The sequence below is a fragment of the Rhizobium sp. 18055 genome, assembly GCF_902706285.1.
GTDB lineage: Bacteria > Pseudomonadota > Alphaproteobacteria > Rhizobiales > Rhizobiaceae > Rhizobium.
The window spans coordinates 56,081-102,322 of sequence record NZ_CACSKD010000019.1 but is presented as its reverse complement, the minus strand read 5'-3'; the positions used below and the strand labels follow the sequence as shown (position 1 = coordinate 102,322).

General features: G+C 60.7%; 34 protein-coding genes (1 of these 34 running past the window's edge). 17 read left to right on the top strand and 17 right to left on the bottom strand.

Annotated features, from left to right (window positions below):
* Nucleotides 1–151: 151 nt before the first annotated feature.
* The gene (locus GVL52_RS31345) at nucleotides 152–430 is read left to right on the top strand and encodes an ATP-dependent RecD-like DNA helicase (protein WP_160012038.1); all 279 of its coding nucleotides are present in this window, start codon (nucleotides 152–154) and stop codon (nucleotides 428–430) included.
* Between the two features lie 387 nt (nucleotides 431–817).
* Here GVL52_RS31345 and GVL52_RS24785 read toward each other — a convergent pair whose 3' ends face one another.
* From GVL52_RS24785 to GVL52_RS24765, 5 genes are all read right to left on the bottom strand, one after another.
* Nucleotides 818–2,434: a type I restriction-modification system subunit M gene (locus GVL52_RS24785; protein WP_160012036.1), complete on the bottom strand. Its 1,617-nt coding sequence runs from the start codon at nucleotides 2,432–2,434 to the stop codon at nucleotides 818–820.
* Nucleotides 2,427–3,617 (bottom strand): AAA family ATPase, encoded by a 1,191-nt coding sequence (locus GVL52_RS24780; RefSeq protein WP_160012034.1) that lies wholly within the window; start codon nucleotides 3,615–3,617, stop codon nucleotides 2,427–2,429. Before GVL52_RS24780 ends, GVL52_RS24785 begins: the two co-directional genes overlap by 8 nt.
* Complete coding sequence (locus GVL52_RS24775) at nucleotides 3,614–4,837, bottom strand: restriction endonuclease subunit S (protein WP_160012032.1); 1,224 nt, start codon at nucleotides 4,835–4,837, stop codon at nucleotides 3,614–3,616. Before GVL52_RS24775 ends, GVL52_RS24780 begins: the two co-directional genes overlap by 4 nt.
* Entirely contained in the window at nucleotides 4,827–7,832 is a 3,006-nt protein-coding gene (locus tag GVL52_RS24770) for a type I restriction endonuclease subunit R (protein ID WP_160012030.1), read from the bottom strand. Before GVL52_RS24770 ends, GVL52_RS24775 begins: the two co-directional genes overlap by 11 nt.
* Nucleotides 7,833–8,649: 817 nt before the next feature.
* A complete protein-coding gene (locus GVL52_RS24765) occupies nucleotides 8,650–9,285 on the bottom strand; it encodes a MarC family protein (protein ID WP_160012028.1) in 636 nt (211 codons plus the stop codon).
* Nucleotides 9,286–9,510: 225 nt separating this feature from the next.
* Between GVL52_RS24765 and gyrA the strand changes: the two genes are divergently transcribed.
* Complete coding sequence (gene gyrA / locus GVL52_RS24760; protein ID WP_160012026.1) at nucleotides 9,511–12,327, top strand: DNA gyrase subunit A; 2,817 nt, start codon at nucleotides 9,511–9,513, stop codon at nucleotides 12,325–12,327.
* Between the two features lie 215 nt (nucleotides 12,328–12,542).
* Complete coding sequence (locus GVL52_RS24755; RefSeq protein WP_160012023.1) at nucleotides 12,543–12,896, top strand: hypothetical protein; 354 nt, start codon at nucleotides 12,543–12,545, stop codon at nucleotides 12,894–12,896.
* A 197-nt stretch (nucleotides 12,897–13,093) separates the two neighbouring features.
* On the opposite strand, the gene GVL52_RS24750 is transcribed toward GVL52_RS24755, so the two are convergent.
* Nucleotides 13,094–19,765: a hypothetical protein gene (locus GVL52_RS24750; RefSeq protein ID WP_160012021.1), complete on the bottom strand. Its 6,672-nt coding sequence runs from the start codon at nucleotides 19,763–19,765 to the stop codon at nucleotides 13,094–13,096.
* Nucleotides 19,766–20,226: 461 nt separating this feature from the next.
* On the opposite strand from GVL52_RS24750, the gene GVL52_RS24745 reads away from it, so the two are divergent.
* A complete protein-coding gene (locus tag GVL52_RS24745) occupies nucleotides 20,227–20,595 on the top strand; it encodes an Hpt domain-containing protein (protein ID WP_160012019.1) in 369 nt (122 codons plus the stop codon).
* A 219-nt stretch (nucleotides 20,596–20,814) separates the two neighbouring features.
* A complete protein-coding gene (locus tag GVL52_RS24740) occupies nucleotides 20,815–21,135 on the top strand; it encodes a 2Fe-2S iron-sulfur cluster-binding protein (protein ID WP_160012017.1) in 321 nt (106 codons plus the stop codon).
* Nucleotides 21,136–21,450: 315 nt separating this feature from the next.
* Here the strand turns inward: GVL52_RS24740 and GVL52_RS24735 are convergent, their stop codons facing one another.
* Nucleotides 21,451–22,077 (bottom strand): DUF922 domain-containing Zn-dependent protease, encoded by a 627-nt coding sequence (locus GVL52_RS24735; protein ID WP_160012046.1) that lies wholly within the window; start codon nucleotides 22,075–22,077, stop codon nucleotides 21,451–21,453.
* A gap of 93 nt (nucleotides 22,078–22,170) precedes the next feature.
* On the opposite strand from GVL52_RS24735, the gene folP reads away from it, so the two are divergent.
* Genes folP through folK form a run of 3 tightly spaced genes read left to right on the top strand, consistent with a single transcriptional unit; the run spans nucleotide 22,171 to nucleotide 23,919 of the window.
* The gene (gene folP / locus GVL52_RS24730; protein WP_160012015.1) at nucleotides 22,171–23,043 is read left to right on the top strand and encodes a dihydropteroate synthase; all 873 of its coding nucleotides are present in this window, start codon (nucleotides 22,171–22,173) and stop codon (nucleotides 23,041–23,043) included.
* Nucleotides 23,040–23,408, top strand: a complete 369-nt coding sequence (gene folB / locus GVL52_RS24725) for a dihydroneopterin aldolase (RefSeq protein ID WP_160012013.1) — start codon at nucleotides 23,040–23,042, stop codon at nucleotides 23,406–23,408. The genes folP and folB overlap by 4 nt, the downstream gene beginning before the upstream one ends.
* Nucleotides 23,401–23,919 (top strand): 2-amino-4-hydroxy-6-hydroxymethyldihydropteridine diphosphokinase, encoded by a 519-nt coding sequence (gene folK, locus GVL52_RS24720; protein ID WP_160012011.1) that lies wholly within the window; start codon nucleotides 23,401–23,403, stop codon nucleotides 23,917–23,919. The genes folB and folK overlap by 8 nt, the downstream gene beginning before the upstream one ends.
* A 74-nt stretch (nucleotides 23,920–23,993) precedes the next feature.
* On the opposite strand, the gene GVL52_RS24715 is transcribed toward folK, so the two are convergent.
* The 4 genes from GVL52_RS24715 to GVL52_RS24700 all read right to left on the bottom strand — a co-directional run bounded on the left by GVL52_RS24715 (nucleotide 23,994) and on the right by GVL52_RS24700 (nucleotide 27,908).
* A complete protein-coding gene (locus tag GVL52_RS24715; protein WP_160012009.1) occupies nucleotides 23,994–24,542 on the bottom strand; it encodes a hypothetical protein in 549 nt (182 codons plus the stop codon).
* 208 nt (nucleotides 24,543–24,750) lie between these two features.
* The gene (locus tag GVL52_RS24710; RefSeq protein WP_160012007.1) at nucleotides 24,751–25,848 is read right to left on the bottom strand and encodes a YcjF family protein; all 1,098 of its coding nucleotides are present in this window, start codon (nucleotides 25,846–25,848) and stop codon (nucleotides 24,751–24,753) included.
* Nucleotides 25,845–27,320 carry a YcjX family protein gene (locus tag GVL52_RS24705; RefSeq protein WP_160012005.1) on the bottom strand — a complete coding sequence of 492 codons (1,476 nt, stop codon included), beginning with the start codon at nucleotides 27,318–27,320 and terminating at the stop codon, nucleotides 25,845–25,847. Before GVL52_RS24705 ends, GVL52_RS24710 begins: the two co-directional genes overlap by 4 nt.
* Nucleotides 27,321–27,410: 90 nt before the next feature.
* Nucleotides 27,411–27,908, bottom strand: a complete 498-nt coding sequence (locus GVL52_RS24700; RefSeq protein ID WP_160012003.1) for a histidine phosphatase family protein — start codon at nucleotides 27,906–27,908, stop codon at nucleotides 27,411–27,413.
* 274 nt (nucleotides 27,909–28,182) lie between these two features.
* On the opposite strand from GVL52_RS24700, the gene dksA reads away from it, so the two are divergent.
* On the top strand, nucleotides 28,183–28,602 hold the full coding sequence (dksA, locus tag GVL52_RS24695) for an RNA polymerase-binding protein DksA (protein ID WP_160012001.1): 420 nt from the start codon (nucleotides 28,183–28,185) through the stop codon (nucleotides 28,600–28,602).
* A gap of 88 nt (nucleotides 28,603–28,690) precedes the next feature.
* Here dksA and GVL52_RS24690 read toward each other — a convergent pair whose 3' ends face one another.
* Nucleotides 28,691–29,719, bottom strand: a complete 1,029-nt coding sequence (locus tag GVL52_RS24690; protein WP_160011999.1) for a flagellar biosynthetic protein FliO — start codon at nucleotides 29,717–29,719, stop codon at nucleotides 28,691–28,693.
* A gap of 302 nt (nucleotides 29,720–30,021) precedes the next feature.
* Between GVL52_RS24690 and cckA the strand changes: the two genes are divergently transcribed.
* Entirely contained in the window at nucleotides 30,022–32,622 is a 2,601-nt protein-coding gene (cckA, locus tag GVL52_RS24685; protein WP_160011997.1) for a cell cycle histidine kinase CckA, read from the top strand.
* A 264-nt stretch (nucleotides 32,623–32,886) separates the two neighbouring features.
* Here the strand turns inward: cckA and GVL52_RS24680 are convergent, their stop codons facing one another.
* Together GVL52_RS24680 and GVL52_RS24675 are read right to left on the bottom strand one after the other, a co-directional pair.
* A complete protein-coding gene (locus tag GVL52_RS24680) occupies nucleotides 32,887–33,813 on the bottom strand; it encodes a pseudouridine-5'-phosphate glycosidase (RefSeq protein WP_160011995.1) in 927 nt (308 codons plus the stop codon).
* A 30-nt stretch (nucleotides 33,814–33,843) separates the two neighbouring features.
* Nucleotides 33,844–34,788 carry a carbohydrate kinase family protein gene (locus tag GVL52_RS24675; protein ID WP_160011993.1) on the bottom strand — a complete coding sequence of 315 codons (945 nt, stop codon included), beginning with the start codon at nucleotides 34,786–34,788 and terminating at the stop codon, nucleotides 33,844–33,846.
* Nucleotides 34,789–35,053: 265 nt separating this feature from the next.
* Here GVL52_RS24675 and recA point away from each other — a divergent pair, with 265 nt between their 5' ends.
* Together recA and alaS are read left to right on the top strand one after the other, a co-directional pair.
* Nucleotides 35,054–36,133 (top strand): recombinase RecA, encoded by a 1,080-nt coding sequence (recA, locus tag GVL52_RS24670; protein WP_160011991.1) that lies wholly within the window; start codon nucleotides 35,054–35,056, stop codon nucleotides 36,131–36,133.
* Between the two features lie 156 nt (nucleotides 36,134–36,289).
* On the top strand, nucleotides 36,290–38,950 hold the full coding sequence (alaS, locus tag GVL52_RS24665) for an alanine--tRNA ligase (RefSeq protein WP_160011989.1): 2,661 nt from the start codon (nucleotides 36,290–36,292) through the stop codon (nucleotides 38,948–38,950).
* Between the two features lie 200 nt (nucleotides 38,951–39,150).
* Here alaS and GVL52_RS24660 read toward each other — a convergent pair whose 3' ends face one another.
* From GVL52_RS24660 to GVL52_RS24650, 3 genes are all read right to left on the bottom strand, one after another.
* Nucleotides 39,151–39,780 carry a glutathione S-transferase family protein gene (locus GVL52_RS24660; protein ID WP_160011987.1) on the bottom strand — a complete coding sequence of 210 codons (630 nt, stop codon included), beginning with the start codon at nucleotides 39,778–39,780 and terminating at the stop codon, nucleotides 39,151–39,153.
* A gap of 95 nt (nucleotides 39,781–39,875) precedes the next feature.
* The gene (locus tag GVL52_RS24655) at nucleotides 39,876–40,322 is read right to left on the bottom strand and encodes a GNAT family N-acetyltransferase (protein WP_160011985.1); all 447 of its coding nucleotides are present in this window, start codon (nucleotides 40,320–40,322) and stop codon (nucleotides 39,876–39,878) included.
* An 82-nt stretch (nucleotides 40,323–40,404) separates the two neighbouring features.
* Nucleotides 40,405–41,616 (bottom strand): NADP-dependent isocitrate dehydrogenase, encoded by a 1,212-nt coding sequence (locus GVL52_RS24650; protein ID WP_160011983.1) that lies wholly within the window; start codon nucleotides 41,614–41,616, stop codon nucleotides 40,405–40,407.
* Between the two features lie 188 nt (nucleotides 41,617–41,804).
* Here GVL52_RS24650 and GVL52_RS24645 point away from each other — a divergent pair, with 188 nt between their 5' ends.
* The 5 genes from GVL52_RS24645 to GVL52_RS24625 all read left to right on the top strand — a co-directional run.
* Entirely contained in the window at nucleotides 41,805–42,335 is a 531-nt protein-coding gene (locus GVL52_RS24645) for a hypothetical protein (RefSeq protein WP_160011981.1), read from the top strand.
* 107 nt (nucleotides 42,336–42,442) lie between these two features.
* Nucleotides 42,443–44,410: an FUSC family protein gene (locus GVL52_RS24640; protein ID WP_160011979.1), complete on the top strand. Its 1,968-nt coding sequence runs from the start codon at nucleotides 42,443–42,445 to the stop codon at nucleotides 44,408–44,410.
* A 60-nt stretch (nucleotides 44,411–44,470) separates the two neighbouring features.
* Nucleotides 44,471–45,301: an RNA methyltransferase gene (locus tag GVL52_RS24635; RefSeq protein WP_160011977.1), complete on the top strand. Its 831-nt coding sequence runs from the start codon at nucleotides 44,471–44,473 to the stop codon at nucleotides 45,299–45,301.
* On the top strand, nucleotides 45,282–46,085 hold the full coding sequence (gene murI / locus GVL52_RS24630) for a glutamate racemase (RefSeq protein WP_160011975.1): 804 nt from the start codon (nucleotides 45,282–45,284) through the stop codon (nucleotides 46,083–46,085). The genes GVL52_RS24635 and murI overlap by 20 nt, the downstream gene beginning before the upstream one ends.
* 139 nt (nucleotides 46,086–46,224) lie before the next feature.
* On the top strand, nucleotides 46,225–46,242 hold the beginning of the coding sequence (locus GVL52_RS24625) for an MFS transporter (protein WP_160011973.1). Its footprint extends 1,164 nt past the window's final position; only the first 18 of its 1,182 coding nucleotides appear in the window; the start codon lies at nucleotides 46,225–46,227; the stop codon falls past the right edge of the window.

Below are 46,242 nucleotides of genomic sequence, written 5' to 3'. Positions count from 1 at the left end.
GCAATGGAAAAGGCTCCGTGAGCCTGAAAAGGCGCAGGACCAGCCTATCGCCTAACGCCAGCCTTACCATACATCAACCCGTACATTCGCGCGCGCGGCAGTTCCGCGGCCTTCAGCGTACGGATACGATCCGGGGAATGGCACCGTCAGAGTGCGCTTTGATGATGCCGAGCACGAGCTCGGCCGCAACGAATTGGAGAAGCTCGATCTCGCATACTGCATAAGCGTTCACAAGAGCCAGGGTAGCCAGTTCGCCAACGTTGTCTTCCCGGTCTTCAACACATTCAACCTCGACAGGCCAATGCTGTACACGGGCATCACCCGCGCCACGGACAGGGTTGTCGTCATTGGATCGAAATCTCTTTTCGAAGACGCGGTCGTCCGATCGCCTCGATCTCTCCAGCGAGACGTAGCGCTCACTTTCAGATAGCCTTCGCCTGACAGTTTCGCCGTTCCTAGCTCCGGTTTGGTTAAATCTGTTGTTCCCTGTTCAATCCTACAGGAGGATCGAACCCCGCCCGCGGCGATGTTCCCCGTCCCGGTACCGGTCCCTGCGCCAGATTTTCAATAATCATCCTGCTTGCAAAAATGTCGAAGTTCCTCGTTGGCTATTTGAAGGTCACGTCTGGACGCAATAAACTACCATGACCCCATCGCGGTCATCGAAGGCGGATTGCCATGAAACTGGTCTGCGTCCCATCGAAGTCGTTCAAGTGAGCTTCAGTCTCGCAGGGGAGCGGATATCCCTATTCAGCGGTTTTCAATGTGCTCACTTGCAGGACCTGCGACCAAACAATCGGATCAAACGTCCATCTCGCTAATCGGCTGTTGGCAAAAGCGGTAGTCCGAGCTCCTTCAGAAACTCATTGTGTTTCGCTGTTGCCTCGCGAACCTGCTTCTCGATCTCGACCAACTCCTTGTGTGTAGCCGATAGATCGATCGCGGTCTCCTGTTCGGCTGTGCTTACGTAGCGGGAAATATTGAGGTTGTAGCCTTCCTCGGCGATCCGCTCCATGCCCACGCGCTTGGAGTAGCGATGTTCTTCCCTGCGGAATTGATACGTGTCGATGATCTTGGCAATGTGCTCCTCTGTGAGCTGGTTCTGGCGTTTGCCCTTCACGAAGTGCTCGGCGGCGTTGATGAACAGCACGTCGTCCGGCTTCTTGCACTTCTTCAGTACGAGGATGCAGACGGGGATTCCGGTGGAATAGAACAAGTTGGCGGGCAGGCCTATGACGGTGTCGATGTGACCGTCCTTTAGAAGCTTCGCACGAATGCGTTCTTCAGCACCGCCCCGGAAGAGCACCCCGTGCGGCAGGATGATGGCCATCACGCCTTCGTCTTTCAGGAAGTGGAAGCCGTGCAGCAGGAAGGCGAAGTCGGCGGCGGATTTTGGGGCAAGTCCGTAGTTCTTGAAGCGCACATCGTCGCCCATTGCTTCGGTCGGTTCCCAACGGTAACTGAAAGGCGGATTGGCAACGATGGCGTCGAACGCGGGTTTTCTGGCGGGGTTCTGCTCGCGCAGCATGTCCCAGTCGTTGGTCAGCGTATCGCCATGGTAGATTTCGAATTCAGTGTCCTTCACCCCGTGCAGCAGCATGTTCATTCGGGCGAGGTTGTAGGTGGTGATGTTGCTTTCCTGACCGAATATTTTGCCAATGCCGTGCGGCCCCATGCGGTTGCGGACATTGAGCAACAGGGAGCCGGAACCGCAGGCGAAGTCGAGGACGCTGGCGAGGCGATCCTTCTTGCCCGTAGCGGGCTCCTGGCTGTCGAGGATGACGATGGCTGAGAGGATATCGGAAATCTGCTGTGGGGTGTAGAACTCGCCCGCCTTCTTTCCGGAGCCGGCGGCGAACTGACCGATCAGGTACTCATAGGCATCGCCCAAAACATCAATTTCGGAAGAAAATTCAGCCAAGCCTTTGGCGATTTCGGCGATGATGGCACAGAGTTTGGCGTTACGGTCCTCGTACTTACGACCCAGCTTGTCTGAGCCGAGATTGATTTCGGAAAACAGACCGTTGAAGGTGCTCTGAAATGACTCCGTTTCGATGTATTTGAAACCTGCCTGCAGCGTGTTGAGCAGTTCGCCATTCTGTGTGCGGGCCATGTTGGCGATGCTGTTCCACAGATGGGGCGGCTGGATGACATAGTGCACCTTGCGGCGCATCTGCTTCTCAAACTCGGCGATATCGTCAGGGTTGTTCGCGTACCACAGGGCTAGCGGCACACGGCGGTCGTCCGCGCCGAGCGTCGGATAATCCTCGCCCAGCTCCTTTTTCGCAGCCGTCTCGTAGTTGTCCGAAAGGTATCGCAGGAAGAGGAAGGACAGCATGTAGTCACGGAAGTCGTCCGCGTTCATTGCCCCACGCAACTGGTCGGCAATGTTCCAGAGGGTTGCGCCGAGTTTCTTCTGAGCTTGGTCATTCATGGGCTGGTACTTCTTTATCGGCTGCAGCGGGGTTGGGTGCGAGTGCCGGAATCAATTCAGGCACTGCGAATTCAAACTTCCCTATGAACTCTCTCAAAATTCGGCGGAAAAGTTCCTTGTTGTCTTCACCCATTTCAGTAGGCTCATGGATAGAATACGCACCGTGACTCAGCAGTTGGAGTGCCCGGTTAAAGAGCGCTCTATCATCCTCGTTATCTAGAGCTTTCAGGCAGAAGGCCATTCCGGCATGCCCGAAAAAGGATGCTGTCTTTTCCATAATGCTGCGCAAGGCATTGAAGTGAAAAGTGTAAAGTTTGCCGGTGTTTGGATCGGCGGCCCGCTGCAGTTCGGCAAGGGTCGCGACGTGGTGGTAGAGTGGCGTATCCTCAGTCGCCCTAAGCGTATAAACCCCGTCGCTGTTCGGACGATGCAAAAAATAGCGCTTGTGGATGACTTTAGGCTCGTCATCCACGCGCCGCCCGATTTCGTTGCACATGACATTGAAAAACAGAATGTGGTGAGATGAGAAGATGACCTTGATGGGGGCGTGCGCACCACTGCTGTCTTTGCGAGTGGCGGCGCGACGCAGAAGCTTGGCAAGGTCACAGGCAACGGAAATGGCATTGTTGTCATCAAGCGATGAGATAGGATCGTCTATGTAAAGGTATTTGTTTGACTGGTAAGAAATGTGACCATCAAGCATCCGCTCACAGATCGCCATAAAGAGGCACCAGATGAAGATGTTTTGTTCGCCTCGGGAAATTTTGATATTCTCTTCTTTATCTTTCCGAAACGACACCTTCCAGGCGGTGTAGTCGATGTCGAATTCAAAGTCCGTGTAACGGCTGAGGTAGCCAGCGATCGTTTCATCGAGCGCCAGTTCGGTCAGAGCGGTGAAGAACTTTGATTTTGCATTCAGCTGAAGATGGCGAACGCTGTCGCCGTCGAGGTCATTTTCCCAGACGAACAAATCTTCAGTGAAGGCGTTGAAATAGAGGGTGTCGGCACTCCCGGTAGGATTTTTGTTGGTCTTGCGCTTTCCAGCGTCTTTAAATTCCATGGAAAGGCGCGTCTTGCCCGTGCGATTATAGGCGAAAAGCAAGACGAGATCGGAGCTATTCAAGTCATCACGCAGCCGCGTCACCAAAGTTCGCAAGCTCTGATAGGTCCGGATGCCGCTCATGCCTCAACTTCGTCCTGACTTGGGAAAAGCTGCTGCCTCAGGCCTTTCCTGTGGGATTTCAGGCTGTCGAGCTTTTTGGTTTGCGCGGCGATGAGGGCGTCGAGGCTGATGAGGCAGTTGGCAATGCGTTGTTGTTCGAGCGCATCCGGAACGACGATTTGCAAATTCTTCAAAATTGTTCCGGTTATCAATGGCTGCCCCGAACCAAATATTAGTTTGTTGATGTTTATGTTTTCAAGGTAATAAAAAATAAAGTCCATGTTTACTGCTGGTTTTAGATTAATGACCAGCGTGTTGTCGGTGACACCGAACTGGCCTGTTGCTCTGGTTAAATGACCAGCATTGGCACCCACTCTCGCAACGAGGATGTGCGGTGCATTATAACTGGGGCGCTCCGTTTTGCCGATAATTCCAGTCGAACCGTACAGGTTAAATGCACCATCCGCTTTTCGCTGATCTTTGCCCGATGAAACACTGACGCAAAGGGCTTCAAGTTGGCCGTCATTCCAATCGTCTTCGAATCCGGGGAAGCGGAAGCGAGGCTGAGTTTCGCCTTCGCATGGGAAAAGCTGCTGCATCAGCCCTTTTTTATGACTCTCGATCGCGTCCACTTTCCGGGCTTGGGCGGCAATCAGCTCGTCTACCGAAGACAGACAGTCGGCGATTTTTTGTTGTTCGGCAAGGCTCGGTACTTGTAGTTCTATGCTAAAGAAAGTCTTTTTGTTGATGTTCAGCAAGCCGTTGCTTCGTGCGCCGCTCGTAATGTCTTTCTTGAGCTGTTTGCCATGCTGGTTTTGCTCGAAGCAGTTCTGAAAGAAGCCGTTCGAGTAGCCATCTTTCAGCCGGAAGCAGATAAAGACATTTGGCGCGGCGACTTGTCCCCAACCTTGCAAGAGATAAACGCAGCCTTGTGGGAATTTGATTGAGTTTCCTTTGTTAAAAACAAAGTCGCCATCACGGACCAGGGTGTAGAGCTGATACTGGTTGCCGGAAATATCCCTGCCGAACTTCTCAGACTGTGGCACAAATCCAATCCCGGCAGAAATGCTGACCGGAGTGAGTTTCCTTTGGCCGACTCGTTCGACGACTGGTACAGACGCATCCTGTAGGCTTTTAAGCTTCCAACCTTCCGTATCCCGAAACTCCGGAAAGCGGAGCTTGGGTGTCACTGCGGGTTTGCCGTCGCTCTTTGTGGTCCTGGTGATCGCGTTACTGCTCATAAGCGCTGAGTCCTGAAATTTCGCGCCCTCCGGCGCGTTTGGTAAGCAGGGGCAGAAGTTGGGCCATGAGGTCAAGTTCCGCCACACGACGGGCTTTCCAGTTCAAACCGAGCGGTTCCATCAGGTCGGTCAGTTGCTCCCCATCGAAGATCATCCGTTGCAGAATGCCGTCGACGAAGGTTTGCAGGTTAGAGGTGGTGAGGCCATGTTTTTCCGCGATGCCTGCTAGTTCCGCCGCTTCCTTTTCGCCTTTGAAGCGCGAGTAGCCATCGCGGATGGTTTTTTCGCTTAGCCCTTCGCCCGCTTTCAATGTGGCAATGTAGGCGGCGATGTCCTCGCTTTCGTTCATAAACTTGGCATCGGACTGGATGAGGCCAACAAGTTGCTCGCGGCTCATTTTTTGCTTGCCCGGCGTCGCTTGAGAGAAGCGAGCGATAAGGCCCATGATGTAGTCGTAGTCGATGACGGCAGAAGCAAAGAGGACGAACTCGAAATCGAGCTGGTCCACTTCCGGACTAGGTTTGTCCGTGACCTTGTCCTGTTGGGCTTTGAGCCGCTGGGCGGTTTCCAGATAGGCACCCCGGAACCCAAGCAGATTTTCCTTGGGCAGAATCTGCTCGATGGCGGCGGCGTTCTCGTCGGTGATGTCGGTGTATTGGTCGAGCTGGGTCTTGAGGCGCTGGACTTCCTTGAAGCGTTCAATGAAAACGGCACGGGCGGCATCGCCCTTGAGGTTAGGCACCGCGTCGGGCGCGCAATCTAGGCCCTGAGATTTCATGAAGGCATCCAGTTTCTGCACCGCGACTTCTAGTTTTTGGATGACGACGGGAGCCTTATCGACCAGCCAGATTTCGCGTACTTTTTCCCCCGCAGACTCGCCGGAAAAAAGGGCGATGGCGGCATCGACGGCGTCCTGCTGCTGGCGGAAGTCGAGAATGTTGCCGTAGGGTTTCGTGGCGTTGAGCACGCGGTTGGTACGGGAGAAGGCCTGAATCAACCCATGGTGCTTGAGCTTCTTGTCTACATAGAGCGTGTTCAGATATTTGGAATCGAAGCCGGTCAGCAGCATGTCCACCACGATGGTGATGTCGATTTTCTGCGCATGTGGCTGGTCGGCATTCGGCCATTGCTGGTCTTTGATCCGCTTTTGCACATCCTGATAATAGAGGTCGAACTCGCCAATGCTGTGATTGGAGCCGTAGTGGGTATTGTAGTCTTCAAGGATCGCCTTGAGGGCTTCCTTCTTCTTCTCCGGCTCGACGGCGTTGTCCTCCTTTTCCTGCGGCAGGTCCTCCTGAATCTGCTTCACATCGGGATCGCCCTCGGCGGGCGGTGAGAAGACACAAGCGATGTTCAGGGGCTGGAAGTCGGGGGCGGTCTTTCGTTTTTCGGACTGCAGTTCGGCGAATAGGCGATGGTATTCGATGGCGTCATTGATGGACGCGGTTGCTAGCAGTGCATTGAACCTACGCCCGCCCGTGGCGGCGTCGTGCTTCGCAAGAATGGCCTCGATGACCGCCTTCTTCGCGAGCGGTTCGCCCGGCTTGGGCAGTTTCTTGCCTTCCGGCTTGAAGAAATCGATATGAAATCGCAGGACATTTGCGTCCTCGATGGCGTGTGTGATCGTGTATGCGTGGAGCTGCTTCTGGAAGAGCTCCCTGGTTGTCTGGAACGAGGCCTCTTCATCCTCTATCTTCACGCGGCTGGCGTTCTCTTCAAAGATGGGTGTGCCAGTAAAACCAAAGAGTTGGGCCTGGGGGAAGAAATCCTTGATAGCTTTGTGGTTTTCGCCGAACTGGGAGCGGTGACACTCGTCGAAGATGAAAACGATGCGTTTGTCGCGAAGAGGCTCCAACTGCTCCTTGTAGGTCTGTCTGCCGTCCTTCTTCTGCTGCTTGTTGCGCTTGCTGTTTTCGTCTAGCGCCAGGCCAAGCTTCTGGATCGTGCAGACGATCACCTTGTCGGCGTAGTCGTCTGAGAGAAGACGTCGAACGAGGGAAGCAGTATTGGTATTTTCCTCGACGCAGCCTTCCTGGAATCTGTTGAACTCTTCGCGGGTCTGACGGTCGAGGTCTTTGCGGTCCACGACGAAGAGGCATTTCTCGATATCAGGATTGTCCTTGAGAAGGGTTGAGGTCTTGAAGGACGTGAGTGTCTTGCCGCTGCCGGTGGTGTGCCAGATATAGCCGTTGCCACAGTTCTGGGTGATGCAGTCGACAATCGCCTTCACCGCATAGATTTGATATGGCCGCATCATCAAGAGCTTTTGCTCGCTGGCAACGAGCACCATGTAACGGCTGATGGTTTGCCCAAGGGTGCATTTGACGAGGAAGGTCTCGGCGAAGCTATCGAGATGGGTGACCTTCTTGTTGTCCACGTCTGCGAACTCATAGACTGGAAGAAAGCGTTCTTCGGCATTGAAAGCGAAGTGCCGGGCATTGTTGTTCGCGAAGTAGAAGGTGCGGTCACGATTGCTGACAATGAAAAGCTGAAGGAAGCAGAGAAGCGTCTTGCTGTAGCCGTTGCCCGGATCGTTCTTGTATTCGACGATCTGCTCCATCGCGCGGCGGGGACTGATGCCGAGGCTTTTCAGCTCGATTTGAACAGCGGGGACGCCGTTGATCAGAATTATGACGTCGTAGCGATGATGGCTGTTGTCCGTATTGATGCGCAGTTGATTGACCACCTCGAAGGTGTTCTTGCACCAGTCCTTGATGTTGACGAGGGTGTAGTTGAGCGGCGTGCCGTCATCGCGGGTGAAACTATTGCGCTCGCGCAGCGTGCGGGCCGCTGTGAAGACGTCAGGCGTGACGATCTCGTCGAGAAGGCGTGAGAACTCGCCATTGGTGAGGCGGACACGGTTAAGCGCTTCGAACTTCTCACGGAAGTTCTGCTCCAGCGTGGCGCGGTCACGAATTTCCGGGCGGTATTCGTATTTGAGGTCCTGCAGCTTTGCGACGAGTGACTCTTCAAGGCGGCTTTCGAGTGTGTTCATGTTAAGAGTGTCACTCCGCAGACTACATAGGCGTGCATGCCCCTTCTAGGATTCGATATGTATAGCTGCTCATTGACAAAAAGGGGAGCCTGCCGTTGAGGGCCTATTCAATCGGGAGGTTTACTCAAGACACTATTTCGACGGAATTGCCCGCTCTCAAACACGCCGACCCGCTATCGGACTCAGCTAGATTTTAAATGCGTTGACGATAGTTGATTTGAGAGTGTTTAGACCTGAGGTCTTGCCACAATAGTCGAAGAGAAGATGCTGACCTAACGAACTGCAATAAGACTTCACCGGCCGTTACGACAACCAGACAAATTGCTCGGCACGCGATCCCGGAGGACGACGGATCGGCAATGGACCACCGGGTTACCACAGCCAGGATCAACTCAGAGCGGCCTACCGTTTTCCAGAACCGGGGTGAGATCATCGAAAGCGCACCGAAGCGAACCACGGCATCTCTTGCCACTCCGCGTGTGGAACAGACACTTCTAATCCGTGATCGGAGGACGACCATCGAGTGAGCCGCCGTATCTTATCTCCCCAAAGCTGCAAATGCAGCTCGTTTGAGTTGAACTCCTTCGGAAAATCTGTAAAGAAACTAAGGCGAAAATGGCCCAATGTTTACAAATTCTAGGATTGGCGGCAACATAATGCGCTCAACCCGGTGGATTCCAGTGGCTCTCTCTCACTTTACAGTTTTTTGTTCCGCACTTCCGTTCTGATGCGAGAACAGATTTCGTTTCGAGAACGGCGCGCCTGATGGTGCGCCGTTTTTCGTTTTGGCTTTATCCCGCGCTCACGAGCCTCACGCCTATGGCGTGAGCGACATCGTCGACTTGATGCCATCGACGACGAACTGGGTGGCGAGGGCCGCGAGGATAACGCCGAGCAGGCGGGTCAGTATCGCCCGGCCGGTGACGCCGAGGAACCGATCGACGCGTTCGGCGATCAGCAGGGCCAGGAACAGCAGCAGCAGGCTGGCGGCAATGACCAGGATCAGCTGCGCCCGCTCGAACGAGGTGTGCATCGATCCGGCCAAGAGGATGGTGGCGGAGATGGCGCCCGGGCCGGAGATCAGCGGGATGGCCAGCGGAAAAACCGCGATGTTCTGGATGTGATCGACGGTGATCGCCGCCGTGCCGGTCTTCTCCTTGCGATCCTGACGCTTCTCGAACACCATTTCGAAGGCGATCCAGAACAGCAGCAGGCCGCCGGCGATACGGAAGGCGCCGATGGAGATGCCTAGCACACCAAGCACGCTGGCGCCGAAGAGGGCGAAGACCGCGAGGATGATGAAAGCGATGATCGAGCCGCGGAGCGCCACCTGCTTGCGCTGGGCGCGGGTCATGCCCACGGTCAGCCCGAGAAAGATTGGTGCCAGACCCGGCGGATCTATGGTGACGAGCAGCGTGGTGAAGGCGTTGATCAGTTGGTCGGCGCTTGCCATCGTTCCTCCATGCGCCCATATACAGGCTTGATTTCAGGCGATTGTGGTGTGGGGAAACCGATTTGGCAAATGGCGCTGCTCGCATGGCGAGCGTTGGGGCCCGAAACCCTTGTATTGCCTCGAATAGACCGCAAAAGCCTGTTCAAAACTCCCGGCAAAATTGGCGTAAGAACAGCCTTTCCGCTATAAATCTTCCAGTGATTCTAGAAGAGATCGTGATCCATTTTGACTGAGCAAACACCCCCCGGCGGCGGGAAGCTCCCGCCAGGCATCGAGCCCATCTCCATTATGGAGGAAATGCAGCGGTCGTATCTCGATTACGCGATGAGCGTTATCGTCAGTCGCGCACTTCCAGACGTGCGTGACGGCCTCAAGCCGGTGCATCGGCGCATCCTTTACGGGATGTCCGAACTCGGCATCGACTGGAACAAGAAATACGTCAAGTGCGCCCGCGTCACCGGGGACGTGATGGGTAAATTTCACCCGCACGGCAACTCGGCGATTTACGATGCGCTGGCGCGTATGGCGCAGGATTGGTCTCTTCGCCTGCCGCTGATCGACGGCCAGGGCAATTTCGGCTCCGTCGATGGCGATCCGCCGGCGGCCGAACGCTACACCGAGTGCCGCCTCGAAAAGGCCGCGCACTCGCTGCTCGACGACCTCGACAAGGAAACGGTCGATTTCCGCGACAACTATGACGGCACGCTCTCCGAGCCCGTCGTGGTTCCGGCGAAGTTCCCGAACCTTCTGGTCAACGGCGCGGGTGGCATCGCCGTCGGCATGGCGACCAACATTCCGCCGCACAATCTGGTCGAAGTGATCGACGGCTGTATCGCGCTGATCAACGATCCTGGTATCGAGCTGGAGCAGCTGATCCAGATCATCCCGGGTCCCGACTTCCCGACAGGCGCGAAGATCCTTGGCCGTGCCGGCATCCGCTCGGCCTACGAGACGGGCCGCGGCTCGGTGATCATGCGTGGCGTTGCCGCGATCGAGCCGATGCGCGGTGATCGCGAGCAGATCATCATCACCGAGATCCCGTTTCAGGTGAACAAATCGACGATGATCGAGAAGATGGCCGAACTGGTGCGTGACAAGCGCATCGAGGGCATCTCCGACCTGCGCGACGAATCCGACCGTCAGGGCTACCGCGTTGTTGTCGAGCTGAAGCGCGATGCCAATGCCGACGTCATCCTCAACCAGCTTTACCGCTACACCCCGCTGCAGACCTCGTTCGGCTGCAACATGGTAGCGCTGAACAGCGGCAAGCCGGAACAGATGACGCTGCTGGATATGCTGCGCGCTTTCGTTTCCTTCCGCGAGGATGTCGTTAGCCGGAGAACAAAATTCCTTCTCCGCAAGGCTCGTGACCGCGCCCACGTCTTGGTCGGTCTGGCGATTGCCGTTGCCAACATCGACGAGATCATCCGCACGATCCGCCAGGCGCCGGATCCGCAGACCGCACGCGAACAGTTGATGACGCGCCGCTGGCCGGCAGCCGACGTCGAAAGCCTGATCCGCCTGATCGACGACCCGCGTCACCGCATCAACGAGGACCTGACCTACAACCTCTCGGAAGAGCAGGCCCGCGCCATCCTCGAACTGCGTCTTGCCCGTTTGACGGCTCTTGGCCGTGACGAAATCGGCGACGAACTCAACAAGATCGGCGAAGAGATCAAGGATTACCTCGATATCCTGTCGTCGCGCGTCCGTATCCAGACAATCGTCAAGGATGAGCTGACGTCGGTTCGCGATGAATTCGGCACGCCGCGCCGCACCGAGATAATGGATGGCGGCCTGGAGATGGACGATGAGGATCTCATCGCACGCGAAGACATGGTCGTCACCGTTTCGCATCTCGGCTACATCAAGCGCGTGCCGCTGACCACCTACCGGGCACAGCGCCGCGGCGGCAAGGGCCGCTCCGGCATGACCACCCGTGACGAGGATTTCGTTAGCCAGCTATTCGTGTTGAACACGCATACGCCGGTTCTGTTCTTCTCCTCGCGCGGTATCGTCTACAAGGAAAAGGTCTATCGCCTGCCGATCGGTACGCCGACCTCGCGCGGCAAGGCCCTGATCAACATGCTGCCGCTGGCACCCGGCGAGCGCATCACCACCATCCTGCCATTACCGGAGGACGAGGACAGCTGGGACAAGCTGGACGTGATGTTCTCGACGACGCGCGGTACCGTGCGCCGCAACAAGCTCAGCGACTTCGTCCAGGTCAACCGCAACGGCAAGATCGCCATGAAGCTCGAGGAAGAGGGCGACGAAATCCTCTCCGTCGAGACCTGCACCGAGCATGACGACGTGCTGCTGACGACGGCGCTCGGCCAGTGCATCCGCTTTGCGGTCGATGACGTCCGCGTCTTTGCCGGCCGTAACTCGATCGGCGTGCGCGGCATCAATCTCGGCGACAACGACCGGATCATCTCGATGACCATCGTCGGCCATGTCGATGCCGAGCCGTGGGAACGTGCTGCCTACCTGAAGCGTGCGGCCAACGACCGTCGCCTGACGACGGGCGAAGGGGAAGAGATCGCGCTGGTCGGTGAGGAAGTCACCGAAGAGGGACAGCTGACCGACGAGCGCTACGAAGAGCTGAAGGCACGCGAACAGTTCGTGCTGACGGTTTCCGAGAAGGGCTACGGCAAGCGGTCGTCTTCCTACGACTTCCGCATCTCCGGCCGTGGCGGCAAGGGCATTCGCGCCACCGACACGTCGAAGACAGGCGAGATCGGCGAACTGGTTGCGGCCTTCCCTGTCGACGATGGCGACCAGATCATGCTGGTGTCGGATCGTGGCCAGTTGATCCGCGTACCTGTCGGCGGCATCCGCATCGCCAGCCGCGCCACCAAGGGCGTCACCATCTTCTCCACCTCCAAGGATGAGAAGGTTGTTTCGGTCGAGCGCATTAGCGAGCCTGAGGAAGACGAGGTCGACGAGACCCTGGAGAACGGCGATGAGAACGCCGCCGTGCCGGGTGATGAGACATCGCCTGATGCGGGTGACGATACGCCTCCTGACGCTGAAGCATAACACCAGGACGACACAGACGTTCTGGTACGGACTGAGCAAGGGCCGGATCTGCAAAGATCCGGCCCTTTCCTTTTGTGGTTCGGTGATCGGCGATGCCTGCTCGGGCGACCATCCATGCGTTCAACTCGCTGGCAGGTTGGTGGGCTACGGGTCGGTTAGATCGCATACTACTTCAATGCAACTTTCAGGGGAATCGACAGCCTGGCGAAAGGCCGGTGCTGCAGGATCAATCTGGGGATGAAGGGGAGGAAATCATGCACTCGTATTTGATGCAGTCTGTGGAGGTGTTTCTGGCTTCGGAGGCTCTCCAAGACATTGATCTGGAACGGAAACGCAAACTTATCATTTCAGCCGCCAGCGCCATCCACAGGATGCATCGTGAGCTCGGCACGCCGCTTGTGCCGGCGAATGATCCGCAACCTGGAAACATCGTCTATGACCTTGCTGAACTTGCGACGCTGCTGGACGAGGGCGTTCCCGACGATGTCGTCTCGGCGGGTCTTCGCGAGGCTGGGGCGATCATGCTGAAGCTGTGCGAGCTTCTGCCCCCGGGAGGTCTTGGGAGGTAGCGCGGGCGTAGAGGGTGGTTGGTCCGGTGATGCGATATGTGACCTTCGCAGATGAGCGGGATCATCGCGTTCTCGGTGTGCTGAAGGCTATGCCGATATCGCCTGCAGGTTGCTCGCAGCGGATGAGATCGTCTTACCATCAAAAAAAGGGCCGCATCGTCTCCGATGCGGCCCTTTGAATTTTCAGCGTATGCGCCTTAGCTCAGGCGACCGGCCGCGTGGGCGAGCATGGTGTAGACCTTGCCCGTGTCCGACGTCAGGTAGGACTGGGTGATTGTCCGGTCGCGGTCGGTGCGGGCAACGTCGGCGAGCAGCTTTTCGAAGTCGGCGATGTAGCGGTTGACGGCGGTGCGGAATTCCGGCTCGCGGTCATACTTGTGCTTGATCTCGTCGAAGGTCTGCTGGCCCTTGAGCGTGTAGAGCCGGCGGGTGAAGACGTCGCGTTCGCCGCGCTGGTAGCGGCGCCACAGATCGACCGAGGCGTCGTGGTCGATGGCGCGGGCGATATCGACGGACAGCGAGTTCAGCGATTCGACGACGTGGCGCGGGTTGCGGTTGTCGGGGGCGCGCGGCGCTGCAGGCGCAGGTGCCTCGGCGCGTGGAGCCGGCTGGCGTGCGGGCGCTTCTTCCGCCGCTTCGTCACGCGAGGCGCCGCGCAGCAGATCGCTGATCCAGCCGCCTGATGTCGGCGAGGCAGGAGCCTGAGCGACCGCAGGTGCGCGCTGTGGGGTTGCAGGAGCCGCTGCCGTCGGTGCCAGGGTGCCGCGCAGGCCGAAGCTATCGATCGAGGACTGCGGGATTGCCGATGGCGGGATGGCTGCAGCAGCCGGGGTCGGCGCAGGCAGTGGTGCCGGCGCTGGTGCTGGTGCTGGAGCCGGCTGTGCCTGCTGAATAGCGGGCTGTGGCTGTGGTGCGGGCCGCGGCGCAGGCTGGGCCTGGGCGAGCGTGCGGGCGACCGGCTCGGAGATTTCCAGCTGCTGGGTCGAGCGGCCGACGATATGGGAGATATCCTGCAGCGCCTTGATCTGCTCGGAGACGGCGCGGCGCATGGCAGCAGCGCTCTCCTTGGCTTCCTCGGGAAGGTCGAAGGCACCGCGCTTCAGTTCGCTGCGGGTCATGTCGAGTTCCTTGCGGATATCGCCAGCCGAGCGGCGAATTTCCTCGGTGGCGCCCGAGAAGCGCGACACGGCTTCATCGACAGCTTCGCGCAGCGATTCACGCATCTGCTGGGCAGCACCGTCCGATACGCGGCCGGCGTCGCTCATCATCCGTTCGACATCCGACAGCGATGCCGTCAGGCCGCCGCGGACGCGGCTGGCGAGTTCGCCGGAGCGGCGTTCGGCGTTGCCGAAGGCGTTGTCGAGCGTAGCGTTCACATCTTCGCCGGCCTTGCTGACGCTGATGCGCATCGCTTCGGCTGCTTCGGCAGCGCGCTTCTCGGCCTCCGAGAGCGTATTGCTGATATCGGCGAAGGAGGACTGGACGCCCTCGCGCAGGTTATGGCTGACCTGGTTGGAGCGCTGTTCGGCGCGATCGAAGGCCGAGTCGACCATGCTGCCGAGGCTGCGCATGGTCTTCTCGATGTCTTCGGAGCGCTGAACGAGACCGATGGACAACGTCTGCAGCGCAGATTCGCGGTCCTCGAGCGTCGAGACCAGGTTCGACTGGGCGGCGCCGAGCAGGCTGGAGGCCTGGGTCAGCACCTTCGAATGTTCGTCGAAGCGACCGATGATGCTGCCGACCTGCGAGAGCGTCTGGCCGGAAATATCGGAGAGCCGATCGACCTTGCCTTCGAGCAGGCGGGTCGAGGCGGAGACCATCTCGGCTGCCTTCGAGGCGGAGTCGGTGAAGCGCGAGGTCGTGTCGCCGAGCCGGCTATCGACGGCGGTGAGATCCTCGGCTGCACGGCTCATCATCTGGCCCATGGCAGCACTGTTGTCGGACAGGCGATCGATCAGGCGGTTGACGTTGGAGAGCAGGCTGTTCTCGATCGCATCGACGGCGGAAGCGGCGCGCTCGGTACGGGCCGAGATCGCATCGATCAGGGCGGCGTTTTCGACACGCAGACGTTCGGCACGCTCTTCGGTGGCAGCCGTGATCTGAGCCGCACTCTGCTGGCTGGCTGCGGCAATCTGGGCAGCACTCAGTTCACCGGCGGCGGTGATCTGGGCTGCGGCTTCCTTGCCGGTCAGCGCGTAGCGATCGATCATCGGGCGCGCCGTTTCGTCGAGGATACGCGACAGTTCGGTCGAGCGGCCTGCGAGCATCGAGTTCAGTTCGCGGGTGCGGTCGTCGAGGGCCGCGCGGATCGAGTTGCCGCGGGCTTCGAGCGCCTGCTCGACGTTGCCGAGCGTGCTGTCGAGTTCGCGCGAGCGGTCTTCGAGACCGGCGCGGATGGCATTGCCGCGCGCTTCCAGGGCACGATCGACGTTGGCCATGGTCGAGGCGATCTCGTCGCTGGCCGTGGAGATCGTGGTGCGGATGTCCGTGCCGTGGCTGGCGAAGGTGGACTGTGCGTCGCTCAGTGCCTTGGAGATAGCACCAACCTGGCCGCTGACCAGCGTTTCGGCTTCGGCGACCTTGTTGATGATCGCGTTGCCGGCCTCGGAGAAGGTCTGGGCGACGGCGGCAGCCTGACCGGCGAGGCGGTTCTGGGCTTCCGAAACGCGGCTGACGATCTGCTCGGAACGGTCACCCATGGCGCGGGCGAAATCGCCGCTCTTGGCGTCGAGGCCCTCGGCAAACTGCTGGCCGGTCTGGCTGAGGCTGGCGGTGGCGCGCGTCGCTTCCTCGTCCATGCCCTGGGTGGTGTCGGCAACGGCGCTGCGCAGCGATGCTGCGAGGCCTGCGGCCTTGCCTTCGATGGTGCGGTTGACGGCGTCGAGACCGACGGTGAGGGCGCGATCCATGGTCGAAAGGCGTTCATCGAGATGGGCGGTGCCGCGATCGAGTGCATCACCGATGCTGGCGGTGCGCGCATCGATGCCCGATGTCAGGTTTGCCGCACGGCTGTCGATTTCCGACGCCAGATGGCTGGTGCGGCCATCGATGGTTTCGGAGAACTTGGCGATGCTGCCATCGACGGCAGAGGCGATCCTGCCCGAGGTTTCGTCGCTCAGGGCGCCGAGACGGGAGATGCCGTCGGTCAGCGTGTTGGTCAGGCGCTGGCCCGCTGCGTCAACCTGTTCGGCAACGCCGCCGACACCATCACGGATGCGGTTTTCAAGCGCTGCAAGGCCAGCCTCGACGCGCGAGCCGGTATCGGCAAAGCGGCCGGTCATGCCGTCGATCGACTGATCGAGGTGCGAAGCGAAGCTCTCCGTCGAGCGCGAGATTTCGTCGGCTGCGTTCTGGAAGCGGCCGGCGATGTTGCCGGTGCTGTCGCGCAGGCGATCTTCGAGCGACTGGGCGCTGTTGTCGATTGTCTGGCGAATGGACGCCTCGCGGTCCTCAAGCGACATTTCGAGCATGCTGACGCTGGCTGCAATCGATGCACCGATCGTCGTTGCCTGATCGGCAAGCGTATCGCCAATATGGGTCTGCGCTTCGTTGAGCGTCAGGTTGATCGCCTGCGTGCGGTCATCCAGCGTGGCGCGGATGCGTGCATGCGCAGATACCAGACCGTCTTCCAGGCGGGTTGTGGCATTGCCGGTGAGGGCTTCGAAGCGATCGGCAGCGGCCGTCAAGCCACCTTCGATCCTGTCGGTACCGTCAGCAAGCGTGCCGGAGATCGATGAAGCGTGGTCTGCCAAGGAGCGTTCGAGGCGCTGCTGATTTTCCGTGTAGGCGCCGCGGATTTCCTGGGCCTTGTCGGTGAAGGCGCCGGCAACGCGGGATTCCGCGCCGGCTACCGAGTCCAGCAGCGCATTGGTGCGGGCATCGAGAACCTCGTCGAAGCGGCTCTGGCTGTCGCCGAAGGAGATCGCCAGCGCCATCGACTTTTCGGCAAGGGTATCTGCGAGGCGGTCATGCACATCGGTGACGGAAGCGGTTATCGCCTTGGCGCTCTGCTCCAGTGTGCTGTCGATACGGTCGTGTCCGGCGTTGAGCGATGCCGCCAGGGCAGCGGCGCTGTGGGCGAGTGTGCTTTCGATCCGGTCATGGCCGCCAGCCAGCGAACTGGCAATGCCGTCTGCATGATGGCCGAGCGTGTCTTCGAGGCGGGCATGCCCTTCGTTCAGCGCGATAGCAAGGCCCATGGCCTTGTCTTCCAGCGCCTCGTTGATCTTGTCGTGGCCGCTTGCCAGCGAGTTGGCGATACCATCGGCGTGGTGCGCCAGTGTATCGGCCAGTCGGCTCTGGCTGTCATCGAGCGAGATCGCGAACGACATGGTGCGGTCGTCGATCGCTTCGGCGAGTTTCTCATGGCCGGCAACCAGCGACTGCGCGATCGCCTGTGCACGGGTGTCGAGGGTGTTTTCGATCAGGCTGCGGCCTTCGTCCATCGAGGCGGCGAATGCGGCGCTGCGTTCGGCGATGGTGTCCGCGAGCTTGTCCCGGCCGCTGGAAAGCGAGTTGGAAATGGCGCTTGCATGGGTGCCAAGCGTGTCTTCGATACGGCTGTGGCCTTCGTTGAGCGAGATGGCCAGCGACATGGCGCGGTCATCGAGCGTTTCGGCGAGGCGATCGTGGCCGGAGGCGATCGAATTGGAGATGGCGTCGACCTGGGTGCCGAGCGTCTCCTCAAAACGGCTCTGGCTCTCGTTGAGCGAGATTGCCAGGGCCATCGCCTTGTCATCCAGCGTATCGGCCAGGCGATCGTGGCTGCCGGTAACAGCTTCGATGATCGCGTCGGAACGGCTTGCCAGAGTGTTTTCGAAGCGCGACTGGCTGTCCGACAGGGCGCCGACGAAGGCACCACTGCGCGCGGCCATCACGTCGTCGATCCGCTCGTGAGCGGAATCAAGCGCCTGAGTGATGTCCTCGGCGCGCTTGGAGATCGTGGTGTTGAGTTCATCGGCGCGACCGAAGGCCGAGGTGATCTGGTCGGTGCCTGATGAAACCGCCGAGCTCAGATCCGAGGTTGTCGATAGCAGTGTCTCGCGGAACTCGGTGGCGCGGGCAGACAGGTTGTTGTGCAGTTCCGACGTGCCAGAGGCGAGCGCCAGCGAAATCTCGGAGGTGGCATGGCTCAGGGCCGAGGTCATCTCGGTGGTGCGTGCGCCGATCGCATTGGCGACTTCATCGACCTTGTCGGTGAGGGTGCTTTCGAGGATCTCGCGGCCGGTCGAAAGCGCTGTCGTCAGCGCGAAGGACTGGTCGGTCAGCGACGAACCGAGACGCTCGATGCTGGAGCTGAGGATGCCGTTTAGCGATTCCGAGCCGCCGGTCATCGTATCGTTGATGCGGTTCAGGCTTTCCATCAGCTTGGTGTCGAGCGTGCCGGCGCGCTTGTCGAAGGCGTTGGCGAACTCGGAGACGCGCTCGTCGAAAGAGGTCGAAAGCTGGGCGACCGTTGCCTGCAGGCGTTCGTCGAAGAAGCCGGAGCGCAGATCGAGATCCATGATCGTGTCATCGACACTGGACTGCAGGCTGTGGCGGAAGCTGGTGCCGCGCTCGTCGAGCGTACTGTTCAGCTTGGCGAGCACGTCGTCGAGCGTGGTCGAGATGGTGCGTTCACCGCCGGTCAGGCTCTCGTTGATCTCGCGGGTGCGGGCAATCAGGATTTCGTTCAGCTGGCGGGCACGGTCGTTGAGGGCTGCATTCAGCTTCTCGGCGTTGCTGTCCATGGTGGACGCGCGCGTCTCGAACTGGCTGAGGATGGTGTTGCCGTGGGTGCTGAGATTGGAGGTCAGCGAGTCCAGCCGGTTGTCGAATTCATTGGCGAGCGCGAAGCCCGATGACGTCAGGGTCTGCAGCAGCGAATCGGTCTTGGCGGCAAGCAGGCTGCCGAGCGACTGGATGGCGGATTCCGACTTCTCGGTGATCGTCGCAGCGCGCGTGTCGATCATCGAGGCGAAGGCTTCGCCCGATGTCGCAAGGCGAACGGCAATTTCCTCGGTGGCGAGCGACAGGTCTTCGCGCAGCTGGTCATGGACGCCGACGATCGATGTGCGGATGCGCTCGGCATGATTGACGATCGCTTCACGCTCGGAGCCGAGCTCGTGGACGAGGCCGCGAACGCGCAGTTCGTTGTCGGCATAGCTGCGTTCGAGGGCGTTGACCTCGGAATGAACAAGTGTTTCCAGTTCGGAGGCACGCGCAATGGTGCGTTCGATGCCTTCGTTCATGGCCGAGACTTCACGACGGACGGCCTGGCCGACAGTCATGATGCGTTCGGAGGCGATGGTTTCCGGTTCCGAGAGGCGGAGCGCCACTTCGGCCATCGAGCGCGCGGCATTGCGCATGTCCTGGGCGCGGGCCATCATGATCGCGAAGGCGTAGAACAGCAGGACCGGGATGACGATGCCGACGAGACCGGCAATGACGCCGGGCAGGGCGACGACGTCGGCCAGCGAGCGGATTTGCCAGATCTGTGGCGAATAGAGCAGCGACATCAGGCCGAGGCCGCCGACAATCCATAGGAGCGACACGAGCGTCGCATTGCGCAGTGCCGGGCGGGCCGAGCCGCTTTCCAGCGATTTCAGCAGCGAGGCCGGTGTGACCCTGGTGCCATCATTGGCAGCAAAGGCCGGTGCTCGCGATCCCTGTTCGGGAGGGCGCGGTGTTGCCGCGCTGCGCTGCTGCTTGGCATCGTCCTTGCGCTGATTGCGGACAGTTGGCTTTTCGGACACTTTTGCCTCCGAGGCGTCGGGCTTGTTAGCTTTTAGAGACGGCGCTTCATCGTCCTCGAAGTCGATCTGCAGGGCTTCATCAAGCGCTTTGAACGCCTTGTCCTCGATCGATTCGTTGTACTTGTTGTTCGCCATTCCGTTACGCCTCGTTACATCTCAGCCGGTTCACTACGCATCCGGGCTTCCGCGTCGCCCGAACAAACCTTGCCTCTGAACCCGTCCGCCCCGGTTTAGAGAGCGGATAAGTATGTCATTTCAGAGTGGATAGCTGCTTTCTCACACATAAGGTATCAAAACATTACCATTATCCACTTGGCGAGCAAAGGCATACACAACCTAGCTCTCCCAGCCGTACCGTAGTGACACATCCGCGCCTGCTAGACAATTAACGCGTTCGGTCAAATGCCCGGTTATTAACGCCTGATTAACCCAACTTAACAAGGTGGGGGCGACGAAATCCAATGGGTTAGAAGTGTTTGGGCAGTGTTAACCATAACGCGAGAAAATCGCCCTGATTGCGCCCGAATTTAACGCGATTGGCACTGCGCGCCCGCAACATCATTGAAACGGCGGGAATTAGACGGGAGAATTGGCATATGGCAGCAGTCAGTATTGCGTTCGCAGCGCCAGACAATTGCAAGGGACAGGTTCCCTCGCAACAACGGCCGGTCGATCTCGTTCATCTGGCGAACCAGACGATGGGCGACAAGGGTCTGGAATTGGAAGTCCTGCAGATGTTTGCACGGCAGGCGCGCGCCTGCCTGCATGAAATGTCGTCGGGCAACGGCAAGGCCATCGAAGCCGCCGCGCACAAGCTCAAGGGCGCTGCGGGCGCCGTCGGCGCTTTCAAGGTGCGCGATGCAGCCGAAACACTCGAGGGCAATTGCGGGGATGCCTCCAACATGGCCGCGGTCGGCGTTGCTGTCATCGAGGCCGAGAATTTCATTCTGAAGCTTTGCCGCTGACCGGGCCTTGCTCGCAGATCATAGAAGAGTTCGTCAGACCCGCTGGTCCATTCCGGGGCAGCGGGTCTTTTTATGGCCGTGCGGGTGGCGCATTTTGACAAGCGTGTCGCTTCTAAATCTGGAATGAAGGGCACAAGGGCGGTCGTTGTTGACTGCCTCGCCGATTTGTTGGAAGTAAAAATCCAAAAACCATCCCATTGATGATCACCGGAAAACACCATGCCCAAACTGACCATTGTCGCTTTCGACGGTACGCGCTTCGATCTTGATGTCGATCAGGGATCGACCGTCATGGAAAATGCCGTGCGCAATTCCGTGCCGGGCATCGAAGCCGAGTGTGGCGGCGCCTGTGCCTGTGCTACCTGTCATGTCTACATCGATGACGAGTGGACCGAACGCGTCGGCCCGCCGGAAGCGATGGAAGAAGATATGCTGGATTTCGCTTTCGACGTTCGTCCGACGTCGCGGCTGTCCTGTCAGATCAGGATGAAGGCGGCCCTTGATGGGTTGACCGTGCATGTGCCGGAGCGGCAGGCCTGAAAAGGCTCGCCTGATCAGAGAAATCTGAACGCGGGCGAAAAAAAGCCTCGCTGGCCGATGTGACGAGCGAGGCGAGGTAGGCGCATTACCTACGGGCGAGGGAGGATCGACCGCGGCTTCGCAACGCGCCAGGAGAACCCAGAAAACGAAAGAGCGGACTGACCGATCTGAACTTTCGAATGACTGAATATTAGCGCGTTATGTTTGATCTGGCTATGGTTAGAAATCACCATTCAATGGCTGGGGCGTAACCGGTTTCGCACAGTTTTCCTTGTGCGGCTAAGCTTTGGTCGTCGTCTTTGCCCTGAGAATCGGCTATTTTTCGCCGCCTGATGTTTTGAGCCGGTTGTTCAGCAGGCGCAGCATCCGCTTCTGGAAGTTGACGGCCTCGACCTGGTCGAATCGCGCCTGAAGCCGGTCATGTTCGGCAATCCCGCGCGTCGATACCTCTGTCACCATCTGCTGCATGCGCTCGCAATCGGGCTGCGATGGCAGCGCCAGGATCTTGCGTTCCATGCTGCGCGCCTGCGTGCGCGCGATCTCGGCGTGGCGCTCCTCGTGACGCTTGATGTCGCTCGACAGCGTGTCCCAGATCATCGACAATTCAGGGCTGGCACCGCGGCGGCTGTTCCAGCGCGGCAGGATGATCTGCGTGTGGACGGTGACGCGGGCGCTGCTCACCCGGCAACGACCGTTTTCCTCGACATAGGTGGCATCGCCGCCGAAGCGGATCTTGGTGGCGCCGGGATGGCGTGCCGAGGAGCCGTTGGCCGTCGGCCCACGGGTGCTCAGCTGCTCGTCCAGTTCGTCCGCGGTTTTGCCCTTTATGTTGAAATAGGAATAGCTCTTCGTGGCCACGACGGCAGCGTTTGCAGAGCTGGCGAGCGATAGCGAAACGGAAATGGCGAGGAGGAGCGGCATATAACGCGATACGGACTGCATTCTGCGAATACTCATGTTGAAGTTTGCCGGAGCTTGGGGCATAGCCACCGCTAGCGCAATATGATGACGCTGTTTTTTCGATCGATAGGATGAATGCCGTTGGCACAGCTTGGGAGCCGTTTCTGGCGCGTCGGGCATGGTCGCGAGATCGAGCTTGGTGCGCACTCCGTTATCATGGCGATCGTCAACGTGACGCCGGATTCGTTTTCCGATGGCGGCCGCTACGACAGCGTCGAGAAGGCCGTTGCGCATGCGCTGAAGGCGGTCGAGGATGGCGCTGCGATCGTCGATATTGGCGGCGAAAGCACGCGGCCGGGCGGCGAGCCGGTCAGCGCATCCGAAGAGCAGGCACGCGTTCTGCCTGTGATCGAGGCGCTGCGCGGCAGGACCGAGGCGCTGATCTCGATCGACACCTATCGTGCGGAGACGGCGCGGCTTGCGGTTGCGGCCGGCGCCCATATCATCAACGACGTCTTCGGGGTTCAGAAGGAGCCTGTGGTCGCCGATATCGCCGCCAGCACCGGGGCGGGGCTCTGCCTGATGCATACCGGGCGTGATCGCGACAAGCTGGACGATGTGATTGCCGACCAGTTCCTGTTCCTCGAACGGTCGCTCGAGATTGCCGGCCGGGCGGGCGTCGCCAGGGACTGCATCGTGCTCGATCCCGGCTTCGGATTTGCCAAGGATACAGAGGAAAACCTGGAGCTGATGGCGCGGACCGACGAGCTTAATCGCCTTGGCTTTCCGCTGCTGGCCGGAACCTCGCGCAAGCGCTTCGTTGGCGCCGTGACGGGGCGCGAAGCGGCGGACCGTGATTCTGGAACGGCTGCGACCAGCGTTTTATTGCGTCTGAAGGGCGCCGCGATTTTTCGAGTACACGATGTCGCAATCAACAAGGACGCGCTTGCCGTGACTGATGCTATGCTCAAGGCACGCGACGCATTCGAGCGGAAGGGCACAGCATGAGCACCACCTACACCATCACCCTGCAGAACTGCGCCTTCTTCGCCCGCCACGGCGTGCACGATGAAGAGGAATTTCTCGGGCAGCGCTTTTTCGTCGATGCGGAGCTCGATGTCGTCTCGGGCACGGCGCTCGAAACCGATTCGATCGATGATACCGTCAACTACGGGATCGCGTTCACCGTCATTGAAGAGATCGTCACCGGCAAGCGGCGCTATCTGATCGAGGCGCTGGCGCTCGATATCGCCAAGGGCCTCTGCCAGAAATTCCCGCAGATCAAGCGCGCGAAGATCACCGTGCGCAAGCCGAATGCGCCGGTGCCGGGCGTGCTTGATTTCGTTCAGGTGAGCGTCGAACATTTTGTCTGAGCAGGTTTATCAGACCGCCACGCTCGGGCTCGGCGGCAATATCGGCGATCCCGTTCATTCCATGGCCGCTGCGCTGCAGGCTCTCGACGCGCGTAGTGATTGTCGGGTGGTTGCCGTGTCGCGGCTCTACCGGACGCCGCCATGGGGCAAGACCGACCAGTCGTTCTTCTTCAATGCCTGCGCGCAGGTCTCGACATCTCTGCAGCCGGAAGCCCTGCTGGATGTCTGCCTCGAGATCGAGCGCGGCATGAAGCGCGAGCGGATCGAGCGGTGGGGGCCGAGGACGCTCGATATCGATGTGCTGACCTATGCCGACGTCGTCCAGGATGCACCGCGATTGGAATTACCGCATCCGCGCATGACCGATCGCGGTTTCGTGCTGATGCCGCTTGCGGATTTTGCCGCCGACCTGCTCATCAAGGGTGTTGCCGTCAGCGAGTGGCTGGCGAGCGCTGACATCAACGGCATCGAAGTGGCTGATCAGACGTCCGATTGGTGGCGCGTCTCCTGAGTTTCAAGCGCCCCTGAAATGCAGGAAGCGGCCGAGAGGGCCGCTTCATCGAGCATTGCTTGGATGTTTGTGGTCTACTCGACCGAGCCGACCGTCATTTCATCGACCTGGCGCGACAGGGTCAGGCCGATGACCGGGATCATCTGGCTTTCCACCTTCACGGAAACGGTGACGTTCATGGTCTTGTCGTCGCGAACGCGGGCGATCATGGCGCCGTTGAGCTTGGCGCGGTTAAGGCCGACCACAACGGTATCAGCGGTGACGGTGCCGGATGTGACGTCGAGACCCTTGCCGGCGGCGCCGTCGAGGAACTGGCCCTTGTAGCTGTTGCCGGACTGGGTGATCAGGGCGCTCATCGGCTGCTTGAAGACGCCGACGCGGCAGCTGCCGTCGAGCTTGACACCGGTGCCGTCGGAAACAGGTTCACCGATGAGATTGCAGGTGAACTTGGTGCCCTTGTACTTGCCGGCGACGATTTCGCCCGGACCTTTCCAGGAGCCCGCGACACTCTCGAAGAATGCCTTGTCGCGCGTTGCAGCGGTTGCGGCCGGGGCCATATCGACGAGCGGCGAAAGAGCGATCGCCGCGAGGCCGAAGAGGTAGAGAAACTTGCGCGGGTACATGGAATTTCCTTGGCGAACCATATCGCTTAACTGATGCCAAGTTTTGCCGAAAAATGGTTAATGCTTGGTTTCCGAGGCGCTGAAACCGGTGCGATTGCAGGCTTTTCTACGCCGTGTCGGTGGTTGGATCGCATGGTCCAAGCTCTTGAATCGACAGTGATTTAGCCGATTTGTTGAGCGAGGATCAGCCGGTGGGCAAAAATGGGCCTTACGTCTGCCCGTTCTTGTCTCGCTGGGTCATCGACGGTGTCAGGTCGCCGATGAAGTCACCGATTCCCGGGCGCTTGAGGGCGCGAAAGGCCAGCGGACGGCAGAGATCCATGGCGGCGATGCCGATGCGGGCGGTCATCAGCCCATTGATGACGCCTTCGCCGAGACGCGCCGACAGCTTCGATGCAAGACCGTGGCCGAGGACCTGTTGCACCAGGCTGTCGCCGACGGCGATCGAGCCGGTCACGGCGAGATGGGCCAGCACATCCCGCATCAGCCTGAGCATGCCGAGCGTTCCCGGCCGGCCGCCATAGAGATCGGCCATGGCGCGGATCAGCTTTGCCGCTTCGTAGAGCACGTAGAGCAGGTCGACGATGGCGCGCGGGCTGACGGCGGTGACGATCGAGACGCGCTTGGAGGCGTTGAGGATCAGGCTGCGGGCCTGTCGATCGAGTGGCGCCAGCAATTCGCGCTCTGCCAGTGCCACCAGATGCGGCGCATCGATGATATCCGTTTCGGCGGCCTTCAGCGTGGCGCGGCCGCGGGCGGTTTCGGGCTTGGCCGCCAGCAGGTGTTCGAGGCTTTTCACCAGTGCACGCGCCTTTGCAGGCCTGGTCTCCAGGATGGCGGCTTCCGCTTCGGCCTTGATGGTCTGGACGGCGGCGAGCCGCATCATCCCCGCCGTTTCCCTGATGACCATGGCGATCACCGCCAGGATGCCGATGCCAAGCGCTGTCAGCGCCGCGTAGCCAAGCCAGTCGGCGCGGGTGAAAAGGTTTCGGATCAGGCTGTCGGTCCATAGCCCAAAGGCGAGCGAGAACAGCACGCCGAAAGCGCCGAGCGCGATCTTGCCGAAGGACGTGCCGCGTTTGCGGGGCAGGGCTACCGGAACCGGTGCGATGTCCTTGTCCGGATTGATGAATGGATCATCCTCATCCGATGTCAGCACGACATCGCCGGAAAAACTTGCCGGCTTGCGCGATATTGCGTCGATCGGCCGGGTTTCCGTGCGGCTCGGGTCGCTATCGTCGTCGTAGGCGAAAGCCGCGGGCGCGCGGCGCGGGTGCGGCGGCTGGTCCGAGGGCGGCTTGATCATGCGAGGCGATCTCCGAACAGAAATTGCATGGCGCGGTCGAGCCGGATATGCGGCACCGACAGCTTGATACCGCCACCCGTCTCGTCGAGGCTGGGTGGGCGGAAGCGGACCACGTTCACATCTGGCAGTTGGACATTGCTGTCACCGGATTCAATGCTTTCAAACAGGGCTTCCGGGCTTTCAGGCAGGTCGCCCGGAAAGATCGCGGTCTTCTTCACGCCGTCAAAGGTCTCGCCTGATATGGTTTCGCCTGAAATCGGCGTACCGACGATCACAGGCAGTTCAACGCCGTCGCGCTTGACGGTTGCTTCGCGCGTGGCCCTGACGGATGCCAGCGCCATGACCTCGATGCCGGCGCCTGCCATGCCGATGCGCTGAATGGCGCGATCGACGAGGCGACGTGTCAGGGCGTCCAGCCGGTGATGGCTTTCGTGATGCAGATGATCGGCCTTGGTGGCTGCGACCAGCACCCGGTCGATGCGGCGGCCGAGCAGGGATGACAGCAGCGAATTTTTGCCCGGGCGGAAGCAGGCGAGAACGTCGGTCAGGGCGCGTTCCAGATCCTGTACCGCTTCCGGGCCGCGATTGATCGCCTGCAGGGCATCGACAAGGACGATCTGCCGGTCGATGCGGGAGAAATGCTCGCGGAAGAAGGGCTTGACCACGACCGACTTGTAGGCCTCGTAGCGCCGCTCCATCATGGCCCACAGCGATCCCTTTTCGGGTTTGCCATCCGGCGGCAGCATCAGCGGCGCAAAGGTCAGGGCAGGCGAGCCGTCGAGATCGCCGGGCAGCAGGAAGCGGCCGGGCGGCAGCGTCGATAGCGAGCGTTCGTCGGCCTTGCAGGCCTTGAGGTAGTCTGCGAAAGCGGCGGCGAGGTCGCGGGCACGCATTTCGTCCGCTGCAGCGGTGATGTCGCAGCCGACTGTCTGCTCGAGCCAGGCGCTTGAGAGTTCGGCACGAATGCCTGAGCGCGCGAGAGCGATCGTCTCCTCGCTGAAGGTGCGGTAGTCCTTTGTCAGCAGCGGCAGGTCGAGCAGCCATTCGCCGGGATAGTCGACGATGTCGATCGACAGCCTGCCGGGCGAAAAGAAGCGGTTCCAACCGCTGGCGCTCTGGTAATCGATGGTGAGGCGCAGTTCGGAAATGGCGCGGGTCGAGTCGGGCCAGATGCGGTCCTTGACCAGCGCCCGGATGTGATCCTCATACTGGAAGCGTGGGACGCCGTCGTCTGGTTGCTGTTCGAGGCGCACCGCCGAAACGCGGCCCGACTGCACCGGTTCGAACAGCGGCAATCGACCGCCATGTAGCAGATTGTGCACCAGCGAGGAGATGAAGACGGTCTTGCCGGCCCGCGACAGGCCGGTGACACCCAGACGGATCGTTGGATTGACCAGGCCTGCGGCTCGATCGGACAGCGTGTCGAGCGCAATGCGTGCGTCGTCGGTGAAGGATGTCATGCTGGGCGGCAAGGCGAAATTCCAGTTGCTGGGTAAACGCCATATAGGAACCGGCACGCAGAAGGAAAAGACGCCCCCGCGAAAGGCGCTCGATGAAACGGATCAGTCGGTCATGAAGTCGATCAGGCGCCAGCCGTTCAGGCCCTGGTTGAAATCGAGAACGGCCAGTCCGCTTGGCGGGAAGCCGTTTGGCAGGGCCTGCGCAAGCGCCTGATGGCCGATCAGCGCTTCGAGCGTCTGCTCGAGGACCGGATTGTGGCCAACGAGCATGACTGAAGTCACCTCGTTTTGCGCGGCTATGATGTCGATGTAGATGTCAGGGGAGGCGTTGTAGAGCGCATCGACAAAGCGGATGTCGAGGTTTTCGCCCATCGCACGATGGATGGCATCGGCCGTCTGGCGGCAGCGCAGAGCAGTCGAACTGAGGACGAGATCGGGCTTGTAGCCTTTGTCTGCCGCATTTTCCGCCACGATCTCGGCGTCGGCATAGCCTTTTTCCGTCAGCGCCCGTTCGAAATCGCTCAGTCCGGGTGCCGGCCAAGCGGCTTCCGCGTGCCTGAGAAGATAGATCCGGGACGGCGGCGGTGTGATGGCGGTCATCTGAGAATCCCCGGTCGATTGGCCTTTTTCAGTAGCTTTAGCCCGGGGCTTTCGTCAACCGGGTCAACCGATAGAGACTGCAAGTTAAGCCCCCGCTGCTACTCTGTCGGGTGTTGCTGAACCGGCGGCTCAAGAAATAATGACGTAAAAATAGCCTGTTAGCTCAAAATTGTGACAGATTTAAAAATATGTTTACCTAGCGGATTCGACTTGAATCACACGTGGTGGTCGGGATATACAGCCGCGAGATGAGATGTTCTTCAGGAGAATCGCGTTGAGTGAGAAGATCGATCTTAGCAAATACGTGCCCTCGGAAGAGGAAGAGTTTATGAACGGCAATCAGCGGGCCTATTTCAGGGCAAAGCTGGTGGCCTGGAGAAACGATATCCTCAGAGAAGCGCGCGAGACCCTCGAGCATCTTGCCGAGGAAAGCGCAAACCATCCGGATCTCGCCGACAGGGCGTCGTCCGAGACGGACAGAGCCATCGAGCTGCGCGCCCGTGATCGCCAGAGAAAGCTGATTTCCAAGATCGATTCTGCACTGCAGCGTATCGAGGAAGGTACATACGGCTATTGCGAGGAAACCGGTGAGCCGATCGGCCTCAAGCGTCTCGACGCTCGCCCGATCGCCACGCTGTCCATCGAGGCGCAGGAACGTCACGAGCGCCGCGAAAAGGTCTATCGGGACGAATAATCCCGACGGCATCACAAAATACAAAAGGCACCGCGTGATCGCGGTGCCTTTTTTGTTTGCACGGATGGCGACTTGTGACGGTCGCTGATTACTTGTCGCGATTGACGCTCATCTCGCCGAAGATGCGGGCAACTTCGTTCTGCAGTGCGGCGTCTGCTCCGGTCATCGGTGCCATTTCCGGATCCCGGCGCGGCATATTGGTGGGGGCGGGGCGGACAGGCGCGCTTGGCTGCTGCGCGATCCGCTGCTCCATCGCAAAGTTTGTGCTCATCTCTTCTTCGAGAACCCGCTGGAAGTCGCTCGGCTGGGCGGAAGGTGCGGGGCGCTGTGGGGCAGCGGGCGCCGGCTGTGGGGCTGCCGGATAGAAATTCGGCGCCTGCGTTATCGGCGGGCTCATCACCTGCGGCTCTATTCTCTGCGGGGACAGGACACGCTGGCGGGCCGAATCAAGGATGTCGGCTGCGGCGGCCGTCTCGATGCGAGCCGGCTCCTGATGGAGGACGACAGGCGGCTGCGGGCGAAACTCGACGGGCGCAGGCGGCTGCGCCCGTTCGATCTCGACCTCGAAGGTGGGCTGGCGGGGCGCCGGTTGCGGTACTGGCGGTGGAGCCACGGGCTGGATCTCGAACGGCTCCGGGGCCGGAGCGAACTCCTCGATCGGCGAGAGGCCCCGGGTCGTGAGCGGTCTGGCTGCCGGCTGCGCGACTGGCTCTGGCATCGGTTCCATCTCGGCGACCATCACCGCCGGTTCCTGTTTTGCCGGAGCGGGTGATGGTGCGGGTGATGGTGCGGGTGGACGCTCGGGTGCCCTTTCCGGTTCGGATGCATCGATCGGCAGAATTCTGCTTTCGATGACGATATCGGATGGTCCGCCGATCATGATCAGATGCTCGACATCGTCGCGGCGCACCAGCACCAGGCGGCGACGGGCATCGACCGCTGCTGCATCCAGGACCTGCAGCCGGGGCTGGCGGTTGCGGCCGCCGCGGACGAAGGGAGACGGCGCCCGGTTGCGCATGATCCACAGGATCGCCACGAGAAGCAGCAACCCAATGGCCACGCCACCTGCTGCAATGAAGAAACGGTTGCCATAGGCTCCCATGAGATCATCGAACATATTCGCGTACTCCTTCGCGGCTTTTCATCACATGACGACTTTTACGCTTCGTAGACAAGGGCTAAGCACCTTGTCCAGTGACGGAAAGACGCAACTCTGGTCGGTGGTGTCGTCTCATTCGACATTTAACGGCAAAACTGGCGCTGTAGCTTGTGAATTCAATCACTCTTCATGGTTACTGGTGTTTTTGACCGGGCAGCAAATTGCTAAGAAGGAAGAAGCGCCTGATTCCTGCTCCGTCTCTTAGTCACGAGTTAAGGCTAGGTCATGAGTGAAGGCCGGCAGGCAATGCGAGGAACTACATGACGAAATCCCGTCAGGCCGACAATTTTAGCGAACCGCTCGTGGACCGCGGAGGACGCGCGGGAACAGCCTTGCGGATTCTGCTGCTGGCACTGGTACTGATTGGTGCTGCGGCCGCCTTCGTCGTGTTCAAGAGTTCGCTCGACAACGAGATGGTGCTCGGTGTTCTCGGCGTGCTGGCCATGGTCGGCATCTTCTTCCTGGTGTCGTCGATCATCGGCTTTATCGAGGTGATGCCGCAGCGGCAATCCGACAGCCTGGCGCGGGCATTTCTCAACAGCCATCCCGATGGTTCGCTGATCACCGACGAAAAAGGCCGGATCGTTTACGCCAACGCCGCCTATGGCGCCTTGACCGGTGCCCGCAAGCCGACCGAGGTGCAGACGCTCGAGGCGTTGCTGTCGCGCCACCGCGAATCCAACGAGGCGCTCTACCGGCTGTCGAACGGCCTGCGAGACGGCAAAGAGGGACATGAGGAGTTCCGGCTGCTGCGCGCCCTTGGGCCGTCGCTGAATGGATCGGGCGCGCATTGGTACCGGCTGAAGGCTCGGGTGCTGCAGGGCGAGGAAAGCGGCGGCAAGCCGCTGCGCATCTGGCAGATCAGCGACATCACCTCGGAGCGCGACGACCAGGAACGCTTCTTCAAGGAATTGCAGAACGCCATCGATTACCTCGACCATGCGCCGGCCGGCTTCTTTTCGGCGGGGCGCAAGGGCGAGATCTTCTATCTCAATGCGACGCTGGCCGAATGGCTGGGCATCGATCTCACCAAGTTCGTGCCGGGCTCGATGACGATTGGCGACATGGTGGCCGGCGAGGGGCTGGCGCTGATCCAGTCGGTGCAGGCCGATCCGGGCCTGAAGAAGACCGTGACGCTCGATCTCGACCTGAAGAAATCGAACGGCCAGAGCGTGCCGGTGCAGATCGTCCACAGCGTCACCTCGATGCGTGACGGTGCCCCTGGCGAAAGCCGGTCGATCGTTTTGACCCGCCGCGACAGCAAGGACGGCGACCAGTCGGCCTCGGCCGCCTCGATGCGCTTTACCCGCTTCTTCAACAACACGCCGATGGCGATCGCGTCGCTCGATGGCGACGGCCGGATTTTGCGGACCAATGCGCCGTTCCTGAAGCTGTTCTCCGGTATCGTCTCGCGCGATGATGTCGAGAACGGTGCGCTGTTCGAGACTATCGTGCAGGACATCGACAAGCCGCGGCTTCAGGGCGCGCTGGCGGCAGCGAAGGATCGGCAGGGCGATATCCCACCGCTCGATTCCAAGACACAGGCCGATGACGGCCGCCACTTCCGTTTCTACGTCAACGCGGTGATCGACCAGAGCGAAGAAGCTCCGGAGGAGGCAGCGATCGTCTATGCCGTCGAGGTGACCGAGCAGAAGGCGCTCGAGGCGCAGATGGCGCAGACGCAGAAGATGAATGCCGTGGGAACGCTCGCCGGCGGCATCGCCCACGATTTCAACAATGTTCTGACGGCGATCCTGCTATCGTCCGATCACCTGCTGCTGCAGGCACGCCCGGCCGATTCGGGCTTTGCCGATCTGATGGAGATCAAGCGCAACGCCAACCGCGCCGCCGTGCTGGTGCGCCAGTTGCTGGCCTTCTCGCGCAAGCAGACGATGCGGCCGACCGTGCTGAACCTCACTGACGTTGTCGGCGATCTCAGGATGCTGGTCGATCGGTTGCTTTCCGGCACCAACGTCAAGCTCGACGTCGAATACGGGCGCGATCTCTGGCCTGTGAAGACCGACCTGTCGCAATTCGAGCAGGTGCTGATCAACCTCTGCGTCAACGCCCGCGATGCCATGCCGCAAGGCGGCAAGCTGATCGTGCGGACCAAGAACGCGACGGCGGCCGAGGTTGCCGCCTTCAACTATTCCTACATGCCGCACGAAGACATGGTGCTGATCGAGGTGTCGGATAACGGCACCGGCATCGCGCCAGAGATCATGGACAAGATCTTCGAGCCGTTCTTCACCACCAAGGAAGTGGGCAAGGGCACCGGTCTCGGCCTCGCGATGGTCTACGGCATCGTCAAGCAGTCGGGCGGTTACATCCAGCCGGAATCGGAAGTCGGCAAGGGCACGACCTTCCGTGTGTTCCTGCCGCGCCACATCGTCGAGCCGTCGATTGCGGCCGAAGCCGATGCGGTGACGCCGAATGCCGGCAACGTCGTGCCGTTGTTGCCGGCCAAGCCGGAGCAGCCGGAAGATCTGACCGGATCTGCGGTCATCCTGCTCGTCGAGGACGAGGAGGCCGTGCGCCGCGGCGGCAAGCGGATGCTGGAGACCCGTGGCTACACCGTTCATGAGGCAGGATCAGGCGTCGAGGCGCTCGACATCATGGAAGAGCTCGACGGCAAGGTGGATATCGTCGTTTCCGACGTGGTGATGCCTGAAATGGACGGGCCGACGCTGCTGCGCGAATTGCGCAAGAAATATCCCGACATGAAGTTCATCTTCGTCTCGGGTTATGCCGAGGACGCCTTTGCCCGCAACCTGCCGCCGGAATCGAAGTTCGGGTTCCTGCCGAAGCCATTTTCGCTGAAGCAACTGGCTGTCGTGGTCAAGGAGACGCTGGAGAGCTGAGTGGGTGAGGGGTGTTGTCGGCGGCGCGCAAGAGGTGTTGTGCCGTGTGTCATACCCCTCTGTCCTGCCGGAGATCCCCCCACAAGGGGGGATATCGGAAAGTGGTTGGCTCTTCGCCAGTCAGCTGAAGTTGGCCGGTCAGCCAAAGTTGGAACGAGCGGGTTGCGCCCAGCCAATCTCCCCACCTGTGGGGGAGATGCCCGGCAGGGCAAAGGGGGGCTTGCACTGCACAACCTGCGTTGCCGAACCCAACCCCGCCAATCCTCAAGCCGTCAGTGCGACCGCAATTTCCGCAGCCAGCCGGGCATTGTTCTCGACCAGCGCAATGTTCGTCTTCAGGCTCTGGCCATCGGTCAGGTCGAAGATGGTGCTGAGCAGATAAGGCGTCACGGCCTTGCCTGAAATCTCGTCACGCTCGGCACTATCGAGCGCCCGCTGGATGTAGATTTCCATCTCTTCGGCCGGGATTTCGTCGGCTTCCGGCACCGGGTTGGCGATCAGCATGCCGCCGACGATGCCGAGCTGTTCGCGCACCGTCTGGAAATTGGCAATCGCTGCCGGGCTGTTCAGCGTCAGCGGGCTGCGCAGACCGGATGAGCGCGACCAGAATGCCGGGAACTCTTCGCTCTCGTAGGTGACGACGGGCACGCCTGCGGTTTCCAGCACTTCCAGCGTCTTCGGCACATCGAGAATTGCCTTGGCGCCGGCGCAGACGACGATGACGCCGGTGCGGCCGAGTTCTTCAAGGTCGGCCGAGATGTCGAAGCTGTCTTCAGCGCCGCGATGGACGCCGCCGATGCCGCCGGTTGCGAATACCCTGATGCCGGCGCGCTCGGCGGCGATCATCGTGGCGGCAACCGTTGTTGCACCATGGCGACGCTCGGCGATGGCAAAGGCGAGGTCAGCGCGGGAGACTTTCAACACGTCCTTGGCCTGGGCCAGCTGCTCCAGCTGCTCGGCTTCGAGGCCGATGTGCAGCGTGCCGTGGATAACGGCGATGGTGGCCGGAACGGCGCCCTGTTCGCGGATGATCGATTCGACGCTGCGTGCCATCTCGATGTTGCCGGGGTAGGGCATGCCATGGGTGATGATCGTCGATTCGAGCGCCACGATCGGAGCGCCGCGCTGCTTGGCGCTGGCGACTTCCCTGGAATAGGCGATCGGCAGCAGGGGAGAGACAGGTTTGGTCATCGGATCTTCCATTTCGTCTTCATTGGCGTTTCAATGCAGAATTCTGGCCTGCGGGACAAGAGCCAGCGCCTGTTTCAGCAGATCGGCGGAGAGCTTTTCGTTGACCGCATTGGGCGACTGAACTGTCAGTGCTGCGGCTGCAGCGCCCTCGCGGATCGCCTCATCCATCGGCGCACCGCGCAGCAGCGCCGCGAGGACGCCCGAGGCAAGCGAATCCCCGGCACCGGTCACATCGGAGACATGCTCGACATTGGCCGGCTGCAGCGCCACGACATGGCCGCCCGAAAACGCGATCAGCTCTTGCTGCCCGCGGGTGATGACGCCGCCCCTGAGGCCGATGTCACCGAGCAGTGATGGCCAGTGTGCCGGGTCGTTCGGGCGTTCTCCTGTCAGAGCTGCCGCCTCCGCCTCGTTGAGGAAGAGGTAGTCTATCCCTGAGATGCATGGCTTCAGCTTGATTGCCTTGGCGGGCGAGATGGCGATGGCGGCGACCGGCTTGCCGAGTGCCTTGGCGCGGGCGGTGATCGAGGCCAGCGTGTCCTCGGGCAGGTTGGCGTCGAAAAGCACCAGGTCGGTGGCGGCAAAGGCGTCGCGCACCGAGCGGATCGACAGGCGGCGCGGCACGAACATGCGGTAGAGATCCATGTCGGCCAGCGCAATCACCAGATTGCCGTCGCGTTCGATGATTGCCGTATAGCTCGGCGTCTTGCGGTCGAGGAAGACGAAGGGGCGATCGGTGACGCCGGCAAAATCGGCCGCTTCGCCGACCATCTCGCCGGTCGGGTCGCCGCCGCGGGGCGAGATCATCGTGACGTCGAAGCCAAGTCGAGCGAGATTGCGGGCGGCATTGAAGCCGCCGCCGCCGGCTTCCTCGAACCAGGAGCCCGGATTGCTGGCGCCTGCGGCCGTCGTTCCGGAGATGCGGCCGCGCCGGTCAATATGGGCACCGCCAAGAACGAGAATCTTCTTGCTCATGCCGGATGTCTCGAACCCGGCCGTGACGCGAGGTTCAAAGCCTCGATTGAGCCGAATCGGGGAGGCGCGGAGAACGCTTCAGTCTCTCCCGCCATCACCGTAAGGCTTTGCTTTGCATGGATAAAACAAATGTAGAACACAGGCCGTTTTACCTTTTTCTTTCAATGCTTTGAACGGCACTTGCAGAATGAGAACAAATGCGGTACAAAATCGACATCGGCGGCGACATTGCTTGAGCGGCTTCAATAACCTAAAGGTGGATCGAATGTCACAGAATACATTGCGGCTCGTAGAGGACAAATCGGTGGACAAAAGCAAGGCGCTTGAAGCGGCACTCTCACAGATCGAGCGGTCGTTCGGCAAGGGCTCAATCATGAAGCTGGGCTCGAATGAGAGCGTGGTCGAGATCGAGACTGTTTCGACGGGCTCTCTCGGACTGGATATCGCACTCGGAATTGGCGGCCTTCCCAAGGGCCGTATCATCGAGATTTACGGACCTGAAAGCTCGGGCAAGACGACACTGGCGCTGCAGACCATTGCGGAAGCCCAGAAGAAGGGCGGCATCTGCGCCTTCGTCGACGCCGAACACGCGCTGGATCCGGTCTATGCCCGCAAGCTTGGCGTCGATCTGCAGAACCTTTTGATCTCGCAGCCCGATACCGGTGAGCAGGCACTTGAAATCACCGACACGCTGGTGCGCTCCGGCGCCATTGACGTGCTTGTCATCGATTCGGTCGCGGCTCTGACACCGCGTGCTGAAATCGAAGGCGAGATGGGCGACAGCCTGCCGGGTCTTCAGGCACGACTGATGAGCCAGGCGCTGCGCAAGCTGACGGCTTCGATCTCGAAGTCGAAGACCATGGTGATCTTCATCAACCAGATCCGCATGAAGATCGGCGTCATGTTCGGTTCGCCGGAAACAACGACGGGCGGTAACGCGCTGAAATTCTATGCCTCGGTTCGCCTCGACATCCGCCGTATCGGCGCGGTCAAGGAGCGCGAAGAGGTGATCGGCAACCAGACGCGCGTCAAGGTCGTCAAGAACAAGATGGCGCCTCCGTTCAAGCAGGTCGAATTCGACATCATGTATGGCGAAGGCGTCTCGAAGACCGGCGAACTGGTCGATCTCGGCGTCAAGGCCGGCATTGTCGAGAAATCGGGTGCCTGGTTCTCCTACAACAGTCAGCGGCTCGGGCAGGGGCGTGAAAATGCCAAGATCTTTCTGCGCGACAATCCCGAGATGATGCGCGAGATCGAGACGTTGATCCGCCAGAACGCTGGACTGTTGGCCGAGAAGCTGCAGAATGGCGGTCCCGATGCCAATGATGCGGATGGCGACGCCTAAGACGTCTGCCGTCACTTAAATAAATCAAAACCGGCCGCATTCCTTGATCAGAATGCGGCCGGTTTTGTTTGTCTGCTGGACAGTGGTTAACGCGAGCGATAAAAGCCACTGAATTTTAAGATTTGACCTGCCTTGAGCAGCACTGAAGGGCATAGCATGAGCGGTGTGAACGAAATTCGGTCGACCTTCCTCGACTACTTCAAGAAGAACGGCCACGAGATCGTTCCATCGAGCCCGCTCGTGCCGCGCAACGACCCTACGTTGATGTTCACCAATGCCGGCATGGTCCAGTTCAAGAATGTGTTCACCGGTCTGGAACAGCGTCCCTACAGGACGGCATCGACGGCGCAGAAGTGCGTGCGCGCCGGCGGCAAGCATAACGACCTCGACAATGTCGGCTACACCGCGCGCCACCATACCTTCTTCGAAATGCTCGGCAATTTCTCCTTTGGCGACTATTTCAAGGAACAGGCGATCGAGCATGCCTGGACGCTGATCACCAAGGAGTTCGGCATCGATGCCAAGCGGCTGCTGGTCACTGTCTATCACACCGATGACGAAGCCTTTAACCTCTGGAAGAAGATCGCCGGTCTGTCCGACGACAAGATCATCCGCATCCCGACCAGCGACAACTTCTGGGCGATGGGCGATACCGGTCCTTGCGGTCCCTGTTCGGAGATCTTCTACGATCACGGCGATCACATCTGGGGCGGCCCTCCGGGCTCGGCCGAGGAAGACGGCGACCGGTTCATCGAGATCTGGAACCTCGTCTTCATGCAGTATGAGCAGCTCTCCAAGGAAGAGCGCGTCGACCTGCCGCGTCCGTCGATCGACACAGGCATGGGCCTTGAGCGTGTTGCCGCCCTGCTGCAGGGCAAGCATGACAATTACGACATCGACCTGTTCCGGGCGCTGATTGCCGCGTCCGAGGAAGCCACCGGCGTCAAGGCCGAGGGTGAGCAGCGTGCCAGCCACCGCGTCATCGCCGACCATCTGCGCTCGTCCGCCTTCCTGATCGCTGACGGCGTGCTGCCGGCTGCCGAAGGGCGCGGTTACGTGCTGCGCCGCATCATGCGCCGCGCCATGCGCCATGCCGAACTGCTCGGCGCCCGCGAGCCTTTGATGTGGAAGCTGCTGCCGGCCCTGATCCAGCAGATGGGCCGCGCCTATCCGGAGCTGGTGCGCGCCGAGGCGCTGATCACCGAGACGCTGAAGCTCGAGGAAACCAAGTTCCGCACGACTCTGAAGCGCGGCCTGTCGCTGCTGTCCGATGCAACGACCACGCTCGGCAAGGGCGACATGCTCGACGGAGAGACCGCCTTCAAGCTCTACGACACCTACGGCTTCCCGCTCGACCTGACGCAGGACGCCCTGCGCGCCCGCGAAATCAACGTCGATCTCAGTGGCTTTACCGATGCGATGGAACGCCAGAAGGCCGAAGCCCGCTCGCATTGGGCCGGCTCCGGCGACAAGGCGACCGAGACCATCTGGTTCGAACTGCGCGACAAGCACGGCGCGACCGAGTTTCTCGGCTATGACACGGAGACTGCCGAAGGTGTGGTGCAGGCGATCGTCAAGGACGGTGCGGCCGTCGGCGAGGCTGCCAGCGGCGACAAGGTGCAGATCGTCGTCACCCAGACGCCGTTCTACGGCGAGTCCGGCGGACAGATGGGTGACGCCGGCATCATTTCGTCCGACAATGCCAAGATCGAGATCACCGACACACAGAAGCGTGGCGAGGGACTGTTCGTGCACATCGGCACCGTCGTCGAAGGCACGATCAAGGCTGGCGACGCCGTAGCGATGACCGTCGATCACGCCCGCCGCTCGCATATCCGCGCCAACCACTCGGCAACGCATTTGCTGCATGAGGCGCTGCGCGAAGTGCTCGGGCACCATGTCGCCCAGAAGGGCTCGCTGGTGACGCCGGATCGGCTACGCTTCGACGTTTCGCATCCGAAGCCGATGTCTCAGGAAGAGCTGAAGGTGGTCGAGGATATGGCCAACGAGATCATCCTGCAGAATGCGCCGGTGACGACGCGGCTGATGAGCGTCGACGATGCCCGCGCCGAGGGCGCCATGGCGCTGTTCGGCGAGAAGTATGGCGATGAAGTGCGCGTCGTGGCCATGGGCAAGGGCCTGCATGGCGCCAAGACCGGCAAGCCTTATTCGATCGAACTCTGCGGCGGCACACATGTGTCTGCGACCGGTGATATCGGGCTGGTGCGTATTCTCGGCGATAGCGCGGTCAGCTCCGGCGTGCGCCGCATCGAGGCGGTGACCGGCGAAGCGGCCCGTGCCTATCTCTCTGAACAGGACGATCGGGTGAAGGCCCTGGCCGGCGCATTGAAGGTGCAGCCGGGCGAAGTTCTCACCCGCGTCGAAGCGCTGATGGACGAGCGCCGTAAGCTGGAAAAAGAACTGGCCGATGCCAAGCGCAAGCTTGCCATGGGCGGCGGGCAGGGCGGCTCTGAAGAAGCGGTGCGCGAGGTCGCTGGCGTCAAGTTCCTCGGCAAGGCGATTTCGGGCGTCGATCCGAAGGACCTGAAGAGTCTCGCCGACGACGGCAAGGCGAGCCTCGGTTCGGGCGTCGTGGCGCTGATCGGTGTGTCCGATGACGGCAAGGCGAGTGCGGTGGTTGCCGTGACGCCCGATCTGGTCGGGCGCTTCAGCGCGGTCGATCTGGTGCGGGTCGCGTCTGCAGCGCTCGGCGGCAAGGGCGGCGGGGGCCGTCCCGACATGGCGCAGGCCGGTGGCCCCGACGGGTCCAAGGCCGATGAGGCGCTGGAAGCCGTGGTAGTTGCGCTGGCTGGCTGAGCCGGCAGTGCACGACATTTTGAAAGGCGGGGCCGGTCCCCGCCTTTTTCTTTGCCTGACGTTTGAATTCCGCAGGGTTTTTCAAATCGGTCCATCTTGTCTTGGGCCGATCGAAGGGCATAACGCTTCGACATGGATAGCTACCGCGACGTACCGCGACCGCGCTTCTCACCGAGATCTGCATGCCAGTCGCCTGAGTATCAGGCGCGCTCTCGCATCGCCATCATCGCCTCGTCATCGAGCGCGTTGGCGCTCTTGTAGCCGGGGCGATCGGTAACGCGGGCGAGGTAGTCGGCGAAGGCCGGGCGCTTGTCGATGGTACCGAAGCCGAGGCCCCAGCCGATATGCGAGCCGACATAGACGTCGGCGGCGGTGAAGCGGTTTCCTGCGATAAAGGGCGTGGTGCTGACGGCTTTCTCCAGCGTGTCCATCACATCGGCATAGCTGCCATAACCAGCCATGCGGCTCTTGTCGGGCGGCGTCTGGAAGCCGAGCGCGCGATTGGTGACGGCGGCTTCCAGCGGGCCGGCGGCAAAGAACATCCAGCGATAGTAGCTGCCGCGTTCTTCCGGCAGCGGCGCCAACCGGGCATCCGGAAATGTTTCCGCGAGATAGGCGCAGATGGCGGCGCATTCGGTGACAATGGTCTTGCCGTGGCGGATCGCCGGCACCTTGCCCATCGGGTTGACCGCCAGATAGTCCGGCGCCTTGATGGCGCCGTCGAAGCCCATGATCTCGCTGGTGTAGGGAACGCCTGTTTCCTCCAGCATCCAGCGGGCAATGCGGCCGCGCGACATCGGGTTGGTGTAGAAGACCAGTTCGTCTGCCATGCTTTGCTCCTTCGCTCGTTCAAGCGCCGCCGGGTTGCCATATGTCGTCCTCAAGACAAGATATGGCAGCGCGCGCTTTTCGGAAAGCCCGGACCTCACAGCGCCTTGCGATACTGGATGAAGCCGGAGCGATCAGCGATCCTGTCGTACAGCTTGCGGGCGGTGGCGTTGGTCTCGTGGGTCATCCAGTAGAGGCGGCCGGCGCCGTGTGCGCGGGCGAGGTCGGCGACGGCGTCGATCAGCGCCGCACCCGTTCCGAGGCCGCGCTGGGTATCATCGACGTAGAGATCCTGCAGGTAGCAGGTCGATTTCGGCAGCCAGGTGGAGCGGTGGAAGATGGCGTGGACGATGCCGACGAGGCGGCCGTGGTCGTCGAAGGCGCCGAGTGCGTGCATGTCTTCAGCCGGGTCGTGGAAGCGGCCCCAGGTGAGGTCGGTGGTCTCCTGCGGAATGGCGACGTCGTAAAAGGTCTGGTAGCCGGCCCAGAGTGGCTCCCAGGCGGCGCGGTGGGATGGTTGCAGCGGGCGGATCGTGGTGGTCATCGTTCTTGCTCCCTCATGACTGCCTTGAAATGAAAACGGCGGGGAAAATCCCCGCCGTATCGTTCGCATATTGGATGATGGCTTATGCCATCGCCTTTTGCAGGTTCTCGTCGATCTTGTCGAGGAAGGCGGTGGTGGACAGCCAGGGCTGGTCCGGTCCGATCAGCAGTGCCAGGTCCTTGGTCATGAAGCCGGCTTCAACGGTATCGACGCAGACCTTTTCGAGGGTGGCTGCGAAGTTGGCCAGTTCGGTGTTGTCGTCGAGCTTGGCGCGGTGCGCGAGGCCACGGGTCCAGGCGAAGATCGAGGCGATCGAGTTCGTCGAGGTTTCCTGGCCCTTCTGGTGCTGGCGGTAGTGGCGGGTGACCGTGCCGTGAGCAGCTTCGGCTTCAACGGTGCGGCCATCCGGCGACAGCAGAACCGAGGTCATCAGGCCGAGCGAGCCGAAGCCCTGTGCAACCGTATCGGACTGGACGTCGCCGTCGTAGTTCTTGCAGGCCCAGACGTAACCACCGGACCACTTCAGCGCCGAGGCGACCATGTCGTCGATCAGGCGGTGTTCGTAGGTGATGCCGACTTCGGCGAACTTTTCCTTGAACTCGGTCTGGTAGATCTCTTCGAAGATATCCTTGAAGCGACCGTCATAGGCCTTGAGGATGGTGTTCTTGGTCGAGAGATAAACCGGCCACTTGCGCATCAGGCCGTACATCATCGAGGCGCGGGCGAATTCGCGGATCGATTCGTCGAGATTGTACATTGCCATGGCAACACCGGCGCCGGGCGCGTCGAACACGTCCTTCTCGATCACCTGGCCGTCTTCACCGACGAACTTGATCGTCAGCTTGCCCTTGCCGGGGAATTTGAAATCGGTTGCCTTGTACTGGTCGCCGAAAGCGTGACGGCCGACAACGATCGGCTTGGTCCAGCCGGGAACCAGGCGAGGAACGTTCTGGCAGATGATCGGCTCGCGGAAGATGACGCCGCCGAGGATGTTGCGGATCGTGCCGTTCGGGCTCTTCCACATCTGCTTCAGGTTGAATTCCTTGACGCGGTCTTCATCCGGCGTGATCGTCGCGCACTTGATGCCGACGCCGTGCTTCTTGATGGCGTGGGCGGCGTCGATCGTCACCTGGTCGTTGGTGGCGTCGCGGTTTTCGACCGAGAGGTCGAAGTAGTCGATGTCGAGGTCGAGATACGGATGGATCAGCTTATCCTTGATGAGCTGCCAGATGATGCGCGTCATTTCATCGCCGTCGAGATCGGCGACGGGGTTGGCGACCTTGATCTTCTTCATGTATCTGCCTCGTTAAGCTTTAGAGGGACGGGCGTCCCGGGTGGGTGATATAAAATCCCGAGGGCTATAGCATTGTGAGCCCGGAGTGCAAAGCCGCAAGCATTGCAGAATCGCGTGATTTTGAACGATTGCCAAGCCGGCGAAAATGGCTAGTCTCCGGCCAAAACCATTGCCCCGGACATTTCATCATGAAGACAATTTCGCTCGCTTTCGCCCTTCTGCTCGGCCTTGGTGCCCCCGTATTTGCTGCCGACGCGACGGCACCGGTCAGGGAAATCATGGATGCCACGACCAAGAACTGGTCGGGTGCCGACAATGACTGGGTCGATATTTTCGAAGAGAGCCGGCTGGTCAGGGTCTACAGCAAGGATTTCGTCGAGAAGTACCGCGCTGCCGTGCAGAATCCGGCAGCCGACGAGGATGGAATCTCGCCGTTCGACTACGACGTCATCGTCAACGGCCAGGATGCCTGCCCGCTGGAGGACATGACCTATACGCCAAAGCCCGGCGCCAATGGCACCACGGAAGTGGTCGTCACCTTCAAGAAGCAGACCTGCATGGATGGTGTCGATGACAAGCAGGCGCTGACGACGGTACGTTTCGAGGTGGTGGAAGAGGCCGGCAAGGCTGTCATCGATGACGTGATCACCGAGGGTGATCCCGGCCAGCCGGTGAACTCGCTGAAGAACACGATGGTGCTGATCGCCAAGGGCCAATAGATTCTGCCGGCGTAAGGGCTATAGGCCAGAAGATTGATTTGATTTTAACGCCGGTGGCGGTATGTGAGCGGTAAGTCAGTATTCCTCCGCTCCAGGGCCCGAACTTCTTGTTTTCCGGTTTTGATTTCCGAGATTGGCTGCTTGCCAACGATCCGGCGCTGTCGCGGCTCAGGATGGCGTTGCGCGTCACCTTGTCGGTGGTGCTGTCTTTCGGCGTGCTTCTGGCAATCCATGCCCTGCTGTTTCCGCTGCCCCTGGCGTCCTACGGGCTGGGGATCGTGCTGTCGATCGAGGGCGGCGTTGCGGTGCGCGACAAGGGCGGTGCGCGGCAACTGGTGACGCGGCTGCTCGGCTGCGCCGCAAGCCTTCTGGTCGTCGTCATTGCTGCCGGTCTCGAAGGTCATCGCTACCTCTCGGACGGCGCCTTCCTTCTTGTGATCTTTCTGGCGGCTTCCGCCAGGGTGTTCGGCGCAAGGGGACATGCGATCGGCATGTTCGCCTTCATGTCCTATTTCCTCGGCGCCTACTTCCAGCCGCCGATCTCTGAACTGCCGCTGGTGGCGATCGGCCCGGTCGTCTCCTCGCTGATTGCCCATGTGGTGCGCTCCGTCGTGCTGCCGGATGATTGGCGGCGCGACCTGCTGCGGGCGCTCGAAAGCGTTCAGGGCCGGATCAACCAGATCCTCTTCAAGATCGCGGCGCTGGCGGCGGTGGGGCAAGTATCCGACGCCGACCGGCAGGAACTCAACCAGCTGGAGGAGCGGTTGAAGGATGTCGTGCTGATGGCGGAAAGTTTCATTCCGCGGCCGCCGAGCGGTGTGTTCGATCCCGGGACCGAGCCAGCCGGTGAGCTGGCGATCCGCCTGTTCGACGCGCATCTGGCGGCGGAAGGTGCGATCATGCTCTGCGCACAGAACCTGCCGCCGTTTGCGCTGGTGCACAAGATGATCGAGGGCCGGTCGGTGCGTGCCCCTGAGGAGAACGATGGTCATCCTGACGCGGAAGCGCGCGGCGCCCTCATCCGGCTCGGCAAGGCGCAGGCCCAGCTCGTTGAGACGATCGGCGAGGGGCGGCGAACTGGCTTCGCGGAGATTGCTGCGGTTGCCGAGGCACCGGCGCCTCTTGACGGACTGGATTTCTCTCTGCGCAACCCGCTGATGCGCTCTGCATTGCAGATCACCGTCGCGTCGGCGATCGCCATGACGCTCGGGTTGGCGCTGTCGCGGGAACGCTGGTTCTGGGCGGTGCTTGCCTCGTTCCTGGTGTTCACCAACACCAATTCCCGCGGCGACACGGCGATAAAGGCGCTGCAGCGGTCGATCGGGACGCTGTTGGGCATCGGCATCGGACTGCTGCTGGCGACACTGCTGAGCGGACACCTGGCGCCAGCGCTTGTGATCACCACCATCGTCATTTTCCTGGCCTTCTACTTCCTGCAGACTTCCTATGCGACGATGACCTTCTTCGTCTCGATCGCCCTCTGTTTGGTCTACGGCATGATCGGCTCGCTGACGCTCGATCTGCTTTTGCTGCGCGTCGAGGAGACCGCCCTTGGGGCCGCCGTGGGGACGCTGGTCGCCTTCGTCGTCTTTCCGGCTCGCACACGCGGCGCGCTCGACAGGGTGCTCGGCAAGTGGTTTGCGGCAATGGACGCCTTGCTGCAGGCTGCCGCCGGCGGCGAACCGCGCAATGTGCTGATCGGCCTGTCGCAGACGCTCGATGCCGCCTACAAGGATCTCGCAGTCGCGGCACGACCGCTTGGCTCGTCCTGGTCTGTTGTCACCAGGCCGGGACATATCCGCCAGACGCTGGCAATCTTTCTCACGGCCACCTATTGGGCGCGGATGATGGCGAAGAACCGGGATGCATCGATCGAGGATGGGGATGCGCGGCAGATGATCGAAGCAAGCCGGGTGCGGGTCGCTTCGGCATCGCGGCGGCAGTCGGAATGCTTTTTCATCGACGGCAAGGTCCCTGCATCTGCGGCACGTCACCACCCGCACACCAGCAAGGGGTGGCGGCAGGGGCTCGATATGATCGGATCGACGCTCGATCGGCTCTATCCTGATGCATAAGTCTTGCCGTTTCGGGCTGTCTTGGCTATTCCCGCGCCTAGCAAAAGGATTTGGACTTCAATGGCAGGCACGAACAGCGAGCGTCTTCTTCTGACGGAAGGTCCCGTCATCATTCTGGTCGAACCGCAGATGGGCGAGAACATCGGGATGGTGGCGCGCGCCATGGCGAATTTCGGGCTCTCCGAACTGCGCCTGGTCAATCCGCGCGACGGCTGGCCGAACGAGAAGGCGCAGGCCGCAGCCTCCAAGGCCGACCATGTCATCGAGGGCACCAAGGTGTTCGACACGCTCGAACAGGCTCTGGCCGATCTCAACTTCGTCTATGCGACGACGGCGCGCGAACGTGATGGCTTCAAGCCGGTGCGCTCGCCCGTTGTGGCGGCCGAGACGCTGCGGACGCGGTTTCAGGCAGGAGAAGGCACCGGCATCCTGTTCGGGCGCGAGCGCTGGGGGCTGACCAACGAGGAGGTGGCACTGGCCGACGAGATCGTCACCTTCCCGGTCAATCCGGCCTTTGCCTCGCTCAACATCGCCCAGGCGGTGCTGCTGATGTCCTACGAGTGGATGAAATCGGGAATAGAAGACGTTGCCTCCGTGCCGTTCCAGGCGACGAGCCAGACGCCGTCGACCAAGGATCAACTGTTCGGCCTGTTCGACCAGATCGAGGATGCGCTGGATTCTCGCGGATATTTTCATCCCATCGAGAAAAAGCCGCGAATGATCGACAATCTGAGGGCGGTGCTGTCGCGTCGTGCGTTCTCGGAACAGGAGATCAGCGTGATGCGCGGCGTCATTTCCTCCCTCGACCGCTTCACGCGCAAGACGCCGCGCGGCGGCCGGTTCCCCGCAGGCGCCAAGGATCGGCCACAAGATGACAGCACCGACCAATGAGCTGAAGCCTGTCCTGGTGTTTGATTCAGGCATTGGCGGGCTGACCGTTCTGCGCGAGGCGCGGGTGCTGATGCCGGAACGCGGTTTCATCTACATCGCCGACGATGCCGGATTTCCCTATGGTGGATGGGAAGAGCAGGCGCTGAAGGAGCGGGTGATCGCGCTCTTCGCCAAATTGCTCGCGGAGCACGACCCCGAAGTCTGCATTATCGCCTGCAACACGGCGTTCACGCTTGTCGGCGCCGATCTGCGCGCTGCATTCCCGCAGATGACCTTCGTTGGCACCGTGCCCGCGATCAAGCCGGCCGCAGAGCGAACGCGCTCCGGCCTTGTGTCTGTGCTGGCGACGCCCGGAACAGTCAAGCGTGCCTACACTCGCGACCTCATCCAGTCCTTCGCCCAGCAATGCCACGTTCGCCTCGTCGGTTCGGAAAACCTGGCGCGGATGGCGGAAGCCTATATCCGGGGCGACGCCGTCTCCGACGCGGCCGTGCTGTCGGAGATCGAGCAATGTTTCGTCGCGCAGGATGGGCGCAAGACCGATATCGTTGTGCTCGCCTGTACGCATTATCCCTTCATGGCCAATATCTTCCGTCGCTTGGCGCCGTGGCCGGTCGATTGGCTCGATCCGGCCGAAGCCATAGCCCGGCGCGCCCGCAGCCTCGTGCCTGAGGTGGCGGATGCAGTTCATCCCGATAATTTCGACTTTGCCGTGCTGACTTCGGGTAACCCCGACTTTTCGACAAAGCGTCTGATGCAGGGGTTTGGCCTCACCACGCGGTGACATGCGGCGGCCGATCCAATCTGGATTTGCTCGTCTTTTCCCGCCGGCGGCGCTTTCTTTCGGGAAGCCGATATCGCAATCTCGCTGCCGGGGAATCGTTCGCGAGGCTGTGGCCTTCATGCGGACAAAGGGATGCGCGATGCCGTTTCAAAGACTT

What these genes read in the sequence shown, in the direction of transcription:
- GVL52_RS24785 (WP_160012036.1), bottom strand. Translation starts at nt 2,434, where the DNA reads ATGAATGACCAAGCTCAGAAGAAACTCGGCGCAACCCTCTGGAACATT.
- GVL52_RS24780 (WP_160012034.1), bottom strand. Translation starts at nt 3,617, where the DNA reads ATGAGCGGCATCCGGACCTATCAGAGCTTGCGAACTTTGGTGACGCGG.
- GVL52_RS24775 (WP_160012032.1), bottom strand. Translation starts at nt 4,837, where the DNA reads ATGAGCAGTAACGCGATCACCAGGACCACAAAGAGCGACGGCAAACCC.
- GVL52_RS24770 (WP_160012030.1), bottom strand. Translation starts at nt 7,832, where the DNA reads ATGAACACACTCGAAAGCCGCCTTGAAGAGTCACTCGTCGCAAAGCTG.
- GVL52_RS24765 (WP_160012028.1), bottom strand. Translation starts at nt 9,285, where the DNA reads ATGGCAAGCGCCGACCAACTGATCAACGCCTTCACCACGCTGCTCGTC.
- GVL52_RS24750 (WP_160012021.1), bottom strand. Translation starts at nt 19,765, where the DNA reads ATGGCGAACAACAAGTACAACGAATCGATCGAGGACAAGGCGTTCAAA.
- GVL52_RS24745 (WP_160012019.1), top strand. Translation starts at nt 20,227, where the DNA reads ATGGCAGCAGTCAGTATTGCGTTCGCAGCGCCAGACAATTGCAAGGGA.
- GVL52_RS24740 (WP_160012017.1), top strand. Translation starts at nt 20,815, where the DNA reads ATGCCCAAACTGACCATTGTCGCTTTCGACGGTACGCGCTTCGATCTT.
- GVL52_RS24735 (WP_160012046.1), bottom strand. Translation starts at nt 22,077, where the DNA reads ATGCAGTCCGTATCGCGTTATATGCCGCTCCTCCTCGCCATTTCCGTT.
- folP (WP_160012015.1), top strand. Translation starts at nt 22,171, where the DNA reads ATGCCGTTGGCACAGCTTGGGAGCCGTTTCTGGCGCGTCGGGCATGGT.
- folB (WP_160012013.1), top strand. Translation starts at nt 23,040, where the DNA reads ATGAGCACCACCTACACCATCACCCTGCAGAACTGCGCCTTCTTCGCC.
- GVL52_RS24715 (WP_160012009.1), bottom strand. Translation starts at nt 24,542, where the DNA reads ATGTACCCGCGCAAGTTTCTCTACCTCTTCGGCCTCGCGGCGATCGCT.
- GVL52_RS24710 (WP_160012007.1), bottom strand. Translation starts at nt 25,848, where the DNA reads ATGATCAAGCCGCCCTCGGACCAGCCGCCGCACCCGCGCCGCGCGCCC.
- GVL52_RS24700 (WP_160012003.1), bottom strand. Translation starts at nt 27,908, where the DNA reads ATGACCGCCATCACACCGCCGCCGTCCCGGATCTATCTTCTCAGGCAC.
- GVL52_RS24690 (WP_160011999.1), bottom strand. Translation starts at nt 29,719, where the DNA reads ATGTTCGATGATCTCATGGGAGCCTATGGCAACCGTTTCTTCATTGCA.
- cckA (WP_160011997.1), top strand. Translation starts at nt 30,022, where the DNA reads ATGACGAAATCCCGTCAGGCCGACAATTTTAGCGAACCGCTCGTGGAC.
- GVL52_RS24680 (WP_160011995.1), bottom strand. Translation starts at nt 33,813, where the DNA reads ATGACCAAACCTGTCTCTCCCCTGCTGCCGATCGCCTATTCCAGGGAA.
- GVL52_RS24675 (WP_160011993.1), bottom strand. Translation starts at nt 34,788, where the DNA reads ATGAGCAAGAAGATTCTCGTTCTTGGCGGTGCCCATATTGACCGGCGC.
- recA (WP_160011991.1), top strand. Translation starts at nt 35,054, where the DNA reads ATGTCACAGAATACATTGCGGCTCGTAGAGGACAAATCGGTGGACAAA.
- alaS (WP_160011989.1), top strand. Translation starts at nt 36,290, where the DNA reads ATGAGCGGTGTGAACGAAATTCGGTCGACCTTCCTCGACTACTTCAAG.
- GVL52_RS24660 (WP_160011987.1), bottom strand. Translation starts at nt 39,780, where the DNA reads ATGGCAGACGAACTGGTCTTCTACACCAACCCGATGTCGCGCGGCCGC.
- GVL52_RS24655 (WP_160011985.1), bottom strand. Translation starts at nt 40,322, where the DNA reads ATGACCACCACGATCCGCCCGCTGCAACCATCCCACCGCGCCGCCTGG.
- GVL52_RS24650 (WP_160011983.1), bottom strand. Translation starts at nt 41,616, where the DNA reads ATGAAGAAGATCAAGGTCGCCAACCCCGTCGCCGATCTCGACGGCGAT.
- GVL52_RS24645 (WP_160011981.1), top strand. Translation starts at nt 41,805, where the DNA reads ATGAAGACAATTTCGCTCGCTTTCGCCCTTCTGCTCGGCCTTGGTGCC.
- GVL52_RS24635 (WP_160011977.1), top strand. Translation starts at nt 44,471, where the DNA reads ATGGCAGGCACGAACAGCGAGCGTCTTCTTCTGACGGAAGGTCCCGTC.
- murI (WP_160011975.1), top strand. Translation starts at nt 45,282, where the DNA reads ATGACAGCACCGACCAATGAGCTGAAGCCTGTCCTGGTGTTTGATTCA.